Origin of the sequence: Lysinibacillus capsici, from assembly GCF_003367505.1 — a bacterium.
In the GTDB taxonomy this organism is placed as follows: Bacteria; Bacillota; Bacilli; order Bacillales_A; family Planococcaceae; genus Lysinibacillus; species Lysinibacillus capsici.
Map to the genome: position 1 here is coordinate 1 of NZ_PXXX01000023.1, position 41,430 is coordinate 41,430.

Here is a 41,430-nt window from a genome sequence, read left to right on the forward strand (position 1 = left end):
CTAGCCGCAACTATTTCATCTAAAAAAAACTAAGTAATGACAAAGAAGGTACGTCAGACGGAGAACCAATATCTACGGAGACGTACCTTATATTATGTCATGAATGCAAACTGTCTCATGACGATTTAGAAACGATGACAATCGGTATGGTACTTGATTATATAGACGAGTACCTAGAAATGAAAAATCCGAATAAGGATAAACAGAATAGCCGTAAAGCATCACAAGCAGACTTCGACTCGTTTTAACACTTGCATTTGGTAGGTGTTTTTTATTTGTTCAAAAAGGTAGGTGAGAGTAATGGCAGACAGTCGAATTAAAGGTATTACTATTGAGTTAAACGGTGACACAACAGGGCTAACAGATGCCTTAAAAGGCGTTAATAAAGAAAGCAGTAAAGTTACTAGCGAATTAAGGGAAGTTGAACGAGCGTTAAAGTTTGACCCTGGCAACACTGAACTGATCGCACAAAAACAGCAGCTTTTAGCCGTACAAATTCAAAACACTAGCGAAAAACTGGACGTTTTAAAAAATGCACAGGCAGAAGTTGAAGCACAGTTTCGTAACGGGGATATTGGAGCAGAACAATATCGAGCATTTCAGCGGGAACTGGCAACTACCGAAGCCCAGTTGCAAAGATACAATGCACAAATGGCTAGTACATCTAACGAACAAGACCGATTGGCGCGTACTACTGGCGAATTATCAGCGTTTTTCCAAGCCACTGGCACTGATGTTAACCAATTTGCCGATTTATTAGGTACGCGCTTAACCAATGCAATTCGTGATGGTTCGGCCACAACGGACCAAATGAATCGCGCTTTGCGTTTAATGGGTCAACATGCCTTGGGTGCTGGTGCTGATATTGACGAGATGCGAGCAGCGTTACGTAGAGCAGCAGAGGGCGCAGATTTAAACGGAGTAAGACAAGACTTAGCAAGGATCACTCAAGAAGCTAATCAAGCTGAAGAAGCTGTTAATGGATTTGGTCAAGAATTATCTGGTGTTGCGGCAGGATTAGCAGCAGGCGGAGGAATTGCCCTAGCAATTGAAAAGGCGTTAGATGTATCAAGTTTAAACACTCAAATAGACATTTCCATGAATCTCAATGAAGAAGATAAACAAGCAGTACGTCAATCAATTATGGAAACGACAGCCGCAATAGGAGATGAAGAAGCTGCCTATGAGGGCGTTCGTAGACAAATAGCACTTAATAAAGATGCTTCTATGGAAACCAACCAAGAGATTATCAAAGGTGCAGCTACTATCGCGTATGCTTACAAGGAAATAGACTTCAAAGAATTGATTCAAGAATCACATGAAATTGGAAAAGAAATTGGTATCTCTCAAAAGGAAGCACTAGGGCTTGTAAATGGCTTGCTTGATGTTGGTTTTCCACCAGAACAATTAGATATTATCGCAGAGTACGGAAGCCAATTAAAAATGGCTGGATACACTGCTGAACAGATTCATGGAATAATGGCTGCAGGAGTTGACACAGGAACTTGGAATATTGACATACTAATGGATGGTTTGAAGGAAGGGCGTATTGTCGCTGCTGAATTCGGTCAAGGTATTGATAAGTCTATGCAAGATGCAATAAAAGGTACAAATATCAGTGCTCAACAATTAGAAAAGTGGGGTCAGGCAGTAGCTACAGGCGGTCAAGATGGTGTTAAAGCTATGCAAGAAATGAACCTAGCACTTTCGTTAATTGACGATGATACTAAACGTAACGAAATAGGCGTAAAAATGTATGGCACGCTTTGGGAAGAGCAAGGCGGCAAAATTTCACAAACTATTCAAGGTATGAATGAGCATATCAGGACAGCAGCACAAAATACTAAAGAACTAACTAATGATACCTCAAAATTGGAGTCAGACCCAGCATATCAACTATCCGTTGCACTAGGGAATATTAAGATAGCATTAGAGCCGATTTTAAAAGTAATAGGACAATTTATTGGCGAAATTGCCAAATGGGTAAGTGAGAATAAAGAATTAGCAGCAGCGATTGTCTCAATAGTTGCTATGATTGGAATACTAGCAGGTGCATTTACAGTATTAATGCCTGCCATTGGTGGACTCGTCACCGCGTGGCCCGCATTAGCAGCAATAATTGGCGCTATAGCTTCTCCGATTACTTTAGTAGTAGCCGCGATAGTGGGACTGGGTGTCGCCCTTGTGGCTGCCTATCAAAATTCTGAGACATTTAGGGAAAATGTAAATAATGTATTCCAGGCAATTAGGGATGTTGCAGTCACTGTATTTGAAACAGTGGCTTCTTTTATTGGAGAAAAAATAGCACAAATCAAACAGTTTTGGGACACTGAAGGTGCTCAAATTTTACAGGCAGTTCAGAATATCTTTAATGGCATAAAGGCTGTTATAGAGTTTGTTATGCCAGCTGTGAAGCTCATCATCGAAACAGTGTGGAATGCCATTAAACAAGTCATAGATGGTGCCTTAAACGTCATTATGGGCGCTATTAAAGTATTCACTGGTCTTTTTACAGGTGACTTCAGCAAGATGTGGGAAGGCGTTAAACAGATATTTAGCGGAGCTATTGATCTAATCGTAGGATGGATGACACTGTCATTCTTTGGTGGAATAAAAACAATTGTCACTAACCTTGCTAAAACAGGTGTTAGCTTATTAAAAGGCATGTGGGATGACATAGCAAAATTCTTTACCTCAATGGGTTCGCAGGTGTCTTCCACAGTATCTGGATTCGCATCAGGTGTTATTAATTTCTTTAAAAATCTAGCTACAAACGCAATAAATTCAGTTAAAAATACTTGGACTAGTTCAGTTTCGTTCTTCACTAATTTAGGAAATTCAGCAAAGACAATTGTTTCTAACATGGTTACTTCAGTAATTAATTTCGTTAAAAATCTTGGTACTAATTTTGTTAATACAATTTCTACAATGAAAACTAATGTAGTTAACAAAATGAATGAATTAAAGGATGGAATGGTAGAGAAAGTAAAATTGTTACCGGCTCAATTTATTTCAATCGGTAAGGACATTATTAACGGTCTTATCAAAGGTATATCAGCCATGGCAGCGAATGCCCTTGAGGCAATTACTGGTGTTGTGGATGGCGTAGTGAATACAGCGAAAAAATTACTAGGTATTCATTCACCTTCGCGAGTATTCAAGCAAATTGGTCTATGGACTGGTGAAGGTATGGTGATAGGTCTAGATCAATCATCTCCTAAGGTGAATCAAGCTATGGAGAATATCGGTAATGGTATCTTAGATGTTTCTAAAGCTTATCAGAAAGAGTACTCAAATCTTATTGATGAATTTAATAAAAAGAATGAGGATAAGAACGATAAGACGTTAGAAAAAATCTATAAAATCCAAAACAATGCAGCTAAGAAAAAACGTGCTTTGACTCAAAAAGAACAACAAGAAATTGCTATGTTAGAAGCTTCATATAAGGATTCAAAACTTAAAGCAGATCAAGATTTCAATAAAAAGTACATGGCACTCGTTGAAAAATCAGAAAAAGAATATTTAGAAGTCATCAAGAAATATATAGATGATAAAAAGTCTTTAGATCAGATGTCCATATTGGATGAAGCAAGCATTTGGGAACAGTCTATGGAATTGTTTTCAGAAGGCACAACAGAGCGTATTAAGGCCCAACAAGAGTATAAAAAGGCAGTTGAAGCTGTTAATAAAGAAATTACATCTATCAATGCTGAATATTCAGGTCAAGTCATGAAGATTAATGAGGACTTAATCAAAAGTGAAGAAACATTAAATAAAGCCTATGAAGATGCCGTTTCTAAACGTGAAAATTCCTTAAAAAATACAAAGGGACTTTTTGAAGAATTTACAGTAGATTTAAGTCGAACTGGTGATGAGCTTATGAAAAATCTACAAACTCAAATTGTTCATTTTGAAGGTTGGCAAAGAGAGATTGAACAATTAGCAACTAGAGCGATAGATGATGGTTTACTGGCAGAACTTCGTGAAATGGGTCCTAATGCATTAGCAGAAATTGTAGCTTTAAACAGCATGACCGATTCGCAACTTACTCAATACAGTGAGTTGTATCGAACTAAGTCAAAATGGGCCAGAGAAGTAGCCGAAAAAGAACACATTGGCATGAAAAACGATACTGAAAAACAAATCAAAGGTTTACGAGAAAATGCTAATAAACAATTAGATACTTTACAAAGAGAATGGAATACAAAGATCAAGTCCATTACAACAGATACTTCTACAGAATTATCTAGTTTAGAACAAATTGGTAGAGATGCAGGAAATGGTTTGTTACAAGGATTATCCTCTACATCTAATGCGATTAAAAGTAAGGCTTTAGATATTGCTAATTCAGTTAAAAAGACTATTCAATCAGCGTTGGACATCCACAGTCCTTCAAGAGTAACAATGGGCTTTGGTGTAAATATAAATGAAGGCCTAATTAAGGGAATGGAACAATCACAAAGTAGATTGCAACAAGCTATGAATAATGTATATGGCTCACTTGCAAGTAGTGCTGAAAAGTCAACGCGTAATGCTAGAGCAAGTATAGCTACTAATACAACTTCAACTATTGATAACTCAAAGTATATGCAACCAAGCATTACGATAATCAACCAAGTGCCAAACGCTTCACCTAGCGAATTAGCACGAAAAGCAGTACAAACACAACGTCAATTGGCAATGGAGTGGGGAGTGGTGTAATTGACAGCAGAAAAAGTGATATTTACTAATGCAAAAGGGCAGTCGGTTGAGTTAACAAATCGGTCGCCTTTTCTATTAGAGTCGGTGGAGGGCAGAGGTGAGGTTGACGCAGATGTACAAATGCAAACTGCGCCTTATCAAGATGGCGCTACTTATGTAGATAGTTTATTAGCAACACGCTCATTAACACTGAATGTCAGTTTAATTGCTGAAAACCGTGATGACTTAAACAGTTTGCGACATCAAATAAGTAGTGTTTTTAATCCGAAGATAGGCAAAGGTAAATTAGTATATAGCAACGGCCAAACCGAGAGAGAGATTGAAGTAGTTGTGGATGGCTCCCCAGCGTTTCCAGTAGGTGACGCTAAAGGTAAATGGTTTCAGCGAACAGCAATCAATTTAATTGCTCCTGATCCTTATTGGAGAGACATTTTTACAGAGAACTACAAGCTGGAAGATTTCGTAGGTAATTTTCGTTTTAAGTTCCGTTTCCCTGTCCGTTTTGCTACAAGGGGTGATTCTCGTATCCTAATAAACAAAGGCGACATACCAACTCCAATTATTGTGGAATTTAGAGGTGCAGCCGTAAATCCAAAGATCACTAATGTAACAACAGGCGAGTTCATAAAGGTAAATCGAACAATACCACCGGGATATAAGTTAGTATTAGATACTTCTTTTGGTAATAAGAGAGTTGAAATTGTAGCACCTGATGGTGTTGTGGAAAATGCGTTTCATTACATTGATTTAGAGTCTACATTCTTCTCGCTAGAAGTCGGAGAAACAAAATTTGGCTTTATCACAGAGGGCGGCAATCCAGAAGTATATGTTGAGTACAAGCATCGCTATTTAAGCGTATAAAAGGAAGTGAAATAAATGACTGAAAAATTTAGATTTTTTGATGCGGTATTACAAGAAGATGGAGTCACTTATGATCGAGAATATGATGCACAAGAGTTTACGGATTACTTTAAGGCATTGGTTACGACAGGGCTGATGAAAGGTGCTGGCAATCAACTTGTGGTAACTGCAAATGGGTCAAACATGATTACCAAAATTGATACAGGTATTGCGTTTTTACGTGGTCGATATTACGAAAACGATAGTTTCAAGGAGTTGACTCATGATACTGAAACATTAGGAAATAGCCGTATTGACCGTATCGTTATTCGTATGGATTTAAGCACCGAAGCAAGGTATGTAAAAGCATTTATCAAAAAAGGAGTACCAAGTACTAATCCAGTACCACCAGCTTTAACACAAACGCCTAACCTATATGAAATCTCATTGGCACAAGTAAAAGTAGTCGGAGGGCAAACGTTTATTGCTGCTAATGCAGTTACTGATGAACGTGGTCAAGATATCATCTGTCCATGGGCTGGATCGAATATCCTGCCTAACTTCAATGATGACGCATTAGAGGATTTAGTGAATTCACAGATGCTATCGAATGGCAAATCCACAGAATATCTAGGCGATTACAATCTTTTAAGGAAATCTGGGTGGTACAACGGATCGCAAGCGTGGGGAGCAAAAAATCTACCGCCAACAGGACCAGCCTCATATCTAGTAGAAGTTATAGCATGGAGTGGATATAATGAGGGCTCGGTCACTCAATTCGCCCGTTCTTCAAACAAACCAGAAGTTACATGGTTCAGACAAGGATTCTCCAATGGTAACTGGAACCCATGGACTAGGGTAACTGATACTCTATACAACATCTATGTCGATCCAGTGAATGGCGTAGACGAAGACGGTAAAGGGTGGTCAGATGGAGCCAATGCATATAAGACCCTAGGGTATGCATTGGGCAAATTACCTAGATTGTCAGGATATGAAACGACTCTAACACTAGCCGCAGGTACGTATTCGACCCTAAACCTCTCTAATTATAGAGGCGGGCTTCTTACTATAAGAGGCGCTGGGGCAACTACAGTGATAGACTGGGTTATGTTCTCTCATATTGACAATCTACAATTAAGGGACTTAAATGCCGTAATGGGTCTTGATTTACGAGTAGTAAATAAATTTTCTATACAAAATGTCAACAGCCCATATGGAACAGATGGTCACGGGGTCTACTGCTTGGCATCATCTGGTATGATTTCTATGTCTACTTACAGTAGCAAGACATCTGGTGCTGGAATCAAACTAGATAATGGGTCAAATGTTGTACTAGATACAGTGTCTGGTTCGGGTAACAAAATTGGGATCGATGTAGAATTATCAATATGTAGGAGAAGGGCATCGTCAATCACGGGTACGACACCAACAAGAGCCCTCAATGGTGGTCAGATTCTATAAGGAAGGAGGCTCAATGATGGCAGTAGCAATTTTATATCTTAAAGAAAGCAACACTATCCATGACTTTCACGACAATATAGTTGTGTTAAATGGCAACAGATTAGAATATGCTGGCGGTTATGTGGAAGGATGGAGAGATGAAGAAGTTGGTGTAATCATCACAGAAGATCTCACGCTAGATATGGAGATTGTTGTGGAGAAAATCCTAAATGATGACGGTGAGGAGATTGGAAATCATACACATCGAATTTACTCAATGAAGGATGCAGCAGGAAATGCCTATGTAGTTGGTGATGAAGTTCCAGAGGTCGTTGATATAAAAGACCAGTATGTATATGTAGATAAAATGAGCCAACGTATAGCAGATTTAGAACTAATGATTGCTGAATTAATCGTACTTTAAATAAAAGGAGTTGGCGGAGATGATATTAGCTGATTACAAAGTTAGAATTATTGCAAACGCATGTATTACACGTTACACAAGAGGCGAAACGGATATACAAGAAGTTTTAAACAGCTATAAACTATCCGAAGAAAATGAAAACCTCGTACTTGCACAAATTTATGCTTATAGAGCAGATATCGAACAAATTGCAAACGCTAAACAAGGTGAATAACCATGAAAAAACCAATACGAATATTATCCTTAAACATGGACATCTTAGCTGAAATCGATAACTATGAGTCCATGTTTTTTAATCGTTCATGGCATGGTATAGGTGCTATTGAGTTACGAATTAATCGCCACATGAAATACGCAAATACATTATTAAAAGATAACCTTATTCTTATCGGTACTGATTTGAATAAGGTTTTTATTATTAAGCATCGAGAAATCGAGCTTGATGAAAACGGTAAGATTACAGAGAACTGGCTTATTAAGGGTTATGCTTTGAAGTCAATCATTGCACAGCGAATTACAATGCCACCAACTCATACAGCGTATGATTACAAGTCGGGTAGTTCCGAAACGATTATGAAACATTACGTTAATAATAATTTAGTGAATCCAGTTGATTCAAGGCGTAAAATACCTCAACTTGTTATAGCTCCTGATTTACAGAGAGGTGCCCATACTACTTATTCATCGCGATTTAAAAATGTAGCCGAAGAAGTGAGTACGTTATCAATTGCCAGTGGTCTAGGTTGGGATGTCACACTAGATATAAGAAATAAGAAGTGGGTCTTTGATGTTGTGGAGGGCAAGAGCTTAATATCTGGACAATCAGTTAATCCACCTGTGATTTTTTCTCCACAGTTTGATTCGTTGAAATCTTTACAGTATACGCAAAGTGAACTTAACTATAAGAATGTTGCAATTGTAGCTGGGCAAGGTGAAGGTGTAGATAGACGAGTGATTGAGGTTGGCAACTTCTTAGGAATCAATCGACATGAAATTTTTATAGATGCCAGGGATGTATCCGAAACTGATGATGATGATCAACCATTACCAGAACAACAGATTATTCAATCGCTTACTGATAGAGGGCTACAACAGCTTCATGAGTTGATGCAAGAGGAATATTTAGAAGGGCAAATATTGACGAATAGTCCTTTTATTTACCAACGTGATTATGATCTTGGTGATGTAACAACAATTCAAAACGTGAATTGGGGAATTACAATGGATGCACGTATCACAGATATTCAAGAAAATTATGAAACAAGTGGCTTTAGTATAGAAGCAACTTTTGGTAATGATAGACCTACTTTGATTCAAAAGATCAAACAAGAATTGAGTCAAATTAGCGGGGAAGTTAGGAGATAATTGCTACAAGTTATATAGTTTTACTCAAAAAGTTATTAAGGTTTTTTATATTCAAAAAGCATATCATTAAATTAATAAGGGAGGTTTTAGGACATTGACAATTATAGATGATATGAGAGAAAAATTAGACGAAGCAAAATACAATTTAAAAAACATGGAAAATTCCCAAGCTACAGGTACAAAGCAAGAATTCACATATGCTTTTAGTTCATTTTTAACAAGTATTAGAATTGTGACACAGTATGCACTTGAACATAAAAAGCAAGCATATGATTCATTAATCTCTAACCTTAAGTATAAAGGTGTGTTTACAGATTTAAGGAATGAAAATATACATGCAAAACCTGTAAGAACTTCAAATGCAGGACAAAATTTTTTAACGGTATCCATAACAGTATCAAATGGGGAAAGCGAAGCAGATACTTTAGAGGAAGATGAAGATACTGAAGAGATTGGCCCTTTCTCAAAAAACGAATATTATTATATCTTTGAAGGGCAGTTTGATACGCCTGAATATAGAGATAAAACTCTTGTTGCATTAGCTAGTTTATATGTAGATGAAGTAGAAAAATTTATCAGTGATTTTGAACAATTAATATAAATTAAAACATAAGTAATTGAGCCTTCCGCAGATAATTGTGGAGGGCTTTTATATTACAGAAAAGTGAAAGGAACGGTGATTAAATGGACATTGTAACAACTGTAACAGCAGCCAGTAACGTTGCAAATTCCCAAGTTGTATGGTCGATTTTATGTATTTGCTTAGTCGTTTATGTGTTTTGGAATTCCAACAAACGTGAGGAACGACTAATGAAAAACTTAGAGACGTTAACAGATGCACAAGGTGAACAAGCCAATGCTATGCGTGAAATCAGCAAAAGTTTGACTTCACTTGAAGGCCGTATGGATCGCATGGAAAAACACATCTTTTAGGAGGTAGACAATGTGAAAATTAACTGGAAAGTAAGACTTCAACATAAGCAATTTTGGGTATCATTAATTGCATTATTACTTGTGCTTGCGAATCAAATCGCAGGCATTTTTTATGTCGATATTACAATTTACAATGACCAAATTACAGCTATTTCAGAGACGATTCTAAGCATTTTAGGATTACTTGGTATTATTATTGACCCAACTACTGTTGGTACATCTGACAGCACACAGGCGCTTAAATATGATGCACCTCGAAAGGAAGATGTGAAGTGACAAGCGTAACAACTACATGTCGTGATTTAAGTGAATTAACCGCAGCTGCTCAAACAGCTTGTCGATTGCTTTTTCAAGAGTGTTTCAAGTCAGGCATTGACTTTATTTTTATCACAGAGACATACCGCAGCCAAGCACGTCAGAACTACCTGTACGAGCAAGGTAGAACACGTCCTGGTCAACTGGTTACATGGACTCGTAGCAGTAATCATACGTCTCGTAGAGCTTGGGACATCGCTGTAGCCCCTCCTAGAAATCTATACGACATTTCAACGTTATCGAAAGTCGGTACTATCGCCAAAAAGTTAGGTATTACATGGGGAGGATATTGGCCGGCTAATCAGTATGATGCGCCCCATTTTGAAATTCCTACGACATGGAAAATGCCTGCTGGATATAAACTCGAAGGTCAAGTTGTAGTACCGACAAGTAGTGCTGTAAAAGTGCAGCTTATTGTAGAGGAAAAATCACAACATACAGAAAAGGGTGATGATACTATGAAATTCACTAGCACAACCGCAAAAGCTGCAGTACGTGATTACATTCAACAAGCCGTAGACAAAAAGGTGATTGATAAATCTTGGTTGGAGAAATTCGATAATGGAACTATGACAAGTGGTGATTTTGAGGGATTGAAGATTATCATCGCTCAACGTAGTGCTTAACAGCAAAACCCAGGCGCTCATTCAAAAGTGAGTACCTGGGCTTTTTTGATTAATATTCTCTAACTTCAAATGAAGCAATTTTATCATGTACGATGTATTCTGTTACCTTTTTATAAGGTGAAATTGTTTTTGAGAATTTGAATGTTGAAGTACCTTTTGCAGTATCGAACCAATTTAAGTAATTGTTTAAAACAGCATTGGTTACATCATATTCTTTTGTCATGCCGTTTACTAAAGTAATACTCAAAATTGCACTTGAAGATTCATTGTTTGGTTTCTTAACAATAACTGTAGCGGTCGCAAATAATTCTGTATTTTCGACCTTAGCGGTAATCATTGCTTCGCCTTCACGAATTGCTGTTACATTACCGTTCTGGTCTACATTGACTATTGATTCATCGCTTGTTGACCAAATTACATTTTTATTCAAAGAGTCTTCAGGTAAGACTGTAGCAATTAATTTATCTTTATTACCTTCTAGTAGTTCAAGTGCATTCTTGTCTAATGTGATAGTTTTAGTTTCTAGACTTCCATTCTTCTTAATAGTTATAATGCAGTTTGCAGTTAAATTTGTATTTGCTAATTGTGCCGTGACAGTTATTATCCCTTCCTTTATAGCAGTTACATGACCGTCTTGACTTACAGTTGCAATACTATTATCACTACTTGTCCAAATAATATTTGCGCTGTTTGGAGTGGCTGTTGCAGTTAACTTAGCGGAATCTCCCTCAAACAATTCTAGATTACTTTTATCTAATGTAATAGATTCAGTACTTGGTACATCATTTTCAGATAGCAAAAATCCATCAACATCTATTGCATCTATTTCAAATGGTTCGTACATATTTAAGTTTTTTATAACTACCTTATGAATACCTTGAGATAAACTGTTTTTTTCATAAGTTAATCTTTGTGTTTGATTTATATTTAGATTTGATATGTTTTGTGAAAAAATATCAGCTGAATGTCCATCAATGCTTACATCAATAGTGTCACTTCTTTTAGAGAAAATAGCGCCAATAATCCTAAATTTAGTGCCGCTGAAATAGAAAGTTGCTGTACTGCTCTTAGTAAAAAAAGATGAAATACCGTTATAATACGCGTTAACTAAAACATCATAATGATCTGAAGGATTAGCTATTAATATTTTAGGGTTATTTCCATCGTATCGCTTCCAACCGATTTCTGGTTTAACAATTTGACTACCTATTACTGCACTATTTTCAGGAGTATTATTTAAATTAGTTACTCCTTCTTCATAATCAATTACTTCTGCTGCTGATGCACTTTCAACATTAAAGCTAACTAGTACTAGCAGCATTAACGCTAAATAAATCAAACTTTTCTTAAAAAAATTTACCACTTATGTATCCTCCTTTAAATTAACAAGGATATTATAAATATCCTATAAAAACAACTTTAACCAATATGGTACTTATTTACCATAATAAGTTTCTTACATATTTAATAAAAAAGCCACTCGATTGAGTGACTAAATTTCTTTATTGTTTAATTTGATAATCTTGTTTACCTAATTCTTTACCAGCAATTCCTTGTGTAGCTACTAATGTAACTGGAGTTTCAAGATCATCTAACTCGTAAGCGATAGCATCTGGTACAGTACCACCCTTTTTAATAGTTTCTAATTGAGTTTCTAGAAATCTATCGTCAGGAGACATACCTACCGATAACTTGTTTACACTGTTTGGATTATTATCTTGAATTGCAGTGAATACAGCAGCCCAAGCTGTTATAGGGTCGATTTCTTTATCACTTAGGTTTGTTGTTTCATACCAGATTGCGAACACAGGTTTTTCACCATACTCGTTACCTTTTTCACCGACTTGAATAACTTTAGTTTCTGTGATTTTTATTTTTAAATCCTCTAATTTCGCTTCGCCGTCTTTAAAATAAACATCCTCACTTTTTTCTTCTTTATTAGTTTTGTCAGTAGATACTGGCGCTGATGTTTCTTCTTTTTGTGGTTCTTCTTTTGCTTTTTCTTCTCCACATGCAGCAAGCCCAAGACTTAATACTAATGCAGCACTAAAAATTAACTTTTTCTTCATTTTTATATTCCTCCCTCTATATTACCATTCTAGGAAATTTGAAGGAAAAAGTACATACAAAAAAACAAACAAACTTGTTTAGTTATCTGTTTAGAATAATTTTTTAATTGTTCGTTTTAAAGTTGGTTTACGTTTTTTCTTAAATAATGGTTTTGGTTTCTTAATCTTAATCGGCTTAACTCCAGTAACTTCATACAATGCTTTTTTAGCTTCTTTTTTAAGTTGTCGCTTCTTTTTACTAATCAGTTTTTTAAACATGGTTAGTCCTCCAAAAACAGATTATATTTTAGTACCATCTTCCAATGTAAAAATTCCTTCATATTGAATTCCTAGTACATGGGCGATCTCTTGAAGTTCTTTTTCTGAAAAATTATCTCTTTTAAATTTTTTATATAGGTTTTGTGGCGATGTTTCTAATAAATCAGCTAACTGTACAACATTCATTCCCTTTTTTACTAATACCATCTTAATCTTTGTTCCCATCAAATTAATCACCTCTTTTAAATTATAAATCGTAAGAGAACATTAATAAACCATTTAGTTACAAAATGTTATCTAAATGGATTTTTTATTGTTGACTTTTAAATATATAGGTTTTATTATGTAACTAATAAGGAACATATAGTGTCATATGTGTTTAAAAGGTAAGTGAGGTGAAAAGAAATGGCATTCGAATACTTAGCACAATACATAACATTCGATACAGTAGCAGAGATTGATAGGTCTGTTGAAAATCATATAGCAGCGCACTATTACGACTTAACAGAATCAGAACGAGCAATTGTATTCAAACTGGCATCTCACAGTTTAGAGCATCCAGGAGTATGTCATTTGAAAGCTGCCACAATTGCTACTTCATTGGAAATCAGTACAAAGACAGTTTATCGATCAATGAAGAAATTAGCAGAGTTGGGCATCATCGAAAAAGTACCAAGCACTAAATTAAACGGCATTAAAGGGGCTAGTATTTATCGAATTTTGCCTTATGACCCATCGAGCGTGTCCCAACGAGAGACAGTCGATGAAGCTAGTAACGACGCGGTTTGTATTCCACAATCTGAAAACCAACCATCTAGTTCTTTTAATCTTTTTAAAACAAGCAATTTACAAGAAGTATATTATAATGCTCACGCTGAAAAAGAAGCTCATAAGGAATACATGAACGATTACCAGGTGATGCTATTTGACTTCATGAATAGCTTGCCATTAGCAGATAACTTGAAAGATGAGTTGCACAAGGTTGTATTAGCTTCACAAGTAAATTCTATGGATGAATTTATAAGAGCTAAGAACGTGCTATTTAAAATTGTTATGGACATTAAAGAAGGTGATCTGACAGTTACAAGCACATTAAGAGCCATATTTGTAGGAGCGTATAGCAAGGCTGTAGAGCGTTCTAATATGAAGCAGTATAAATCATCATCTTTAGAAGAAACTCCTGTTAAAGAACGTCCAATACCTTTCTTCAATTGGTTAACAGAGCGTGAGAGTCGTACACAATCTATAGGAAAACCATCTTTGGATAATTGGTTAGAATGGTGATTTTTTATACAAATTTGTATACCTGATGTGAAGCCTGATTTACTATTGAGTCAGTAATCATAGTTGGCATAATTCTTTTTCATGCTGGGAAATTTTGAAAAGGCGTTTTAATTGAATAAGACTACTTTTGATGGGCTGTAGTATATTAATATTTATTAAGGAAATTACTTTATTCATTAGAAATTAAAAATAGAATAAGTTCTTATTTTTTAAACATAATAATAAATGTGTACAAATCAATTTATTTTGGAGGTGATATAAAATGCAATGCGTTCCAAACAACGAACCTCAGCTATTCACTAATGTGGATGATGAGATTGAAACAAAGTCACTAGATATTTATATGCGTTACCCATCTAGCCAAAGTCATGATAGAATTACGGGTTTTTGTCTTGACCGTTGTACAGATGATGCACGTACTTTTATTGACGGCTTAAAAAATTATGTGAGGCCAAAAATTGAATTTCATCATGTACACTTGCTTGAGGCGTCTGGTAAATCAGAAACAGTTGCTGGAAATCCACTTTTAGGTACAGAAGATCATTGGGAATGGAAAGGAACAGCTAAATATCAAATATATGTTAAATGTGTATAGTTAAGTTTATTAAATGTTAAAAGACCACTCCGTTATGGGTGGTCTAATTTTTACCCATCAATTCCCCACCGTTAATAGAAAATATACATAGATAAAAGTAGAATCCAAATAGATAATGTGGAGTAAAAAAGCAGCCAACATACCCTTATACATCAAAGGTTTATTGGCTATATAACAATACAATTAGATATACCTAAATACAGCGTTTCTATAAGAAGCGTTCATAGCTGTACTGAAGATGGATGATACGAAGTAACTAAAATATAACATGGATTGCGAAGTGTAAATATTAGTTAAATTGTGTTGGGATTGTAACAGGGAAATGTAGTATTTGAAAGGCATGTAAGAATAGAACAACAAATTAAAAAGTCAAATGTTAATTAGCATATTGATAAAAAGAAATGTAAAGGTTTACTCTTAATTCAAACAGTCTTTTTTAAAATTTTGACAATTAGTAGAGTACATATTACAATTTAGTTTGATAGTCAGTAAGGAATATTTACTCTACTATTTCTGACATCTTTAAAACAGCTAATTTCACAACTGAATAGCGTGTAGTAATAGGTGTAAATTGCGTGCAATTTGCTTAAAAGGGAAGTCGGTGCGAATCCGACACTGTCCCGCAACTGTAAATGTGAGCGACTTTTCAGTATCCACTGTCTTTGGACGGGAAGGAGAAAAGAAGCGATGATCATGAGTCAGGATACCTGCCTGTTACGAGTACACACCATAAACCTACGAGGAATAGGAGGTGGCATGTTGACAAAACAGAATGCTCTGTTCGTCACAGTACGTCAAACGCCCATAGTAAATGAAAGGGTTCATAATCGAACTCGTTCACACATACTTAGGGTTTGTTTGGCATTGTGTGATGAAAGAAGATAAAATGAAGGATTTCCTCAAAAGTAGGGAGTCCTTTTTGTTTTGAAAATATGTACGCAAAGGGGATGCACGTATGACAAATATTCATGTAACGACAACGTTGGAAACGCCTTATGAAGATCTGAACATTTGTAAGCAACCACGCACAGAAGTTGCCAAGAAAGCGAAAACAAGAATGGTGGTCGAGTCACTGATCGATCAATTATTAGCAACGAAGCTGATTCGCAATGATCGCTTCTTTGAGCAAATCTTATATAATAAAGAAATTATTTGGATACAAAATGGGGATGTGGACGGTCATCTTTTAGCGAAAGCAGCCATAGCAGATGAACTAAAAACAAAGACGAATAGTTTTATGATGTACATGCCGACCAATCCGATTGTCTATGAGGTCAACGGAGAAGCGTATCACTTAATTACGCGCATTGATTCTACACGCGCAAAGCCCAACCTCGACCGTCTATCATTGGAGCCAAAGCCTGTTTTAAGTGCCGCTCGTGTCAATGACTTATTATGCTCGATTGTCATGCGCTTTTACGAAACATATTTATATGATTTAGCATCTCATCATGACAAACTCATTGCATTTGTGCAGCAGGAATATGCCCAATTTATTGAAGCGGTGCAAGCGTTAAATGATTATCATTTCAACTGGCATCCACGTGGCAATGGTCACGAGCTTTTACTGCAATTAATTGATCATCTACAACTATTAAAAAGTCAACCTGGTAAGGTACTAATTGATTTTACGAACAAGCATGACTATGTAATAGTTGAACCCGCATATTTGTTGGACAATCCAACAAAGAAAGCTGTCGGTGCACTATAAAAACAAGCCCTCCATTTTTTGGAGGGCTTGTAATATCTTATGGCAGGGTAGAGATATATTGATGCCCAAGAAAGAAATACCCGCGCTAGAGCGATGGATACCCGCGGAAGCCGAGGAAATACCCGAAGCGAGCAGGCTCATCCCATCCTACAGGCAATGCATGGCTGCCTGTGCTTCTTGCCATGGAACCGAATATCCTTTGCCCTTAGCACAAAAGATACTAGAGGAACTATACTCAGGGTCGGCATTTTTATCGTAGCCAATCTGTGCAATCACATCCTCTGTATTATGGCACACATCATAGCCATCAAATTGGAGTGTGAGTGCACCTTTCCCATTTGTATAGGCGGCAAAGGTTGTGCTGTAGCTCATTAAAGTGGCAACAGGTGCACGACCTGTTAGGATAACATCCGTTTCGGATAAAATCGGGTCATCGAACGAGCCAGCTGCTTGCTGAATGTCAGTCATCATACGACCGATAAAGTCGTTTGAAGCTTTCATTTTAAAGCGATAATAGGGTTCAAGTAGGACATTTTGTGCCTGCTCCAGCCCCTGACGCAGGGCACGGAAACTGGCTTCACGGAAATCTCCCCCCGATGTATGTTCATTGTGCCCGCGACCTGTTAGAAGTGTAAAATGAATATCTGTTACAGGGAAGCCTGTTAGTAGCCCATGATGGTCACGCTCAAACAGGTGCTTTTCAACAAGGCGCTGATTGCCTACAGATAAATGATCGGCATGACAGGCATTGGTGAAGGTATTACCTGTTCCACGTGGATTTGGCTCCATTAATAAATGAACTTCTGCATAATGCTTGAGGGGCTCGAAATGACCATAGCCCGTTACGGTCGTCGCAATGGTTTCCATGTATAAAATTTGCGGCTCACCAAAGGAGACAGCTAATGAAAAACGTGTCATTAATACCTCAGTTAGGACCTCCAATTGAATGACACCCATAATATGCACATGGATTTCCTGAAATTTTTCCTGCCAGACCACACGCAAGGACGGCTCTTCTGCTTCGAGTAAACGGAAAATCTGTAGCACTTCCTTGATATGCTGATCACCCTCATATTGAACCTTTGCCTGTAAGGTTGGGACAAGCTCATAGGGCTGTGATAGCATCGTTGTACCGATTCGATCCCCAATGTTTGCCTGGCTCAGTCCTTTGATAGCGAAAATTTCTCCTGCCTCTACCTGTTGAACGGTCTCAAAGCGACTGCCGTTATAAAGGCGAATTTCGGTCACTTTTTCTGTTACTTCGTCAAATGAAAATTCATCTCGTACATGCAATGAGCCCTTGGTTGCCTTCATAAAGGTTAAACGCTGGTGACCATCATGACGAATCTTAAAAACCTCGCCCTCAAATGGGGCATCCTTGTCAAAATGGGTAGCCGTTAACAGCGGGAGCTGGTCAAGAAATTCCTGAATGCCCTCATCCTTTAAGGCCGAGCCAGCAAAGCAAGGGAAGGCACCTTCATTTTTAATCATTTCCTTTAATTGAGCAAGACACTGTTCATGCTCCAATGACTCATTTAGAAAGGCATCAAGCAATTTTTCGTCGCGCTCCGCCAGCCATTCCATAATATTATTTGATACATAGTTTGCTCGCAGTGGCTCATCGATGAACAATACATGCTGAGAGCAATCTTTGCGAAGCTGGCTGATGACGGCCTTCATATTGGCACCCTCACGATCCATTTTGTTGATAAAGAAGAAGGTAGGGACATGGTATTGACGTAAAAGTTGCCACACTGTTTCTGTATGGCCCTGTATCCCTTCGACAGCGCTAATGATAATAATGGCATAATCCATCACACGAATGGCACGCTCCATCTCAGGGGAGAAATCGACATGCCCTGGCGTATCAATCAATGTGTATGTATCATCGCCAATATTCATGCGCCCTTGCTCGGCAAATATCGTAATGCCCCGTCTGCGCTCTAGCTCATGATGATCAAGAAAGGTATCCTGATGATCAACACGCCCCCGTGCTTGAATACTATTTGTATGAAAAAGCACTTGCTCAGAGAAGGTCGTTTTTCCTGCATCCACGTGCGCAAGTACACCGATCGTTTTGTACATAAGAAATCCTCGTTTCTATAGAATGCTATCTTTTTATTGTAACAGAATACTAGCTTCTATATTTCTTGTAAAATAGTTCGTCTTTATGTCGAAATAGTGCTAATATAATGATGATTATACTTTTAGTGTCATACTACTGATTGCGCGATAAATTTTCTTCTGCTAGTCTATCAATAGTATTGACCATTATAGAACGTATTGGTGCAAATGGCATTTGTCATTTGCTTAAAAGGGAAATCGGTGCAATTCCGATGCTGTCCCGCAACTGTAAATGGGGAGTCTATACAGCATGCCACTGTAGTGAAACTATGGGAAGGCGTATAGATGATGAACCTAAGCCAGGATACCTGCCAGTATGTATTTTTTGACTAAGAACCACGAGGATGGGGATAGTGATGAAGGTAATGATACCGTTATTTCACTATGCTACTCTCTTGGCGACAAGAGGGGTTTTTTTATGCCCTTCCAACTACCTTAGTAGTAAAGAAGTCTCTGATTTCTTTCTATATTTTAACAGCAAAGGAGAAAAGGACATGAAGAAATGGAAAAGTATATGGCTGATGATGATCATTGCCTTGGTCGCTGTTTTAGGGGCTTGTAACGCAAAGGACAAAACGGAATCAGCTGCACAAGGTGAAAAGGTTGAGCCATCTGAGGCGGCAGCAGCAGTAACCATTGAAAATAATGACACAACTCAAACATATACGGAAGCACCAACAAAAGCGATTAGCTTAAATCAACATGTGACAGAAATTATGCTTGCACTTGGTTTAGAGGATTCTATGGTAGGGACAGCTTACTTAGATGATAAAATCTATGAACCACTGCAAGAGGCATACGATAAGGTCCCTGTTCTTTCCGATCAATACCCAACGAAGGAGCAAGTCATCGATGCCGAGGCAGATTTCCTATATGCTGGCTGGAAAAGTGGCTTTGGCGAAAAGGGTGTAGGCACACCAGAAGAGCTTGAAGAATTAGGCATCCATACGTATTTACATACGGCTTCCAACATGACAAAGCCAACAATAGAGGATATTTTCACTGATATTCGCAATATCGCGAAGATTTTCCGTATTGAGGATCGTGGCGAAGCTTTAATTGAGCAAATGACGAAAGATGTAGAGGCAGTACAAGCTAAATTACCAAAAGATAGCGAAAAATTACGTGTTCTTGTGTTTGATAGCGGTGAAAAGGATGTATTTACAGCTGGTCAAAACTTTATGAATGAGCTTGTGACAATCGCGGGTGGACAAAATATCTTTGGTGATGTGGAATCAGGCTGGACAACTGTGTCGAAGGAAGATGCAGTAGACCGCAACCCAGAGGTAGTTGTCGTGATTGATTACGGTGAAACAACGGCAGACCAAAAGATCCAATTCTTAAAAAATGATCCAGCCTTAAAGGAGATGGAAGCGGTCAAAAATGAGCGCTTTGTCATCCTGCCACTTTCAGCAGCGTCTGAAGGGGTTCGTGCGGCAGAGGCCATTGAAATTTTAGCAAAGGGCTTCTATCCTGAAAACTTTTAATCCATTCGAGCTAGCGTTTTTGCTAGCTCCTTTTTTATAAGGAGCGATAAAAATGAACGCATTTCAAAAAAATGTACCAGATCAAACATTTGAAACACTGAACCGTCATGGTGAGTTTACCCGTCTAGCCGTTAGCCCTGGCATTATTAATAAGCATTATACTCCTGCACAATTCCAAAAAATAGCCGAAATTGCTGGCGAAAAGGGGGCGATAAAATATTCTGCTTCCTATAGTATACTCGTATCCATACCAACGTGCGATGCCACGGAAGCGGTGCAAGCCTTACAGGAAGCAGGTCTTTATGTTGCTCCCTCTGGTTCAATCATAGCCATGAAGGCCTGCGATTTTTGTGATGGGGAGAAAATGGAGGCTGCTCCGATAACCGAACAGCTCTATCATGCCATAGAGGGGATGAAGGTACCTGCAAGAGTGCGTGTCAATATTAATGGCTGTGCATCAGCTTGCTACAATGCAGTCTATGATGATATTGGACTCGTTTACCAACAAGAAAGCTTTGATGTCTATTTAGGGGCAATACCAATGGGAGCAAAGGCACAGGCTGGCACGTTATTCGCTAAGAGGGTAGACGTCACACAAATTGAAGATTTTTTACTGCACCTGATAAACCTTTATAAGGAGCATGCTCGCCCAAATGAGCCCTTTTATAAATTTTATCGCAGAACAAAGTCAGCAGAATATTGGGAACTAGTAAAAAATTCAATTAAATAGAGGAATATTACTTAGGGTGTCGAAGTATTGTAGTAAGGCACAGAAAATTACAATACAAAGGAGCAAGAACATGACATCGAAACAAGGGATTCAACCAGAAGATCTTTATCACTTAAAATCAGTAGCAGATCCACAGCTTTCACCAGATGGGACAGAGGTAGTTTATGTAGAGACTCGTATGGACGAGAAGAAAAATGACTATATATCGAATTTGTTTTACATAAACTTGAAGAACAAAACACCACAGCAATGGACATTTGGTGAAGATAGAACGAGTTCCCCTGTTTGGTCACCAGATGGCAGTCAAATTGCATTTTTGTCAACGAGAACAGGTAAGTCGCAAATTTATGTTCTTTCGAAAGCAGGTGGAGAGGCAAAACAGGTGACACATTGTAAAAATGGAGCGACCTCCCCTGTCTGGTCACCATGTGGCAAGAAAATTGCTTTTTCAGTCGTGCTAGGGAAAGATGAAACCATCCTAGATAAAGCGGAGGATGAGAAGAAAAAGGATAAAGAACTAAAGCCACTAGAAATCGAGAAAATGAAACACAAATCGGATGCTGGTGGATTTATTGATATGGAGCAGTTTACCCATATTGCCATTGTCAATGTGGCATCAGGAGAGCTAGAACAAGTGACAGAAGGCAAAGAGTACTGCCATCTGGGTACTTGGTCGCCAGATGGCAAATACCTTACGTACTTAGCGGATAAAGCGGAGGATTTAGATTTCTCATTTAATGTGGATATCTATTTATTGGAGTTAGAATCTAAGCAGAGTCACAAGCTAACAGAAGGTTCGGGTGCATATTACCAAACAGCTTGGTCTCCGAATAGTCGCTATCTTTCTTTTGTAGGTGGAGAACGTGAATTTGAAAATGCCACACAAGCAAAGCTTTGGATTTATGACATGGAGCAAAAACTACTAAACTGTGTAACAAGTGAATTTGATGCGCCTGTTGGTGATTATGTCATCGGTGATTTCCTGCAAGGTGTAGCGTCACCACGTGTGCAATGGATGAATGATAATCATAGCTTCTACTTCCAAGTCACAGATCACGGCAATGCGGCGATTTATTACGGAAATGTAGATGGCGAAATTTACCCAGCTATCCATGATGATCAATATGTCTATGGCTTCTCACTTGATGCGCAAAATGATCAGGCTATTGCGGCTATTAGCACAACGACCAATCCAGGCGATCTGTTTTATGTGAACCTAAAAACAGGTGACAAAGAACAGTTGACGTCCATTAATGAAGATTTTTTAAAAACCAAAACATTAGCTGTTCCCGAGAGTATCGAATTTGAAGGTGCAGAAGGCTGGAAGGTCAATGGCTGGATTATGAGGCCAGTTGGCTATGAAGCAGGGAAGAAGTATCCTCTCATTCTTGAAATCCATGGTGGTCCGCATGCAATGTATGGCAATACCTACTTTAATGAATTCCAAATCCTTGCTGCACAAGGCTTTGCAGTGCTTTATACTAATCCGCGTGGTAGTCATGGCTATGGCCAAAAATTTGTGGATGCAGTACGTGGCGATTATGGTGGTAATGATTATGCAGACTTAATGGCAGCGGTAGACTACGCTCTGGAGCACTATGATTTTATTGATCAAGATCGTCTAGGTGTAACTGGTGGAAGCTACGGTGGTTTTATGACCAACTGGATTGTGGGCCATACAAATCGCTTTAAAGCAGCTGTGACGCAGCGCTCCATTTCGAACTGGATTAGCTTTGCTGGTGTCAGTGATATCGGCTATTACTTTACAGACTGGCAAATTCAAGCAGGACTCGATGATATAGAGAAGCTATGGCATCATTCGCCACTGAAGTATGTAGACAAAGTGGAGACACCATTATTGATTTTACATGGTGAAAAAGACTATCGTTGTCCAATTGAGCAGGCAGAGCAATTGTTTATCGCCTTAAAATATCGTAAAAAACAAACAAAATTCGTGCGTTTCCCTGAGGCGAATCATGAACTTTCAAGAAGTGGAAAGCCTACATTACGAATTAATCGACTTGAATATATCCGTGATTGGTTTGTGAAATATCTATAATCGGGTGGCCTAAGAAGAGAACATCTTCTTAGGCTACTTTTAATAGAAAGGCTCTGTTTGTTTATAACGTTTCAATCTTTTGGAACCTTTATTGTAGAGGTACCGAACCTCCTTAGGTAGAATCAACTTTTCCTTACATAAAAAGAATCACACCTTGGTGTGATTCTCGATTGGTTAGTCGATTTTCTGGATGAACACGACCTTCAGATAATTAAATTCAGGGTATTCACGTGGTACACGGAAATCCTTCGGTAAACCGTATTCCTCGACAATTTTATAGCGTGTACGAGTCTCTTTAAAGGCTTGGTCAATAAAGCCTTTGAACTTTTTCATGCCAAAGCTGGCATTATTTGTGGAAGCCACAATGATGCCGTTTTTAGCGGTAATGGCAATCGTGTCCTTTAGTAATTTAGGGTAGTCCTTTGCCGTTGAAAAGGTCATTTGCTTCGTACGTGCAAAGCTAGGTGGGTCTAATACGACAAGGTCAAACTGTAAAGCATGGCGCTGTGCATATTTAAAATAATGGAAGACATCCATGACTTTTATATCCTGTGCCTCATAATCAATATGATTGACACTAAATTGCTCAATCGTTTTGGCTAAACTACGCTTTGCCACATCTACACTCGTTGTCTTGATGGCTCCTCCTAGAGCGGCAGCCACAGAAAATGCTCCTGTATAGGAAAACGTATTCAGCATGTCTGTGTTGTTGGCATAACGCTCTCGAATAGCCAATCGTACCTCACGTTGATCGAGGAAAATCCCTGTCATGGCGCCATCGTTTAAATGCACCGCATAGGTCATACCATTTTCCTTCACCATAATAGGAAATTCTCCTGGCGTGCCCATTACAAAATCATCTTGCTCGATATATTGTCCTTTGCTATCAAAGCGTTTTTTCTCATAAATCGCTTGGTAGTCTACTGTCTCAGCAAGAGCCTCATACACGACTTCTTTAAATGAATAAATGCCCTCACTATACCAGCTTACCATGTAGTAGCTGTTAAAAAAATCAATCGTAAGACCGCCTATGCCATCTCCTTCACCATTAAACACACGAAAGGCTGTTGTGTTTTCATTGCTAAAAAATGCAGCACGATTGTCGATGGCTTTTTTGAATTTTTTTATAAAAAAAGTTTTATCAATTGTTTCATTCGCATCGGTCGTTAGCACCCAGCCAATCCCTTTGTTTTGGATGCCGTAGTAACCTGTTCCAATAAAACGGTTATGATGATCCATGAGTCTGAGGAGTGTTCCTTGCTCAGCAGGTAAACGTCGTGCATCAACCGCATCTTTTGAAATAAGTGGGAAGCCTTTTTTTAATTGATCAGAAAAGGGCTGTTGTATTTGTAGAGCTATTGTTTGTGTCATAGTGTCATCCTTTAAAAAACGTTTTGCTCTATTATCGCACTGTTTGCGCGGGATAGCCAAACTTATTTCAGGAATTGCGCAATTTTTGTCACGGTTTCAATCGTTGCTTCTTCAAAATAATTCATTTTACTGAAATAACTATGGATTAAACCTGGCATTGTAATATGTTTCACTACCACACCAGCAGCCTTTAACTTTTGTGCATAGCTTAGACCCTCATCAAAGAGAACATCTGCCTCTGCAGCTATAATGAATGTTTTCGGCATGTTACGGACTTCCTCTAGCTGAAGTGGGGACACAAGTGGATTTGTGAAGTTTGCTTCCTCTGTATAGTGATGAGAGAACCACTGCATGGCTTGTGTATCTAAGCCGTAATCTTCACCATATGCCAAATAAGATACTGTTGAAAAATCGACATTTGTGACAGGATAGATGAGTGTTTGAGCGTGTAACGATGGTCCCTCGAGTGCAGTAGCTAAGTATGCAACTACAGTAGCCAAATTTCCGCCAGCACTGTCCCCAGCAACTGATAATCGACTTGCATCGCCACCTAAGGCTTCCATATGATCGTGCACCCATACTAAGCTATCGTAGGCATCATGTAAGGGTGTTGGGAAAGGATATTCAGGTGCTAAGCGGTAATCCACTGATACCACAATCGCCTGTGCCTGGTCTGCTAATAACTGGCAGCCTGCATCGACAGATTCTAGATTGCCATAGACCCAGCCTCCACCATGATAATAAACAATAACAGGTAATGTTTTACCGAGAACGGGCGTATAAAGCCGAACTGTAATTTGTTCGCCATCTCGCACTGTAATTTTGTGATCCTCAATGGATGCTAGCTTCGGTTTGTGTGCAGATTGCCATTGTGTAACCGTCCGCATGGCTCTCGCTTCCTGCGGTGAAACTTTGTAATAAGGTGTACCAGTACGCTGAGCTTCTAGATATTGAACAGCTTCTTTTCTTAAAGTTATCATCTTCATCATTCCTTTATTGAGAGGTTTGTTATTCCTATTATAAACTATTCATATAATTTTACTAGGATTTAGGTGTAACAAATGTTTATTTATTTAAAAATAGGTGAAATAAGCGCATTATGTTTATAATAAAAGGGACGAAAGTATTTGGAGGGACAGTATGATTTCTTTAATTGTGGCACATGATGACAATCACGTCATCGGATATAACAATGGGATGCCTTGGCATTTACCTGGGGATCTGCAGTATTTTAAACAAAAAACAATGGGCAAGCCTATGATTATGGGACGTAAAACATTTGAATCCATCGGTCGACCACTTCCAGGGCGACGCAACATCGTCATTACTCGTGACGAAAACTATCAGGCAGAAGGCATTGAAATTGTGACTAGCTTGGAAGGTGCTTTAGCGCTAGCTGGAGATGTACCTGAGGTGATGATTATTGGCGGCGAGCAAATTTTCCGTTTAGTGATGGAGATGGCTAATCGCTTGTATATCACAAAAATTAATCATGCCTTTCAGGGAGACACCTATTTCCCGAGCTATGAGCAAGATTTTGTTCAAGTCTCTTCAGAAGAGCCTGAAACAGCACCAGAAGGTTATACATTCCAATATCAAATTTTTGAACGTAAATAAACGAAAAAGCAATCGCTCCCTTCACAATGAGCGATTGCTTTTATTATAGATAAAAATAAACACACGCATACATGGAGGCACAGCCAGCTAGCACAAAGAGATGCCAGATTGCATGGTTATAGGGCAGAGAGCGCCATGCATAAAAGATGGCTCCAATCGTATAGAATAGCCCACCTGCTAGCAGTAAAGCAAAGCCATGTAAACCTAAATACAGATAAACGGGCTTAATGGCAAATATAATTAACCAGCCCATACCAATATAAAAAATTAATGAAAGTACTTCAAAGCGATTAATAAAGAAACATTTAAACAATACACCAAGCACAGCCAATGACCAAATAGTACATAGTAGCGTCAATCCAAGGGAACCACCAACGGCAATTAATAAAAACGGCGTATAGGTGCCGGCAATTAAAATATAAATGGACGAATGGTCCAAAATAGCGAAAAAGTGTTTATATTTTTCTGGCATACTGTGTAGTAATGTAGACATTAAAAACAGAATGATGACAGACGCACCGAAAATGCTGAAGGTTGTAATATGTAGGGCATTTCCTGTTTGTACGGCTGCTAACAGTAGAACAACCAGTGCTGGAATACTAGCAATGAAACCAATACCGTGTGTTATGGCATTCCACAGCTCTTCCCTCCATGATTTATAGTCAAATGAATCAACCATTTGAAACACTCCTTTCGTTCATACATTTACTATACCCCAATAATTTATAGATGAACATTTACATTTGTCATATAGTTCATATCAAAAATGTCATAAGCCTGTCATATTCTTTGAGGGGCATTGATAGACAAGAGGTAGGTGAAAACGCTATAGTATCCAAGGTAGCGTTTACATGCTAGCTAGGACAGAGCTTTGCCTAATGACAAATGTCATGTTTACATAATGATTCATTAGTCTATATAATAAATTTTAATGAAGTAAAAGGATGTGTCGAAGTGAGACGAATTCATATAGTAACGGACTCAACTTGTGATTTAACAAAAGAAGAAGTAGCACAACATGGCATACATATCGTGCCTTTAACGATTCAAATTGATGGTCAAACATATACAGATGGAGTGGACTTAGAGCCACAATCTTTTTTAGGCTTAATGAAAAATGCAAAAAATTTACCGAAAAGTTCACAACCAGCACCAGGTAAATTTAAGGAATTATATGATGAGCTCGGTAAAGATGGCGATCAAATTATCTCCATCCATATGACTGGTGGTATGAGTGGCACAGTAGAATCAGCTCGTCAAGCAGCTCAAATGACAGATGCCGATGTGACAGTCATTGACTCACGCTTTATCGCGATTGGTTTAGCTATCCAACTACGAGAGGCCATCCGCATGCGAGATGAAGGCGCCACTGTGGAGGACATCGTAGCACGTTTAGAAAAGGTACGAGACAATACACATTTATACGTTATTGTAGACACGCTCGAAAACTTAATCAAAGGCGGTCGAATTGGTAAAGGCACAGGCTTTATCGGTTCCCTCCTAAACATCAAAGTCATTGCCAACCTTGAAGGTGGCGTATACAATCCTGTGTCAAAGGTACGTAGTCATAAACAAGTAGTTAATTTTTTATTTAAACAATTCCAAGCAGATACAGCTGGAAAAACAGTTAAGGCAGTCGGCATTTCCCATGCAGATGGCCTAGTAACGATGGGCAACCCATTAAAAGCGCTGATCGAAGAAACTGGCTTTAACGATGTTGAAATTGCCTTTACATCTCCAATCATCTCGACACACACAGGTCCAGGAGCAATTGGTTTTATTTATTTTGCAGAATAACTGGAAGGAGCTACTACATAAGTAAATGTAGTGGCTTTTTTATTATGCGTGGATCACCTAGCAGGATGAGCAGTTTTTGTTTAGCTGTGATCAGTTTTCGACTAACTATGAGCGTGAGCGGCTTTAAATAGTAATCGTGTTGAACAGTAGCTTCAATCAAACAGTGATCACGTTGCCACCAAAAATAAATCAGACATCCTACTAATTATCATCCCTTCTGCATAAAGGCACACTGTATAAACACACATTTTTCCATACATACACCTGAGGAAATTTGGCAAGCACACAAAATTATGGAGAACTAAGGGGAAGTCACTTTTCATTGCGGCATGAACTATTCTATAATAGAAGTAATAGAAAGGGATGGAAGGTGGTCAAATGGACATTTGGCGATTTATATTGTCATGTTTGACCGTCTTTGTACTAAGTGGTTGTGCAATATCAATCGATGAACCGAATCCGCAAGCAGAACCTGAAGGTGAGCAAGCAGGAACGGAGCAAGATATACCGCAGGATGAGCAACAAACAGAAGATGAGGAAAAAACATCTAAGAATATGTTGACGCAAATTTTTGAACATTTTTTTGAGCCATCAGCAGAGGATTTATCGCAAATTGATGAAGAACAAGCAAAGCAACTACATTACTTGGCACTGGGAGATTCGTTGACAGATGGTGTCGGTGATGAGTATAGTCAAGACGGTTATGTTGGAAGATTAGCAGATTCATTGCTCGCATGGCCTTCGATTTCGGATGTAGAGGTTGATAATCGGGGCAAACGTGGCAGACGCAGCGATCAGCTACTAAAATTAGTGAAAAAAGGGCATTATGATGAGGAGCTGCAAGAAGCACAGCTAATTTCCTTAACAATGGGTGGCAATGATGTCATGAAGGTCGTCAGGCAGGATTTATTTAACCTGAAACGTGATGCTTTTGATAAGGAATTACTGGCATACAAGGAACGTTACAGCAAAATCGTAGAAGGCATTCGTGCTAAAAATCCGACAGTGCCCTTATTACTCATTGGTTTTTACAATCCGTTTTCGATTGTAACCAATGAGGCGAATGAATTTGATACGATTATCACAGAATGGAATAATGTGATAGAGGAAGTAGCCAGCAAGGATTCCAATGCTTGTTACGTATCAGTAGAAGATTTGTTTGATTCAAATGAAGAGCTCGTCTATCATACAGACTTTTTCCACCCGAATGCAAAGGGGTATGAAAAAATGACAGAGCGTATACTAGCAGCAATGGAGCAGTGTGGTATGGAAAAAAAGATTAACAAGGCAATAGGCTTCGAGGAGTGACAAAATGAATAAATGGAAAGTCGCGTTTTTCGCCTTAGCGGGCACAGTGCTTTTTGGAATCCTCCTCGTCGTTTTTTTAGCAACTAGACCAGTGGATGGCGTCCATGTTGCGAAGAGTTCAGCAGGTGAAAGTGAAAGCAAAGGAAATGTACTCGTGGTGCAAACCACAACAAAGGAATTAGAATCGATCTCAAAAAAATACCTAAAGGATGCAGCGAAAGGCTCACCTTTACCACTTGATTTCACAATTGGGGATGATATTCAACTACGTAGCACACTGACGGTATTCTATACGGAAATCCCCATTTCCATGAATTTTGATCCTATTGTGGATGACAAGGGGAATATTATTTTAAAACAGACAGGCATGAATGTAGGGTTATTAAACATTCCACCAGAAACGACAATGAAAATCATGCGCGATTCGGTGGAATTTCCCTCATGGATTACCGTGAATCCGAATAAAGCAGAAATATATATTGATTTATCGCGCATTAACATTGCCTCTGGTTCACGTGTACGTGCTAAAGAGTTGGACTTACCAAAGGATAAAATCTTATTGGAAATTATTGTTCCTGGTGAATAAGGAGTGAAATAAATGACAAAGCAATATGCAACATTTGCGGGAGGCTGTTTTTGGTGTATGGTCAAGCCCTTTGACGAAACACCTGGGATTGATTCCGTAATCTCAGGCTATACAGGTGGACATGTTGTAAATCCTACCTATGAACAGGTTTGCTCGGAAACAACAGGGCATGTGGAAGCTGTACAAATCACATTTGATGATGAGTTATATAGCTACGAGCAGCTACTTGCGATTTATTGGACTTTAATTGACCCAACAGATGCAGGGGGTCAATTTTACGACCGTGGAGAATCCTACACAACGGCCATTTTTTATCATAACGAAGAACAGCGTGAGCTAGCTGAACGTTCAAAGTCAGATTTACAAGCGTCTGGCAAGTTTGATAAACCAATTATGGTAAAAATTTTACCAGCCACTACGTTTTATCCGGCTGAGGATTATCATCAACAGTATTATAAGAAAAATCCAATGCACTATGAGCGCTATTCGATTGGATCAGGTCGTCGAGCGTTTCAGGAGCAACACTGGGGGAACAAACATGAATAAGGAACAACGTTTAAAAGAACTAACAGAGATGCAATACTATGTCACACAGGAAAATGGCACAGAGCCACCATTCCGTAATGAGTTTGATGACCATTTTGCAGAAGGCATCTACGTAGACATTGTGTCTGGCAAGCCTTTATTCAGCTCACTCGATAAATACAACTCAGGCTGTGGCTGGCCAGCCTTCACAAAGCCGATTGAAAAAGAACAGGTAACCGAGCATTTTGATACATCTCACGGTATGCGTCGTGTGGAGGTACGCAGCAAAGAAGCGGATTCGCATCTAGGACATGTCTTCCCAGACGGCCCAAGTGAGCAAGGTGGCTTACGCTACTGCATTAACTCAGCAGCGCTTCGATTTATCGCAAAAGAAGATTTAGAAAAAGAAGGCTATGGCGAATACCTAGCACTATTTAAATAGTAAAAACCTAGCAAGGTAGCTCCTTGCTAGGTTTTTTTATGGTCAGGAGAAACAGCAGATTAGAAGGATAGAAATCTAAAAGTGGAGGATAAACCTGAAAAAGTAGCGGATAGATTGCTCAAAGTGAGGGATAGCCCCGCAAATTAGGGGGATAGCTCTCAAATAATTGGATAGAAATCTAAAAGTGGAGGATAAACCTGAAAAAGTAGCGGATAGATTGCTGAAAGTGAGGGATAGCCACACAAATTAGGGGGATAGCCCTCAAATAATTGGATAGAAATCTGAAAGTGGAGGATAAACCTGAAAAAGTAGCGGATAGCATGCTCAAAGTGAGGGATAGCCCCGTAAAGTTAAGGGAGAACCAATAAAAAATTGGTTCTCCCTCTCTCTTTCAGTTCGCTTAAACTTTAAACTCGCTCACGAGGTTGCGTAGGCTATCTGCTTGTTGGGCAAGCTCAGTGGCTGCAGCGTTGATTTCCTGCATGGAGGCGGAGCCTTGTGTGGCTGCTGCCGCAGATGTCACAGTGTTGGCCGCGGATTGTTCTGCGTAGGCATTGACATGAATGAAGTCACTTGCCACCGCATTGCTATTTTCAAGCGTTGTCGCAATTTTATCTACCATGGCCGCGATGATTGACGTTGTTTCTTCGGTATGCGATAAAATGTTGGCTAAGGATTGATTTGTTTCGTTTGTTACTTCAACGCCTCGGATGACCGTTGTCACACCCTCGTGATTTTGAGCAATGATGGATGTGACCTCATCTTGGATGGATGTGACAATCGATGTGACCTCTTTCGCTGCACTTTGGGATTGCTCTGCCAGTTTGCGAACCTCATCGGCTACGACAGCAAAGCCTCGTCCATGCTCACCAGCCCTTGCCGCTTCAATCGCCGCATTTAAAGCGAGGAGATTCGTTTGCTCAGAAATGGCCGTGATCGTACCAATAATAGAGGTAATATCCGCAGACTTACGACCTAACGCCTCTACAGTAGATGTTGTAGAAGCCATTGTTTCTTCAATGGATTGCATGACGAGTGATGATTGCTCCACAGAGCGGCTACCTTCATCGGCTGCTTGCTGCATGGCGATAGAGGCACGATGGACAGCACTCGCTTGCTCATTTAATTGATGCATTGAATGCTCTAAGTCGCTCATTTTTTGCTGCGCACTATTCATACTGGAAATCGTATTGTCACTATCACTCGCAATATCTGCTGTCGCATCCGCAATATCCTGAATTGTACGCGCATTTTCATCTGCTAAGGACATTAGCTCCTGACTGCTGCTTGATACATGATCCGCCAACTCACTTACGCGTCGAATTAAGTTAGAAATCGACTCAATTAACGTATTTGTCGAGGCTGCAATAATCGAAAATTCATCACGATTACGCACATTTACACGTCTTGTCAAATCGCCTCCTGCTTGCGCAATATCAAGGATAGAGTCATTAATCGCCTGTGTATTACGTTTTAATGATTTAAATAGCATAAAGCCAAAAATTACAATCGCTAAAAAGCCAACGATTGAAACGAGAAAGAATGTAGTGATAGAAATATTTACCTGCTGGTTAAGCTTGTCTAATTTTGTTTTATTGGAATCGTCCATGACAGTATTAATGGTCTCAATGTTTTGATCGATATGTGTTTTCATTGTTTCCCCAGTAGCACCCATCATCAGTTTACGAGCCTGCTCAAGACCGAGCTCATCACGCATTGTCATGACTTTATCTGAATAATCAAGGTAATTTTTATAATATTGCTCGATTGCCTGCATATGACCGAGTTCCACTTGGCGATCTTGAAATTGATCTTTCAAAGCGGCTAGCTTTTTATTAATGGTATCTATTTTTAAATGATAAGAAGTAGAATAAATGCCGTTACCCGTAATTAAATAAGATTGCTCTAAATTGGTCAGTCTAGCAATCTCATAGGCAAGTTGATTCACCGTTAGTTGCTCCTGCACATTTTTCTTTGTGAAATCTTCCATTTGGTGCTGCAAGTTTTGTATATTGACATAGGACAATATACCCATAATACCGTTAATTACAATAAGAAGTGCAAACATAATAAGCACTTTACCCCGAATTAAATGGTAAAAACGTTGTCGTTTTTCTTTAATAGGAGGGGGATTTTTCCCAGTTTCCCCTTGTGTAGAAGCTTTCCTCTTCTTAAAAAAGCTAAAAGTAAAGAGAGACGGGCGTTTTTTCGCTGTACCATGGGTTTTTTTAGTCTTTTTCATCGCCATCACCTTCCTATTTTTTAAATAATCGATTTCAATTTTATCTTATTTTGCTAGATTTTTCTATCTTTATTTCTAAAAATTAAAATTTTTCAGATAAAATAACTATGACAAAAGTCAGTATCGACCATGAAAATAGTTCTAAAATCATAAGTGGGTAAAATATAGTAGTAGTGGAATTTATGACGAATGCTATTTTTTTTGATACACTAGCGAAAAGCCAATGCATAAAAAGGGGAATTTGTTCGATGAAGAAAAGTTTTTATTTATATGTCCTAACCTATCGAGGTGGCGATTGGTCTGACCCTAAAGTACGCTTTGCAGAGGAAGTGTTTCATGAGCATAATTTTCCAAAGCAGAGCACAGACTTTAATGAGTTGTCCGACTATATAGAAACCTATGCAACGGAAAACCTAACAATCCAGACCTTTGATACTTTGTGGACACTTTATGAGGAACAAGCATAATTGTACGAAAACTATAAATAATTTTGTAGTTGCTAGACGTCTAGCATTGCGTAAATGACAGAAACACAGTATTATTTATAGTGATAACTGACAGAAAAGAGGGATTGCAGTATGAGTATTCATATTAATGCAAAAAAAGGTGAAATCGCTGACACAATTTTACTTCCAGGAGATCCATTACGTGCAAAATACATTGCGGAAACATTTTTAGAAGATGTAATTTGCTACAACGAAGTACGTAATATGTTCGGATACACTGGCACGTATAAAGGGAAACGTATTTCTGTACAAGGAACTGGTATGGGTGTGCCATCTATTTCAATCTACGCAACAGAATTAATGCAAGAATATGATGTTCAAAAATTAATCCGTGTAGGTACTTGTGGTGCAATTCAAAAAGATGTAAAAGTACGTGACGTGATTTTAGCACAAGGAGCAACATCTGATACACGTATGAACCAAATTATTTGGGGTGGTGCTATCGATTTCGCTCCAATCGCTGACTTTGATCTTTTATTAAAAGCATACAATGCAGGTAAAGATGCGGGTCTTAACTTACAAGTAGGGAATATCTTCACAGCGGATTTATTCTACTCAGATGAACACCAAAACGAAAAATTAGCTCAATACGGCGTACTAGCGGTAGAAATGGAATCAGCAGCTCTTTACACATTAGCGGCAAAATTCGGCCGTAAAGCACTTGCTGTTCTAACAGTAAGTGACCATATCATCACTGGTGAAGTAACGACAGCTGAAGAACGTCAAACAACATTCAATGACATGATCGTGGTCGCTTTAGACGCAGCGATTCAAGACTAAGCTAACTGTAGCCATAATTAACTTTATAAAGAATGCAGGCAACCGACAAAAAACAGCCCATTTTCTAAGATGGGGTGGAAGTAGTCGGTTGCTTTTTTTGGTGTAATTATAGACAGATTGTTCCAGTTTTGATCCCAGTCGGCCCGTTAAATCCTGGGATTGTGGCAATTACCATGTTTGTTGCTATGTCGATGACAGACACCGTATTGTCTACTTGATTTGTTACATAGGCAAAAGTACCATCTGGCAAGATGGTTACTTGGTCTGGAGATGCACCTACAGGAATAGTTGCAATCACCGTATTGGTGGCTGTATTGATGACAGATACGGTATTATTGCCTTTATTCACAATGTAAACAAGCGTTCCATCAGGGGTAATCGCTGTTCCTACAGGTCCTGTACCAACAGGAATGGTAGCCACTACTGTATTGGTAGTGGTATTAATAACCGATACCGAATTGCTATTTTCATTTGTCACATAAGCAAATTGCCCGCTTGGAGTCAAAACAATGGATCTAGGACGAATTCCCACAGGGATTGTAGCAATCACCGTATTGGTTGCAGTATTGATAACAGATACTGAATTGGAATTCTCGTTGGCAACATAAGCAAACGCGCTGTTTGGCGTAAAGGCAATACCTTGAGGTTGTAGCCCTACTGGAATAGTGGCTGTTACGGTATTGGTGGCTGTATTAATGACCGATATAGTGTTCGATCCGTGATTGGATACATAAGCAAGTGTTCCATTTGGTGAAATGGCGACACCAAGGGGGTCAATGCCTACAGGAATGGTAGCGATTGGCAAGTTTGTGGCAGTACTAAAAACCGTTACATTATCCGAGAAGAGCGCTGGAACATAGCCAAAAGCGCCATTAGGTGTAATCGCTACTTCTAGCGGAGCAGATCCTACTGGAATGGTAGCGACGATTGTGTTTGTTGCGGTATCGATCACAGAAACTCTATTATCAGGCGTTGCGAGCTGCCCAGCATCTGTCACATAGACGAGATAATGACAACTTGGTGGTATGGGTAAAAATGGCGGCTTACATTTACAACGACAACAAGGACAACAACAGCGACAATGACAATTTGGATTTGACGTAAACTTGAATTTTTGAAAATATTTATGTTCTTTCCCCACACAGGACATCCTTTCAGTCATATATGGCTACTTTATGCGTAAAGAGCTAGGCTTGTTGTACGTTTACCTAGCCATTCTCTTTTACCATTTTTACTTGTTATTGGAACAGTTCTAAACTTCTGAGTACGGTTCTTCTAAAAAATGCAGTATGATGAAACTAAAAAGCATAGGAGACATGAAGATCTTTAGCTTGATTAAAAATGATATAAGATTCATTGAAATTGAATATGATCTTCGTTATAAGGGATCTTCGAAAACAATTTCCTGATTTGACGATAAAAATCAATTTTATTACATTAGCTTTTCAATAGCTTCTTCGTTATCTTTTCATTCTTACACTAACTCTTTCAACACTTTTCCACCAATTGTAATTTCTAAGCTTTGCCCCATAATGTTCATAAAAATAACGTGTTTTATTCTATAGCTAAGACTTCGACAAATATAGTTTGGTAGTTCTTTTGATAAAAGCAATGAAAGATTTCCTTCAACAATTGTTTTCCTATCCCTTTTCCGTGATAGTTTTCTAAAAGATAGAGCATTTCTACATAATTGGAATGGGGGAGGGTTTGAATCTCTTTTACTTGCAGATGTGAAGCCAATAATGTCGTCTAATTCATTTTCAGCTACTAGTACATACTACGTTTTGTCGGCAATTTGTTACGTCCATAATTGCGTTCTTGTTCGTAGGATAATTTACTTTAATATTTTGCTGGCACTATATGCTTATAGGTTGTTCACCAACTATCAACATGTACTTTTCCAATACCTTTCGCATCTTTATAGTTGCCTTTCTAATGATCAAATTTATCACCTCCTATTAAATCTTTATAAACAGAATGATAACATCTTCTATAGTTTATTTACTTAATAAGGTAAAATATGAAATGTATAGGTTTATAGAGGAGGTATATTTTTGAAAAATAAGTATATGTGTACGATTAAAATTAATTTAGAGGGTGGTGATATTCAATTTGATGTGTCAAATGATGAACAACTATTTAGTTTTAGATCTGGTTTAGCCTTTATAGCCATCCCACGATTTTTCTCCACGCTCACCAGTTTTTATCAAGGTAATACAAATGAAGTAAAAATAGATTGTCACGGAAACTATGATTACTATATTTTTTCCAGCGATGGTGAATACATATTAATTGAACATAAAAGTCATTATCCTATCGAAAGAATATTTAATTATCAATTTTCTCTTAAGGGGTATATGGAGGCTATAGATCAAGGCTTCAAGAAATATTTGGAGCAGTTAGAGAATGAAGGAATCTTCCCATTGGAAAATCATGCATTTGCTGATCCTTTAGGAGAAGATGTTTTAAATGCTTTCTATAACTTTTCTTCATTATTAAAAGCTTGAAGAGCAATGAAAAAAATAAAGTATGACCGCTTCAAAATAGAAGCTCTATTTTACAGATAAATTTTAGCAGCCGATTCTTAACCAGACAAGGAGGAGGGTGAACCTTGAAAAAAATAGGTTTACTAATAGTAGCTCTTTTCGTAGTAAGTGGGGTCTTTATTGATAGCAATAAATTATTATATCCTTCTTTGCCAATCGATTCCCTTACACCAAAGGAAGCTATACAAAAATTAAATGCATCCCCCCTTGATTTAGTGGCGCTCTCCAATGATAAGAAGGCAACTTGGTACCTCGCAGCCATTTCAGCTAGGGGCATACAGAAGGTGGACGAGGACATTCAGCAAATGATGGCTAATGAAGGATGGGCATTTCTTGAAAAAGAGGGGAGCGGGTTATTTTTCGAAAAAAATGGGGAACGTTCTATTGTGACAACGGAAATGTGGACGAAGCAGTATGTGCTTGTTCAAATTCAGAAATGAGGTGCTCAATGGAAGTCTGGGATCTCTATGATAAAAATCGCCAAAAAACAAATAAGCGTCATGTACGTGGGACAGCATTAGCAGCTGAAGATTACCATATCGTTGTGCACGTATGGATTCGCAATAACAAGGGAGAATTCCTTTTAACAAGAAGACATCCCAATAAACATTATCCTCATTTATGGGAATGTCCAGGAGTCTCTATAGTAACGGGTGAAAGCAGTTTGGACGGGGCTATTCGTGAGGTGGAAGAGGAAATAGGGATATCATTATTGAAGACTAATGGACAATTAGTAAAGAGTGAACGACGTGATTGTTTCAATGATTTTTATGACGTTTGGTTATTTGAGCAAAGCTTTGAAATTAGTGACACCAAACTTCAGGAGGAGGAAGTGACAGCAGTTCAATGGGTCACAAAGCTAGAGCTTGAAAAGATGCTTCACGCGAATAACGTAGTACCGACACTTCGCTACTTTACGTCCATTTTTAACGATAAGACTACGCCATGTTAGTGTTATGTGTCAGCATAATTCTGATTCTGTAGGTTAACCTATACCTAAATAGGTTAGAGGAGCGGTAAAATGTGACTAAGCGTATTCTTATTGGACTAGCTTTATTTACGTATGTTTCCACTTTTAATTTGGTTTTTGCAAAGGACAGAGATTCGCCACAACCTCTTGAAGAATTTCTTCCTGAAATCGGCTATAAAACAGTAGAAATAGCCGTAAAAGAGTTCGAACACCACTATAATAAAGAGCTGAAGCTACCCCTACGAGTACCGCCAATCAGCTTTACGCATCACTTTGGAAGGTTTAGTGATTTAGAAGGAGAAATGAATGATCAGCTGGAGGTGGTAATGATCAGTGATCAATTGCCACAAAATCATTTCAAAATCAAGGTTCGACCAGTTCAGCATAAAATGTCATTTGAAAAATATAAAACAGATGTATTTAAGTTGAAAAATGGCAGTGAGGCAGCCTATATTGAAAATCCACGAATTGGTTTTCATCTACTTGTATTTGAAAGAGACAATTGGCAATATGTCTTTAGTATTGATCGAGATGTGGCAGATCAAGTAACGGCTGAAGTCCTGATTGATATTGCTAATTCAATTGATTATCCAAAGCAAAAGTATTAGCCCCTCTAATTTTTATTCTTACCTTTCAGCTCTTCTCGTAATTTCTTTAGTTCCTCCGTTTGCTCCAAAATAGAATTGTTAACTCGTCTAATCGAATCATATATAGCAAAAATCCCGGCAAAAATAAGAATGATAACTAATAATTCCATTGTGCACCTACTTTCTATTTATACAATGATTGTAACAGGAATTTCCAAATGTTCGAAGAATTAGTTAGGTGGAGGTGCTTGTCATGCAGAGATATGTTTATCATATGGTTCCAAGGGAAATGGTGGGTCTTGAGCTTATGCCATTAAATAGGTTAGGGGCATTATTTCCACATTTATATGAACGATATTCGAAAAAATATTTTGATCATCCTGAGAGACCGAAATTATTCATGAAAGAAATTCCTCACTTAAATTGCTTGTGGAATGATGTTGTTCATTTCCTACCAATCCATCCTAGTCATCTATATAAGGCTTTAACAGAGCTTGGTATTGCAACGAGAGAAAGCCTAATGTTTTATCAAATTCCAATCCAAAAACTAGCGGTTAATCGTAATGCGATGTACCTGTATTCCAAGGAACACTATAAAGGGCCAGCAGGGGCAATTGCTGCAGAGGATATAAAACTACTGTCGTTACCTGATTATAGAGAACTAGAACAGCTACCATCAGCAACAGTAGACTATTTCCAAACGGAGAAAGAAAAAGGGAAGAACTTTGGGCTTTTTGCGTATGTTCCGCATCTCTTCAGCTTAGGCAATGTCAACGTAGACGAGGCGAAAATTATTTCATGGAATCCACATAATCCTAGCATGAATACTAATTGAGGTGGGAAAAGAAAAAGGGTTTGCTGAGTAGCTGGCTACCCTTTTTTGTCGCAAATTGAATAGTAATGGAAAAATCATACATCGTTATTCTGGAAAATTTGTTGAACACTGCCCTAAAAAAATCATTCTATCAGCATACCAAAGGATTCTTTCAATGGAGCAAACACGCTTCTTTCTTCAGCTCATTAGCTATTGTTCCTAGTAAACTTTTGAAAAACGAGATGAAGCAAATAGACAATCAATCGAAATATAAGTAGATAGAAAAAGGCCTCAATAAAGCTTGTTGCTAGTATCATTACATAACGACCGAAATCTTCTAACTCATGAAAAGTATATTTTTGTATGTGCCAATCAAAAAATAATGCTTTGTAACTCGTCCCCAAAAAGATAGGGATGAAAAGTAACCAATAAAAGCGGGGTAAACTAAATTTATAGCCTTTAGCCAGCAAGGTACACCCTCCCCATTTTTTTAGCCATCATAACATAAAAGAAAATATTTTAGTATATTATGGAAATATTTAGTGATAATACGAATGCTTTATTTACAATTATAGTAATTTAAAGGTATTATTAGTAAGTTGAGATGATGTCCAGAAAGGTAGAAGTCCATGAAAATGATCCATTCAAGCAAGATACATCCCGATGTGAAAACATTATTATCCTATGCCACATCCGAAAAGAAAGTGGAGAAGGAATACTCATTGTACATTGCATGTCCAGAAAGAGTATTGTATGGCTATACCTTTGCACAAGACACTATCGGTTGTATAGGGATTGTTAAAAGAGAGGCAAATCAATGTGAAATTATACATATAGCCGTATCGCCTGCTTATCGTGGAAAAGGCATTGGACGTGAGATGATTCGGTATGTAGAAGAACATCATGCTTTTTCTTCCATTTATGCAGAAACAGATCAAGAAGCCGTCCTCTTTTATAAAAATCTCGGCTTTCACATTACAAGTTTAGGAGAAAAATACCCTGGAGTGGAGCGTTTTGGCTGTCTATTAACCTGCACTATCTAATGGTCAATTCGTTGTACTGTCGATAAACGTCCACTTATATGCTTTTTACGCCCTGTTATTTGTCTGTGTTAAAAGATCGGAGATTTGAATGGTACGCTAACATAGAAAGGAGCTATAAAAATGAAACAAAAATTGTGGTGGATTGTATGTGGCTTGGCATTGTTCATAGCAGGCTATTCGGTTGTTCAATATTTACTATTCGATGCACGGCAGGCGGGATTTGTTCAATTAAAGCTTATGCTTAGTGCAACATTGCATTCATTTTGGTATATCATGCTCTATATACATATTGTATTCGGTATATTAGCCCTCGTCATCGGTCCTTTTACGTTGTCATCAAAGTTACGAGAGAAAAATGTGAAACGCCATAGACTACTAGGCAATATCTATATGGTTAGTATTTTGTTTGGTGGCTTGGCAGGACTTTATTTAGCGCTGAACGCAACAGGGGGATGGGTAGCACAGCTAGGCTTTGCTTTATTAGCCATAGGGTGGCTCTTCACCATGTTTCAAGCGCTGGTCCATATTAAAAAAAGAAATATCCAAGGCCATCAGAAATGGATGCTAAGAAATTATGCTTTAACCTTCGCAGCTGTCACATTGCGAATTTGGCTCCCTTTGTTTACGGTAGTATTTGGCTTTGATAATTTTGAGTATAGTTATGCCTCTATCGCTTGGCTATGTTGGGTGCCAAATTTAATCGTGATGGAATGGTATATCCAGCAGAAACTCCCTAAATTTGCAGCTTACTGAGAAATGGCAAAGACAAATGGATAATGTTGAAACATATTATTGAGCATTGGGTTCTACATGGCCTAATGTTCTTTTTATTTTAAGATACATAGTTAATTCATTCTAATATTCTAGGTACATTAATTATCTCAATAAGTAGACTTTTGAATATGATAAAAAGGGACAGGAGGTGAAGTCGCATTGAGGTTTAGTTACAATCGTAATTTTGATAATTTTAAATGTGATGCAAAATGTAATTATCCAATGAAATATAAATGTAATGAATTTGGGTGTAATGGCTACCCATATGTTTATGGTATTGAGGATCCAATCGGTGTAAAAGGAGCAACAGGAGCTACTGGTGCTACAGGAGCACAAGGTCCCCCAGGAGCACCAGGACCTCAAGGAGTAGCAGGAGTAGCGGGTCCACAGGGAGAAATGGGTCCCCAAGGAGTAACAGGAATAACGGGAGCACCAGGTCCGCAGGGAGAAATAGGCCCTCAAGGAGTAGCAGGAGTAACGGGAGCACCAGGTCCGCAGGGAGAAATAGGACCTCAGGGAGTAGCTGGAGTAACGGGGACAACGGGTCCACAGGGAGAA

Annotated in this window: 43 protein-coding genes, 1 pseudogene and 2 riboswitches; of the genes and pseudogenes, 32 read left to right on the plus strand and 12 right to left on the minus strand. The window is 38.4% G+C overall.

What is annotated here, in order from left to right; translation table 11 throughout:
* Window positions 1-300 precede the first annotated feature (300 nt).
* The 10 genes from C7B89_RS19700 (at window position 301) to C7B89_RS19745 (ending at window position 10,647) form a co-directional block, all read left to right on the plus strand.
* Window positions 301-4,701, plus strand: a complete 4,401-nt coding sequence (locus tag C7B89_RS19700; RefSeq protein ID WP_115674411.1) for a hypothetical protein — start codon at window positions 301-303, stop codon at window positions 4,699-4,701.
* 15 nt (window positions 4,702-4,716) lie between these two features.
* Window positions 4,717-5,562, plus strand: a complete 846-nt coding sequence (locus tag C7B89_RS19705; RefSeq protein WP_147291545.1) for a phage tail family protein — start codon at window positions 4,717-4,719, stop codon at window positions 5,560-5,562.
* Between the two features lie 15 nt (window positions 5,563-5,577).
* Window positions 5,578-7,005 carry a pyocin knob domain-containing protein gene (locus tag C7B89_RS19710; protein WP_115674413.1) on the plus strand — a complete coding sequence of 476 codons (1,428 nt, stop codon included), beginning with the start codon at window positions 5,578-5,580 and terminating at the stop codon, window positions 7,003-7,005.
* Between the two features lie 16 nt (window positions 7,006-7,021).
* Entirely contained in the window at window positions 7,022-7,408 is a 387-nt protein-coding gene (locus C7B89_RS19715; RefSeq protein WP_115674414.1) for a hypothetical protein, read from the plus strand.
* 19 nt (window positions 7,409-7,427) lie between these two features.
* Window positions 7,428-7,622, plus strand: a complete 195-nt coding sequence (locus tag C7B89_RS19720) for a hypothetical protein (RefSeq protein WP_115674415.1) — start codon at window positions 7,428-7,430, stop codon at window positions 7,620-7,622.
* 2 nt (window positions 7,623-7,624) lie between these two features.
* Window positions 7,625-8,773: a siphovirus ReqiPepy6 Gp37-like family protein gene (locus C7B89_RS19725; protein ID WP_115674416.1), complete on the plus strand. Its 1,149-nt coding sequence runs from the start codon at window positions 7,625-7,627 to the stop codon at window positions 8,771-8,773.
* A gap of 94 nt (window positions 8,774-8,867) precedes the next feature.
* The gene (locus tag C7B89_RS19730) at window positions 8,868-9,374 is read left to right on the plus strand and encodes a hypothetical protein (protein WP_115674417.1); all 507 of its coding nucleotides are present in this window, start codon (window positions 8,868-8,870) and stop codon (window positions 9,372-9,374) included.
* A gap of 83 nt (window positions 9,375-9,457) precedes the next feature.
* Complete coding sequence (locus tag C7B89_RS19735; protein WP_115674418.1) at window positions 9,458-9,706, plus strand: hypothetical protein; 249 nt, start codon at window positions 9,458-9,460, stop codon at window positions 9,704-9,706.
* A 12-nt stretch (window positions 9,707-9,718) separates the two neighbouring features.
* Window positions 9,719-9,982: a phage holin gene (locus tag C7B89_RS19740; RefSeq protein ID WP_115674419.1), complete on the plus strand. Its 264-nt coding sequence runs from the start codon at window positions 9,719-9,721 to the stop codon at window positions 9,980-9,982.
* Window positions 9,979-10,647, plus strand: a complete 669-nt coding sequence (locus tag C7B89_RS19745) for a M15 family metallopeptidase (protein WP_115674420.1) — start codon at window positions 9,979-9,981, stop codon at window positions 10,645-10,647. Before C7B89_RS19740 ends, C7B89_RS19745 begins: the two co-directional genes overlap by 4 nt.
* Window positions 10,648-10,696: 49 nt before the next feature.
* Here the strand turns inward: C7B89_RS19745 and C7B89_RS19750 are convergent, their stop codons facing one another.
* The 4 genes from C7B89_RS19750 to C7B89_RS19760 all read right to left on the minus strand — a co-directional run bounded on the left by C7B89_RS19750 (window position 10,697) and on the right by C7B89_RS19760 (window position 13,199).
* Window positions 10,697-12,010: an Ig-like domain-containing protein gene (locus C7B89_RS19750; protein WP_115674421.1), complete on the minus strand. Its 1,314-nt coding sequence runs from the start codon at window positions 12,008-12,010 to the stop codon at window positions 10,697-10,699.
* Window positions 12,011-12,149: 139 nt separating this feature from the next.
* Window positions 12,150-12,716: a DUF5067 domain-containing protein gene (locus C7B89_RS19755; RefSeq protein ID WP_115674422.1), complete on the minus strand. Its 567-nt coding sequence runs from the start codon at window positions 12,714-12,716 to the stop codon at window positions 12,150-12,152.
* Window positions 12,717-12,806: 90 nt separating this feature from the next.
* The gene (locus C7B89_RS22970; RefSeq protein WP_158539206.1) at window positions 12,807-12,974 is read right to left on the minus strand and encodes a hypothetical protein; all 168 of its coding nucleotides are present in this window, start codon (window positions 12,972-12,974) and stop codon (window positions 12,807-12,809) included.
* Between the two features lie 21 nt (window positions 12,975-12,995).
* Window positions 12,996-13,199 (minus strand): helix-turn-helix transcriptional regulator, encoded by a 204-nt coding sequence (locus C7B89_RS19760; protein WP_115674423.1) that lies wholly within the window; start codon window positions 13,197-13,199, stop codon window positions 12,996-12,998.
* Window positions 13,200-13,379: 180 nt separating this feature from the next.
* Between C7B89_RS19760 and C7B89_RS19765 the strand changes: the two genes are divergently transcribed.
* From C7B89_RS19765 to C7B89_RS19775, 3 genes are all read left to right on the plus strand, one after another.
* Complete coding sequence (locus C7B89_RS19765) at window positions 13,380-14,258, plus strand: helix-turn-helix domain-containing protein (RefSeq protein WP_115674424.1); 879 nt, start codon at window positions 13,380-13,382, stop codon at window positions 14,256-14,258.
* Between the two features lie 262 nt (window positions 14,259-14,520).
* A complete protein-coding gene (locus C7B89_RS19770) occupies window positions 14,521-14,853 on the plus strand; it encodes a hypothetical protein (RefSeq protein ID WP_115674425.1) in 333 nt (110 codons plus the stop codon).
* 545 nt (window positions 14,854-15,398) lie between these two features.
* Window positions 15,399-15,582, plus strand: a riboswitch (cobalamin riboswitch).
* Window positions 15,583-15,808: 226 nt separating this feature from the next.
* Window positions 15,809-16,564, plus strand: a complete 756-nt coding sequence (locus C7B89_RS19775; protein ID WP_048395717.1) for a hypothetical protein — start codon at window positions 15,809-15,811, stop codon at window positions 16,562-16,564.
* A gap of 147 nt (window positions 16,565-16,711) precedes the next feature.
* On the opposite strand, the gene C7B89_RS19780 is transcribed toward C7B89_RS19775, so the two are convergent.
* The gene (locus C7B89_RS19780; protein ID WP_115674426.1) at window positions 16,712-18,649 is read right to left on the minus strand and encodes an elongation factor G; all 1,938 of its coding nucleotides are present in this window, start codon (window positions 18,647-18,649) and stop codon (window positions 16,712-16,714) included.
* A 182-nt stretch (window positions 18,650-18,831) separates the two neighbouring features.
* Window positions 18,832-19,018, plus strand: a riboswitch (cobalamin riboswitch).
* 164 nt (window positions 19,019-19,182) lie between these two features.
* On the opposite strand from C7B89_RS19780, the gene C7B89_RS19785 reads away from it, so the two are divergent.
* The 3 genes from C7B89_RS19785 (at window position 19,183) to C7B89_RS19795 (ending at window position 22,964) form a co-directional block, all read left to right on the plus strand.
* Window positions 19,183-20,175 (plus strand): ABC transporter substrate-binding protein, encoded by a 993-nt coding sequence (locus C7B89_RS19785; RefSeq protein WP_066036836.1) that lies wholly within the window; start codon window positions 19,183-19,185, stop codon window positions 20,173-20,175.
* Between the two features lie 52 nt (window positions 20,176-20,227).
* Complete coding sequence (locus C7B89_RS19790) at window positions 20,228-20,905, plus strand: precorrin-3B methylase (protein WP_115674427.1); 678 nt, start codon at window positions 20,228-20,230, stop codon at window positions 20,903-20,905.
* 70 nt (window positions 20,906-20,975) lie between these two features.
* The gene (locus C7B89_RS19795) at window positions 20,976-22,964 is read left to right on the plus strand and encodes a S9 family peptidase (protein WP_115674428.1); all 1,989 of its coding nucleotides are present in this window, start codon (window positions 20,976-20,978) and stop codon (window positions 22,962-22,964) included.
* A gap of 174 nt (window positions 22,965-23,138) precedes the next feature.
* Here C7B89_RS19795 and C7B89_RS19800 read toward each other — a convergent pair whose 3' ends face one another.
* Together C7B89_RS19800 and C7B89_RS19805 are read right to left on the minus strand one after the other, a co-directional pair.
* On the minus strand, window positions 23,139-24,335 hold the full coding sequence (locus C7B89_RS19800) for a class I SAM-dependent rRNA methyltransferase (RefSeq protein WP_115674429.1): 1,197 nt from the start codon (window positions 24,333-24,335) through the stop codon (window positions 23,139-23,141).
* A gap of 62 nt (window positions 24,336-24,397) precedes the next feature.
* Window positions 24,398-25,315 carry an alpha/beta hydrolase gene (locus C7B89_RS19805; protein WP_115674430.1) on the minus strand — a complete coding sequence of 306 codons (918 nt, stop codon included), beginning with the start codon at window positions 25,313-25,315 and terminating at the stop codon, window positions 24,398-24,400.
* A 160-nt stretch (window positions 25,316-25,475) separates the two neighbouring features.
* Here C7B89_RS19805 and C7B89_RS19810 point away from each other — a divergent pair, with 160 nt between their 5' ends.
* Complete coding sequence (locus C7B89_RS19810; protein ID WP_115674431.1) at window positions 25,476-25,952, plus strand: dihydrofolate reductase; 477 nt, start codon at window positions 25,476-25,478, stop codon at window positions 25,950-25,952.
* A 43-nt stretch (window positions 25,953-25,995) separates the two neighbouring features.
* Here the strand turns inward: C7B89_RS19810 and trhA are convergent, their stop codons facing one another.
* The gene (trhA, locus tag C7B89_RS19815; protein WP_115674432.1) at window positions 25,996-26,631 is read right to left on the minus strand and encodes a PAQR family membrane homeostasis protein TrhA; all 636 of its coding nucleotides are present in this window, start codon (window positions 26,629-26,631) and stop codon (window positions 25,996-25,998) included.
* A 275-nt stretch (window positions 26,632-26,906) separates the two neighbouring features.
* Here trhA and C7B89_RS19820 point away from each other — a divergent pair, with 275 nt between their 5' ends.
* From C7B89_RS19820 to msrB, 5 genes are all read left to right on the plus strand, one after another.
* Complete coding sequence (locus tag C7B89_RS19820) at window positions 26,907-27,749, plus strand: DegV family protein (protein ID WP_036080608.1); 843 nt, start codon at window positions 26,907-26,909, stop codon at window positions 27,747-27,749.
* A 378-nt stretch (window positions 27,750-28,127) separates the two neighbouring features.
* Window positions 28,128-29,057, plus strand: coding sequence for a GDSL-type esterase/lipase family protein (locus C7B89_RS19825; protein WP_244205727.1), 930 nt, complete (start codon window positions 28,128-28,130; stop codon window positions 29,055-29,057).
* Between the two features lie 4 nt (window positions 29,058-29,061).
* On the plus strand, window positions 29,062-29,643 hold the full coding sequence (locus C7B89_RS19830) for a YpmS family protein (protein WP_115674434.1): 582 nt from the start codon (window positions 29,062-29,064) through the stop codon (window positions 29,641-29,643).
* A 12-nt stretch (window positions 29,644-29,655) separates the two neighbouring features.
* Window positions 29,656-30,189: a peptide-methionine (S)-S-oxide reductase MsrA gene (msrA, locus tag C7B89_RS19835; RefSeq protein ID WP_048395693.1), complete on the plus strand. Its 534-nt coding sequence runs from the start codon at window positions 29,656-29,658 to the stop codon at window positions 30,187-30,189.
* Window positions 30,182-30,610 (plus strand): peptide-methionine (R)-S-oxide reductase MsrB, encoded by a 429-nt coding sequence (gene msrB, locus C7B89_RS19840; protein ID WP_048395692.1) that lies wholly within the window; start codon window positions 30,182-30,184, stop codon window positions 30,608-30,610. Before msrA ends, msrB begins: the two co-directional genes overlap by 8 nt.
* 400 nt (window positions 30,611-31,010) lie before the next feature.
* Here msrB and C7B89_RS19845 read toward each other — a convergent pair whose 3' ends face one another.
* The gene (locus C7B89_RS19845) at window positions 31,011-32,852 is read right to left on the minus strand and encodes a methyl-accepting chemotaxis protein (protein ID WP_103118074.1); all 1,842 of its coding nucleotides are present in this window, start codon (window positions 32,850-32,852) and stop codon (window positions 31,011-31,013) included.
* 248 nt (window positions 32,853-33,100) lie between these two features.
* On the opposite strand from C7B89_RS19845, the gene C7B89_RS19850 reads away from it, so the two are divergent.
* Both C7B89_RS19850 and deoD read left to right on the plus strand, forming a co-directional pair.
* The gene (locus C7B89_RS19850) at window positions 33,101-33,319 is read left to right on the plus strand and encodes a YozE family protein (RefSeq protein ID WP_048395688.1); all 219 of its coding nucleotides are present in this window, start codon (window positions 33,101-33,103) and stop codon (window positions 33,317-33,319) included.
* A 111-nt stretch (window positions 33,320-33,430) separates the two neighbouring features.
* Window positions 33,431-34,138: a purine-nucleoside phosphorylase gene (deoD, locus tag C7B89_RS19855; protein ID WP_048395686.1), complete on the plus strand. Its 708-nt coding sequence runs from the start codon at window positions 33,431-33,433 to the stop codon at window positions 34,136-34,138.
* A 106-nt stretch (window positions 34,139-34,244) separates the two neighbouring features.
* Here deoD and C7B89_RS19860 read toward each other — a convergent pair whose 3' ends face one another.
* Window positions 34,245-35,279 (minus strand): beta-propeller fold lactonase family protein, encoded by a 1,035-nt coding sequence (locus C7B89_RS19860; protein ID WP_341865308.1) that lies wholly within the window; start codon window positions 35,277-35,279, stop codon window positions 34,245-34,247.
* Between the two features lie 413 nt (window positions 35,280-35,692).
* Complete coding sequence (locus C7B89_RS23345; protein ID WP_244205730.1) at window positions 35,693-35,818, minus strand: GNAT family N-acetyltransferase; 126 nt, start codon at window positions 35,816-35,818, stop codon at window positions 35,693-35,695.
* Window positions 35,819-36,192: 374 nt separating this feature from the next.
* On the opposite strand from C7B89_RS23345, the gene C7B89_RS19870 reads away from it, so the two are divergent.
* The 4 genes from C7B89_RS19870 (at window position 36,193) to C7B89_RS19885 (ending at window position 38,262) form a co-directional block, all read left to right on the plus strand.
* Complete coding sequence (locus C7B89_RS19870) at window positions 36,193-36,645, plus strand: hypothetical protein (protein ID WP_115674435.1); 453 nt, start codon at window positions 36,193-36,195, stop codon at window positions 36,643-36,645.
* Window positions 36,646-36,749: 104 nt separating this feature from the next.
* On the plus strand, window positions 36,750-37,124 hold the full coding sequence (locus tag C7B89_RS19875) for a hypothetical protein (protein ID WP_115674436.1): 375 nt from the start codon (window positions 36,750-36,752) through the stop codon (window positions 37,122-37,124).
* Between the two features lie 8 nt (window positions 37,125-37,132).
* Window positions 37,133-37,636, plus strand: a complete 504-nt coding sequence (locus tag C7B89_RS19880) for an NUDIX hydrolase (protein WP_115674437.1) — start codon at window positions 37,133-37,135, stop codon at window positions 37,634-37,636.
* 71 nt (window positions 37,637-37,707) lie between these two features.
* A complete protein-coding gene (locus tag C7B89_RS19885) occupies window positions 37,708-38,262 on the plus strand; it encodes a hypothetical protein (RefSeq protein ID WP_115674438.1) in 555 nt (184 codons plus the stop codon).
* 5 nt (window positions 38,263-38,267) lie between these two features.
* On the opposite strand, the gene C7B89_RS23130 is transcribed toward C7B89_RS19885, so the two are convergent.
* Complete coding sequence (locus C7B89_RS23130) at window positions 38,268-38,411, minus strand: hypothetical protein (RefSeq protein ID WP_167444844.1); 144 nt, start codon at window positions 38,409-38,411, stop codon at window positions 38,268-38,270.
* 83 nt (window positions 38,412-38,494) lie between these two features.
* On the opposite strand from C7B89_RS23130, the gene C7B89_RS19890 reads away from it, so the two are divergent.
* From C7B89_RS19890 to C7B89_RS19910, 4 genes and pseudogenes are all read left to right on the plus strand, one after another.
* Window positions 38,495-39,076 carry a group-specific protein gene (locus C7B89_RS19890; protein ID WP_103118081.1) on the plus strand — a complete coding sequence of 194 codons (582 nt, stop codon included), beginning with the start codon at window positions 38,495-38,497 and terminating at the stop codon, window positions 39,074-39,076.
* Between the two features lie 608 nt (window positions 39,077-39,684).
* Window positions 39,685-40,098, plus strand: a complete 414-nt coding sequence (locus C7B89_RS19900; protein ID WP_115674439.1) for a GNAT family N-acetyltransferase — start codon at window positions 39,685-39,687, stop codon at window positions 40,096-40,098.
* Between the two features lie 120 nt (window positions 40,099-40,218).
* Window positions 40,219-40,851 carry a DUF2306 domain-containing protein gene (locus tag C7B89_RS19905; RefSeq protein WP_048395672.1) on the plus strand — a complete coding sequence of 211 codons (633 nt, stop codon included), beginning with the start codon at window positions 40,219-40,221 and terminating at the stop codon, window positions 40,849-40,851.
* A gap of 180 nt (window positions 40,852-41,031) precedes the next feature.
* Window positions 41,032-41,430, plus strand: a pseudogene (locus C7B89_RS19910) (hypothetical protein); the annotation flags it as partial.

What these genes read in the sequence shown, in the direction of transcription:
- C7B89_RS19700 (WP_115674411.1), top strand. Translation starts at nt 301, where the DNA reads ATGGCAGACAGTCGAATTAAAGGTATTACTATTGAGTTAAACGGTGAC.
- C7B89_RS19710 (WP_115674413.1), top strand. Translation starts at nt 5,578, where the DNA reads ATGACTGAAAAATTTAGATTTTTTGATGCGGTATTACAAGAAGATGGA.
- C7B89_RS19715 (WP_115674414.1), top strand. Translation starts at nt 7,022, where the DNA reads ATGGCAGTAGCAATTTTATATCTTAAAGAAAGCAACACTATCCATGAC.
- C7B89_RS19720 (WP_115674415.1), top strand. Translation starts at nt 7,428, where the DNA reads ATGATATTAGCTGATTACAAAGTTAGAATTATTGCAAACGCATGTATT.
- C7B89_RS19725 (WP_115674416.1), top strand. Translation starts at nt 7,625, where the DNA reads ATGAAAAAACCAATACGAATATTATCCTTAAACATGGACATCTTAGCT.
- C7B89_RS19735 (WP_115674418.1), top strand. Translation starts at nt 9,458, where the DNA reads ATGGACATTGTAACAACTGTAACAGCAGCCAGTAACGTTGCAAATTCC.
- C7B89_RS19755 (WP_115674422.1), bottom strand. Translation starts at nt 12,716, where the DNA reads ATGAAGAAAAAGTTAATTTTTAGTGCTGCATTAGTATTAAGTCTTGGG.
- C7B89_RS22970 (WP_158539206.1), bottom strand. Translation starts at nt 12,974, where the DNA reads ATGTTTAAAAAACTGATTAGTAAAAAGAAGCGACAACTTAAAAAAGAA.
- C7B89_RS19760 (WP_115674423.1), bottom strand. Translation starts at nt 13,199, where the DNA reads ATGGGAACAAAGATTAAGATGGTATTAGTAAAAAAGGGAATGAATGTT.
- C7B89_RS19765 (WP_115674424.1), top strand. Translation starts at nt 13,380, where the DNA reads ATGGCATTCGAATACTTAGCACAATACATAACATTCGATACAGTAGCA.
- C7B89_RS19770 (WP_115674425.1), top strand. Translation starts at nt 14,521, where the DNA reads ATGCAATGCGTTCCAAACAACGAACCTCAGCTATTCACTAATGTGGAT.
- C7B89_RS19775 (WP_048395717.1), top strand. Translation starts at nt 15,809, where the DNA reads ATGACAAATATTCATGTAACGACAACGTTGGAAACGCCTTATGAAGAT.
- C7B89_RS19780 (WP_115674426.1), bottom strand. Translation starts at nt 18,649, where the DNA reads ATGTACAAAACGATCGGTGTACTTGCGCACGTGGATGCAGGAAAAACG.
- C7B89_RS19785 (WP_066036836.1), top strand. Translation starts at nt 19,183, where the DNA reads ATGAAGAAATGGAAAAGTATATGGCTGATGATGATCATTGCCTTGGTC.
- C7B89_RS19790 (WP_115674427.1), top strand. Translation starts at nt 20,228, where the DNA reads ATGAACGCATTTCAAAAAAATGTACCAGATCAAACATTTGAAACACTG.
- C7B89_RS19795 (WP_115674428.1), top strand. Translation starts at nt 20,976, where the DNA reads ATGACATCGAAACAAGGGATTCAACCAGAAGATCTTTATCACTTAAAA.
- C7B89_RS19800 (WP_115674429.1), bottom strand. Translation starts at nt 24,335, where the DNA reads ATGACACAAACAATAGCTCTACAAATACAACAGCCCTTTTCTGATCAA.
- C7B89_RS19805 (WP_115674430.1), bottom strand. Translation starts at nt 25,315, where the DNA reads ATGATAACTTTAAGAAAAGAAGCTGTTCAATATCTAGAAGCTCAGCGT.
- C7B89_RS19810 (WP_115674431.1), top strand. Translation starts at nt 25,476, where the DNA reads ATGATTTCTTTAATTGTGGCACATGATGACAATCACGTCATCGGATAT.
- trhA (WP_115674432.1), bottom strand. Translation starts at nt 26,631, where the DNA reads ATGGTTGATTCATTTGACTATAAATCATGGAGGGAAGAGCTGTGGAAT.
- C7B89_RS19825 (WP_244205727.1), top strand. Translation starts at nt 28,128, where the DNA reads ATGGACATTTGGCGATTTATATTGTCATGTTTGACCGTCTTTGTACTA.
- C7B89_RS19830 (WP_115674434.1), top strand. Translation starts at nt 29,062, where the DNA reads ATGAATAAATGGAAAGTCGCGTTTTTCGCCTTAGCGGGCACAGTGCTT.
- msrA (WP_048395693.1), top strand. Translation starts at nt 29,656, where the DNA reads ATGACAAAGCAATATGCAACATTTGCGGGAGGCTGTTTTTGGTGTATG.
- msrB (WP_048395692.1), top strand. Translation starts at nt 30,182, where the DNA reads ATGAATAAGGAACAACGTTTAAAAGAACTAACAGAGATGCAATACTAT.
- C7B89_RS19845 (WP_103118074.1), bottom strand. Translation starts at nt 32,852, where the DNA reads ATGAAAAAGACTAAAAAAACCCATGGTACAGCGAAAAAACGCCCGTCT.
- C7B89_RS19850 (WP_048395688.1), top strand. Translation starts at nt 33,101, where the DNA reads ATGAAGAAAAGTTTTTATTTATATGTCCTAACCTATCGAGGTGGCGAT.
- deoD (WP_048395686.1), top strand. Translation starts at nt 33,431, where the DNA reads ATGAGTATTCATATTAATGCAAAAAAAGGTGAAATCGCTGACACAATT.
- C7B89_RS23345 (WP_244205730.1), bottom strand. Translation starts at nt 35,818, where the DNA reads ATGCTCTATCTTTTAGAAAACTATCACGGAAAAGGGATAGGAAAACAA.
- C7B89_RS19880 (WP_115674437.1), top strand. Translation starts at nt 37,133, where the DNA reads ATGGAAGTCTGGGATCTCTATGATAAAAATCGCCAAAAAACAAATAAG.
- C7B89_RS23130 (WP_167444844.1), bottom strand. Translation starts at nt 38,411, where the DNA reads ATGGAATTATTAGTTATCATTCTTATTTTTGCCGGGATTTTTGCTATA.
- C7B89_RS19890 (WP_103118081.1), top strand. Translation starts at nt 38,495, where the DNA reads ATGCAGAGATATGTTTATCATATGGTTCCAAGGGAAATGGTGGGTCTT.
- C7B89_RS19900 (WP_115674439.1), top strand. Translation starts at nt 39,685, where the DNA reads ATGAAAATGATCCATTCAAGCAAGATACATCCCGATGTGAAAACATTA.
- C7B89_RS19905 (WP_048395672.1), top strand. Translation starts at nt 40,219, where the DNA reads ATGAAACAAAAATTGTGGTGGATTGTATGTGGCTTGGCATTGTTCATA.